Genomic DNA, 54,346 nt, shown 5'->3' on the forward strand with positions numbered 1-54,346 from the left:
GGTAATCGCCGCCCGGTCGCGCCCAAGCTGCCCGAGGCGGCCTGGATCAACCAGCCATCACCGGAGGCCCTCATACAGACCGCGTAACGAGACGTGTCTCAGACTGCTTGACATCTTCCGGATCGGCACGGATCTCCTCGAACATCCGCACCGCCCGAGCCTTCAGCTCAGGCGGGTACCTCGTGGACGTGTTTCCCGACATGACTCCAACCTTCCCAAGATCTGGAGTCTCCCGACATCCCGGGGCGGTTCAAGCTTCGCCCGCGGCTCCGCCGCCCGAGACATGTCCTGTCGCCACACGTACCCGCACCCCGTGCACCGGTAGCGGCGGACCATGACCAGCAGCGTCGTCGGCCGCCAACCCAGCGGCTCGTGCGCCAACTCCCGGGTGACGCTGTCACGCAGTGCGCCCTCGCAGCCGCATCGACGACACCAAGGGTCAGGATCGAGGACTCGACAGCCCAGCACCGCACGGTCAGGCTCGAGGCGTTGACCAGTGACCTCGAGGCCGAGCTCGTCGGGCCGGCAGAACGTGGTGAGGTCGGGGAAGGCGAAGGTAGCGTCAGACATGTCGAAGTCTTGTGGGTGGGCAGCGTAGGAACTCCCATCATCAGGGGACCTCGACGCCTACCTAGACCCGGCCACCAGCCGTCACACCCTCATCTGTGATGAGCCACGAATCGTCAGCTTCGGCACGACATCGAGCCTGAACCCGACGTCGAGTGGCGGCGGCCTGCGCCGCTGTGGACCGCACGTCTGGTCCGCGCACGGTGGCGCGGCCCGACACTCGAAAGGGCGCGAGGGCCGGCGGCGGCGACCGCCCTCACACGAGCTCGCCGCGCCGGCGGCTCAGGTAGGCGCGCTCGGCGCGGTTGTCGGTGGAGGCGATCGCGGCGTCGTACGCGGCCCGCGCCTCGGCGCTGCGGCCGAGCCGGCGCAGCAGGTCGGCGCGGGTGGCGTGCCACGCGTGGTACTCCGGCAGGGGGAGCCGATCCACGATCGCGAGGGCGACCTCCGGGCCGTCGAGTTCGGCGACCGCGACCGCTCGGTTGATGCGACGATCGGGGACGGGTCGAGGCGCGTCAGCCGGTCGTACAGCGCGACGATCTGGCCCCAGTCGGTGTCCTCCGCGGCCGGGGCATCCGTGTGCACGGCGTTGATCGCCGCGAGGATCTGGAAGCGGCCGGGCCGATCGATGGCGAGGCACTCGCGGACGAGGCCGTGCCCCTCGCGGATCAGGGCGCGATCCCAGCCGGCGCGGTCCTGCTGGTCCAGCGGCACGAGTTGCTCGTGCCGCACCCGCGCCTCGCGCCGCGCCTCGATGAGGAGCAGGAGTCCGAGCAGGCCGGTCACCTCCGGCTCGTCGGGGAGCAGGTGGTGCAGGATCCGGGTCAGCCGGATCGCCTCGCCGGTGAGCTCGGCGCGCACCGGGTGGCCCTCCCCGGTGGCGAGATACCCCTCGTTGAAGACGAGAATGAGCACGGTGAGCACCCCCCCGAGGCGCTCGGGCAGGTCGGCCGTCTCGGGCACGCGGTAGGGCACCCGCGCCGCCGCGATCTTCGTCTTCGCGCGCGTGATCCGGCGCGCCATCGTCGTCTCGGACACGAGGAACGCGTGCGCGATCTCGGCCACCGTCAGCCCGCCGAGCAACTTGAGGGTCAGGGCGATTCGCGCATCCGGCGCCAACGCCGGGTGGCAGCACGTGAAGAGCAGGCGCAGCCGGTCGTCCTCGACCGCGCCCGTGGGCTCGTGGGGTGAGTCGTCGAAGGTCACGAGGGCCGCCTGATGCTTGCTGTCGCGTCGCTGCTCGCGGCGGATCCGGTCGATCGCGCGACGCGCGGCCGTCGTGGTGAGCCAGGCGCCGGGGTTGGGCGGCACGCCGTCCCTCGGCCACCGCTCCACCGCGACGACCAGCGCCTCGCTCGCTGCCTCCTCGGCGAGGTCGATGTCGCCGAAGCGGCGGACGAGGGAGGCGACGAGGCGGCCGTACTCCTCGCGGAAGACCCGCTCGACGGCCGTGCTCTCACCCCGCGTCATCGGCATCTCCGGCGGCACAACTCAGGCCGCGCCCTCGAAGGGGCGGACCTCGACCTTGCCGCCGCACGCCGTGGATCCCCGCGCGGCGAGGTCGAGCGCCACGTCGAGATCGGGGGCGTCGACGATCCAGAAGCCGCCGATGACCTCCTTCGTCTCCAGGTAGGGGCCGTCGGTGAGCACCGGGGACTCGCCCTGGCCGTCGACGACCGTGGCGGTCGAGGCCTCTTTCAGCCCACCCGCGAAGACCCAGTACCCGTCGGTCTTGAGCGTCTCGTTGAAGGCGTCGGTGGCCGCGAACGCCTTCTCCATCTCCTCGGTGGAGGCGTAACCGCCGAGTTCGCCGCGCTTGGCGGGGCCGTGGACGGACAGCAGATAGAGCGCCATGTCGGTTCTCCTTCGTCGGGGTGGTCCTCGTGACCACCTTCCACCCTCACCACGAACGGGGGCGGCCCGATACGACAGTCCGGCGCAGGCCGATCCCGCGTCGTGTCGCGATCCGGTGTCCCGACGATCGCCACGGAGGCCGGCCGTCCGCCGAGGTGGTCTGCCGAAGGTCCGGTGTCCCTGCCGTCGGCGGACGGGTCAGATCGACGGCGGCTCGGCCGCATCGGGGCGGCGAAGGACGGCCCCCGCGACACTCTCGACGTACCAGCGTCGGTAGGCCTGCGCGCTCCAGCCGCGCCGGCGCACGAGCCAGTCGTAGCCGGCGACGTCCATGGCGAGGAACAGCACGTCGACGAGCTCGTCGTGGGAGATGTCGGGGCGCACGTCGCCGCCGGCGCGCAGAGCGGCGGCGAACATCCCCATGCCGGCGCGGCGCTCGGCGTCGTTCTTGGCCCGGATGGCGGCGGCGTCGGCGTCGGCGGTCGCCGCGGCGCGCAGGGCGAGCTCGATGTCGGCGAGCCGCTCGTGCACGCCCACGAGGTGCTCCGCGTACCGCGCCAGCATGTCCCGCGCGTCGGTCATCGCCGAGATGTCGGCCGCGAAGTCCCGCTCGGCCAGGGGGACGGGCTCGTCGTCACCGGCGACGGTCACGTCGAGGAGCGCGGCGAGCACCCCCTTCTTCGACCCGAAGTGGGCGTGGATCGTCGGCACCGCGACGCCGGCCCGCTGCGCGAGGTCGGGCAGGCGCGTCGCGGCGTAGCCGGGCGAGACGAACAGGGAGGCGGCCGACTCGAGGATCGCCCCACGGGTGCGGCGGGCGGCGCGCCGCCGCGATTCGCCGTCGTATCGCCTCTTGACCACCCGGGCACGCTAGCGTATTTTCGATATACAAACTACATATTGAAATCTGGTGTCGCCATGAGGCAGTTCTTCGAAGAGGCCTACCGCGGGGGATTCACGCCCTGGGAGGACGCCGGGCGGCTCGGCCACGCGCAGCTCGACCGGCTGCTCGTACGCGAACTCGACGAACGGCCGACGCCCCCGGGTCGCGCCCTCGACGTCGGGTGCGGCCGAGGTGAACACGCCCTCGCCCTCGCCGCCGTGGGGTGGCGGGTGTGCGGCGTCGACTACGTCGCGTCGGCGATCGAGCAGGCCCGGGCGCGTGAAGGGTCCGAGGCCGTCGAGTTCGTGCTCGGCGACGCGACCGATCTGCCCGCGCTGGTCGAGGGGCCGTTCGACCTCGTCCTCGACGTCGGCGCGATGCACGGGTTCACGCCGCAGGAGCGCGTCGCCTACGGGCGCGGGATCACGGCCGTGGCGGCGGCCGACGCCACGATGCTCATGCTCGTCTTCGCCCCGGGCGCCCCCGCCCCGCTCCCGGCGGGCATGACCCGCACCGACATCGAGGATGCCCTGCCGGCGTGGCGGGTGCTCGACGTCGAGGCGGTGGACACGACCGGCATGCCGTTCCCCGCCGTCCCCGTGCACTGGTACCGCCTGCGCCGGTCCTGATGCGTGGACCACCGGCGCACAGTGCAGGTCGAGCCGGGTCGGCACCGCGCTAGGTCTGCGCTTCGGACAACCCACGAGCGATCGCCGCGACGTAGGAGCGGTAGTCACGCAGGGCGAGGGGCACGGCCGCGGCGACCAGATCGAGGTCGGCGGACACATAGTCATGGACGAGCACGTTGCGTAGGCCGATGGAGGGTGTGAGCGCTCGGGCCAGGTCGGGCGAGACGTAGCCGGCGCGCACCGCCAGCTCGAAGGATTCGCGTTGCGTCTGAGGCGCCCGCCCGACGACGCGGGCCGCGAGGTGCGCGTTGATGTCGACGGCCTGGTCGACCAATTGACAGAGGGCACGCTCGACGGCCAAGCGGAGCGCGATGACCTCGCGCAGCGCGTCGCCGCCCACCGGGCCCAGTCCGTCGAGGAACACCAAGAGGTCGTGCATCACGGCGAGCCGGGTCGACAGGACGCCGGCGTCGGGCGGCCTCATCGAGCGAGATCTCGCAGCAGGGCGGTGCGCAGGTAGGCCGTGTCGAGGTATTCACCCAGCGCACTCATCTCGCGCTCGGTGAACGCGCCGGCCCTGCCCTCGTAGAGGATGCGGCACCCGACGAGGGCCTCGACCCGAGCCACCGGGCCGGCGCGATCCAGGTCCATGACGTCGAGGTGGTCACCCGGCACGAGGTCGGCGAGCGCATCGATGGTGCCGAGCAGATCGCGCGCCGTCCCGTGGCCGAAGCCGACCGCGACGTCGACGTCGCGCGGATCGGGGCTGTGCAGGGCGCTGCCGAAGAGCACGAGGAGCTCGACGGCATGGGCCCGGCAGACCTGCTCGATCCGCCCGTCGTCGACCGCTGCATCCAACGCGGTCAACGCGTCGGCGACGGTCATGGGCATGAATCGAGCGTACGCGGAGCCGGGGTGGCGCCACGACCGAAGCAGCGCCGCCTCGCCGAATGACGCGCGGGGTAGGCCTCGCGGAGGGAACGCAGGTCGGCGACCGGGTCGGGCGTCGTCGTGGGCGAAGGCTGCGAGACGGGTCGCAATGCGCATCGGCTTGCGTCAGAAGGATCGGCACGACCGTCGAGACCCTGCGGCCCCGGAGGAGTGGACGGGGCGTCAGGATCCCGTTCGAGCTGCCGACGCGCAGACCGCGATGAAGTCCATGTCGTCGGCCCCGGCGCGCATGAGTCGGCGCGAGGGTTGCGACACCGCGAGAAACTGCCCGGGCCGGACCGGGACCTCCTGCCCGTCGACGACGAGCCACCCGCCGCGGAGCACGGCGTACATGTCCTCCGTGTCGTCGTCGAGGTGGTCGTGCTCGACGGTCTCGGCGTGTGCCGGCAGCTCCACCTGGTATGCCTCGAACGCCGTCAGCCCCAGGTACTCGCCGAGGCGCTTGTCGTAGGGGCCGGCCGCCGGGTGCGGTCCGTGCCCGGCGGGGACGACGGCGGCGTCGACGATCGAACAGCTCACCGGTTCAGGCCGGTTCGCACGTCGGAGCCGACGGCTCGGCCGAGCGCGGCGACGAGGGCGGAGCGGAAGTCGCGCATGCTCGGCACCCATCCGAAGACGTCCGCGGCGTGGGGCATGCCCTCGACGACGAGGAGCTCGACGTCGACGCCCGCGTCCTGCAGGCGCCGGGCATACTCGACGTCCTCGGCGTGGAAGAGGTCGATCGAACCCACCCCGATCCAGGCGGGCGGCAGGCCGCGCAGGTCCTGGCGCCGCGCGGCGCTCGCGTAGGCGAGCCCCTCCTCGAGCGTGGCGTCCCGGCCGTGGAACCAGCGCCACGCGTCCCGGTTCTTCTCCGGCGTCCACACGAGTCGCCCCACGTCCTCGCCGCGGTCGGTGAGCACGGTGCGGTCGTCGAGCATCGGGTAGACGAGGGCCTGGAAGGCCACCGGCAGGCCGCGGTCGTGCGCCATCTGCGCGACGATCGCGGCCAGGCCGCCGCCCGCGGAGGCGCCCCCGACGGCGATCCGGTCGCGGTCGAGGCCGAGGTCGTCCGCTCGGTCGTGCAGCCAGGCCAGGGCGGTGTAGCAGTCCTCCGGACCGGCCGGGAACGGGTGCTCGGGCGCGAGGCGGTAGTCGACGGAGAGGACGAGCACCCCGAGTTCGCGGGCGATGCGCGTGCACAGACCGTGATCCATCCAGGGGGCGCCGCCAATCATGCCGCCCCCGTGGATCCACAGGAGCGCACCACTGCGCCGGGTGCGCCCGGGCGGGTCGTAGACGTAGGCGGGCACGTCGGGGTCGCCGTCCCGCCCGGGCAGCGTCTCCCGGCGACCCAGGCCGACGGGGATCGCGGCGCTGAGCACCCGCTCCGCCCGGGTGTCGCGGCGCGGCGGCGCCGGGTCGTAGCCCGTGAGGAAGGACGGCGGCAGTGCCGCGACCCAGGGCCGCAGCTCCGGGGCGACGTTGTCGACGATCGCCGCGTTGCGCCGCGTATTGCGCCGGATCGCCGACGCCGCTGCGCCGGCGGCGAGGACGAGCGCGCCGACACCGGCCGCGCCGGCCGTCGAGCGGGGACGGTGAGACGTCGCGGATGAGCCGCTCGGAGCCATCGGGGGTGTCCTCTCGTGGTCGGTAGGACGAGTGTGGCAAACGGGCGCGCCGGTCACCGTCCGGGTGTCGGCCCGCCCGCGCCGGGAGGCACGGCCCCCCAGGTCCGGGCCCACGCGGCCGCGAACATGACGATGCGTGAGAAGTAGGAGATCCAGACGAGCAGGATGAGCGCGATACCGAACGCCTGGAAGGCGGGCAGACGGGTCGTCGAGGCGAGCAGCCACGCCGAGGCCTGCTTGAGCAGCTCGAACCCCGCGCCACCGAGCAGCGCTCCGGACCACACCGCCGCCGCTCCGACCCGAGGCTCGGCGAGCAGGCGGAACATCGCGACGAAGAGCAGCGCGTTCGCCACCAGCCCCAGGGCCACCGACAGTCCCGTGAGCATCCACGCGAGCCCCGCCCCGAGGCCGATCAGCCCGGCGATCCGTTCCGAGAAGCCGGTGACGAGGCCCGTGACGACGACGCTGAGCACGAGCACCACGCCGATGACGAGGAGCGCGGCGAGGTCGCGGGCGTACCCGGCGACGAGGCCCGGACGGTCGGCGGTCGGCGTGTCGAACATCGACTGCAGCGCCGAGCGCATGCTGGAGATCCAACTCAGACCGGAGTAGAGGACCCCGAGGCCACCGAGTCCGGCGACCGGGCCGGCCGCGGCGGCCAGCGTCGACAGGGAGAGCTCGCCGGGCCCCTCGCCGACCATCCCCGGCAGCACGTCCTGCAGGCCCTGTTCGAGGGCGCGCTGCGCCTCCGGGGCGTAGGCGCTGATCGCCCGACGGCCGCGAAGCCCAGCGCGAGGACGGGGAAGAACGACAGGAACGCGTAGTAGGTGACGGCAGCGTCGAGCCCTGCCGGGCCTCGTAGTGCAGCCCGGCGCGCACGACGTGGTCGAACAGCGGCGAGTGGGCCCGGGCGGAGTCCACGCGCCGCAGCGCGCGGGCCCGCAGCACCGATACCCCCCTCGAGTCCCGGCGGCGATCGTGCACGGGCGCAGTGTAGGCCGGGGCCGCGCGGTCGCCGCCCGGCCCGAGGCGCCGGCGCCTCGGCACGGGCTCGGCGCGCTAGGCTCCGGGCCTCTGCGTCCCACGGGAGGTGCGATGGGTCCCTTCGTCGCCTGGCAGCGGGAGCCGGTCGGCGCCGTGCTCTCCGGTCTGCTGTTCGTCGTCCACCTGCTCGTCGTGTGCCGCGCGATCACGCGGCCCGACCGATCCCCCGCCTCCCGGGCGGCCTGGGTCGCGGTCGTCATGTCGGTGCCGCTGCTCGGCGTCATCGCCTACGCCCTCTTCGGGGAGACGAGCATCGGCCGGAACCGTGTGCGCAGCCTGCGCGCGGTCGTGCAGCGGATGCGCACGCCCGTGGCCGCCGGGCCGTCGCCGGAGGTGAGCGCGCCGGCCGTCGAGCTCTTCGACCTCGGCAGGACGATCAACGGCTTCGACCCCGTCGGGGCAACCGCATCCGGCTGCTCGGCGACCCGGACGCCCCCGCCACGGACCCGATGCGGGACTCGGACCTGTCGATCGACGCCCTCGCGGCCGACATCGAGCGGGCGCGCGAGAGCGTGCACATCAGCTTCTACATCTGGCTCGACGACGACAACGGCGGCAAGGTCGCCGACGCGGTCTGCGCGGCAGCGCGGCGGGGCGTGACCTGCCGGGTCATGGTGGACGCGCTCGGGTCCCGCGGCTTCACGCGCTCGCCGCGGTGGCGACAGCTGCAGGAGGCCGGCGCGCACACCCTCGCCACCCTCGACGACATCCCTCGCCTCGGCCACTTCGCCGTCGGCCGCCTCGACCTGCGCAATCATCGCAAGATCGTCGTCATCGACAACCGCGTCTCCTACTGCGGCAGCCAGAACTGCGCCGATCCGCAGTTCCGGATCGCGGCGAAGTTCGCGCCGTGGGTGGACATCTGGCTGCGGTGCGAGGGCCCCGTGGTCCGCCAGGAGCAGTACGTCTTCCTCACCGCCTGGATCGCCGAGACCGGGGAGTCCGTCGAGGGCCTCCCGACCGCGCAGCCCGAGCCCGAGGCCTTCCCCGACGGTGTCGTGGCCCAGATGTTCGGCACCGGACCCACGACGCAGGGCAACTCGATGTCGGACATGTTCGTCGCGACGATCTTCGCCGCGCAGCGCGAACTCGTCATCACGACCCCGTACTCCGTGCCCGACGAGGCCCTGCTGCGGGCGCTGTGCGCGGCCCCGCGACGCGGCGTCCGCACGACGATCGTCTTCCCCGAGCGCAACAACTCTCCCCTCGTGGGGGCGTCCTGCAGCAGCACGTACCCGGCCCTGCTCGGGGCGGGTGTCGAGGTCTACGAGTACCCCCTCGGGCTGTTGCACACGAAGTCGATGACGCTCGACGGCCGGATCGCCCTGGTCGGCTCGGCGAACATGGACCGCCGCAGCCTCCAGTTGAACTTCGAGAACAATCTGCTCGTCGACGACCCCGACCTCACCGCGTCGATCCGCCGACGCCAGGACTCCTACCTCTCGGTGTCGCGGCGCGTGGCCCCCGACGCGGTGCGGCGGTGGTCGTTCCCGAAGCGCCTGGTCCAGGACACCGTCGCCGTCCTCGCTCCGCTGCTGTAGGGGTCGGGCCGGCCGGTGGGGTCGCCTTCTCGGCGGCGAGGGCTCGGCGCCATCGGGGGTTCTCGCCCCGGTGTACGGTGACCGCTCCAGACGACCGCACGGGAGGGCGGCATGGCGATTTCTCCCGGCGGGACTCCGTCGGAACCCTCCGAGCTCTCGGCCCGCCACGCCCTCCTCGCGCTGCTGCGGGACCTGACCGACGGTCTCGCCGACGGGATGGACAGCCTCGACATCGCCCACACTCTGTTCGACGGCTGCCTGGAGCACACGCCCACCCACGCCGCCGGGATCCTGCTCGTCGACGCAGGCGGCTCGCTGCGGGTCCTCGCCGCGTCGAACGAGGAGGCGCGCAGCCTCGAACTCCTCGAGCTCCAGTCGCACGAGGGACCGTCCCTCGACGCCTTCCGCGCCGGCCGGATCGTGTCCGCGCGGGACCTCCCGGCGGAGACCGTGCGGTGGCCGCGCCTCGCCCGCGCGGCGGCGGCGTTGGGCATCCGGGAGGTCCACTCCCTCCCCCTCCGGCTGCGCGACCGGACGATCGGTGCCCTCAACCTGTTCCTCGAGGACGGCGGCCGCCTCGACGACGAGGACCTCCTCCTCGCCGAGATCCTCGCGAGCGCGGCCGCCCTCGGCATCCTCACCCGCCGACGCATCCGTGAGGGCGCGGAACTCGCGGAGCAGCTCCAGAGTGCCCTGGACTCGCGGGTCGTCATCGAGCAGGCCAAGGGCATCCTCGCGGTCCGCGCGGACGTCGACCTGTCGCGTTCCTTCGACCTCCTCCGCCGGCAGGCCCGGCACGAGCGGCGGCCTCTGCGCGACGTCGCCCTCGACGTGGTCGCCCGCTACACCTGACGCGCGTTCCGCGTCCTGCGTCCGGCTTCGGACCGATCGGACATATTGCGGGGGAACGAGGTCCGTGTGAGGATCTGCAGACGTGCCCAGGACCCCGGCACATCATGACGATGGTCGTGAGGAGTCCGCAGCGTGAACACTTTTCACCCTGGCGGGCGCGGAATGCGAGCGCTCGTGACCGGCTGGCCCGGCGTCGATGTGCGCACCGCCACCGCGGCCGACGCCCTGGCCATGAGCAGCGTCCGAGGCCGTCTGCTCGACGAGGGTCTTCCCTGCGACATCGGATGGGATCGGGCCGCGCGATCGCCGTCGGGCCCGGCCCTCGACGACGTCGATCCCGACCGCTACAGCCACCTCGTCTGGGTGCGTGGACCGTTGCGGGGGCGCCCGATCGAGCGGGTCCATCAGCGCTTCGCCGCCGCCCGCCGGATCGCCGTCGACGTCAGCGTCGTCGACGCGGCCGATCCGGCCGTCACGGGCTTCGACGCCGTCATCGCCCGCGATGCACCCGGCCAGGCGACCCACCGGGACATCTCCGCGATCGCCGACGTCGAGGCCACCTGGGTCGTCGGGGTCGTCCTCCCCGCGCGGGAGGGCGACGGCGGGCATGCCCGCCACCCCGACGTGGCGGCCGACGTCGAGCGATGGCTCACGGGCCTCGACGTCGCCCGCCTACCTCTCGACCCGCGCCTCGATCCGGGCGACTGGCGCCGTGCGGCCACGCCGGCCCAGCTCCACGCCGTACTCGGCCGACTCGACGCGGTCGTGACGATGGGCGTCCAGGGGCTCGTGCTCGCGCTGCAGGCCGGGGTTCCGGCCGTCGCCGTCGACCCCGTCGCCGGTGGGGCCGACGTCGCGGCGCAGGCCGCGGCGTGGGACTGGCCGGCCGTCGTGGCCGCCGACGACCTGACCTTCCAGCGCCTGGACGAGCGCCTCGCGTGGTGCTGTTCCTCGGCCGGGCGCGCCGCGGCCCGGAGCCGATCTCAGTGGCCGGCCGATGACGGCCGGCAGCTCGACCGCCTCGTCGAGGCCCTCCACGCCCCGTCCCCGGCCGCGGCCGGCGGGACGGGGGTCTGAACGTCGCGGGCCGGCGTGTCTGTTTCGGGGGGCACGCCGACCCGCGGCTCGTGTGGCCCGTGCCGAAGAACCGTACCGACGACATGGACGGACGTGACGGGACCGACGACGTCGCGGGTCGATCTTCACCTCGCGAGACCGGCGGGGGCGTGACGCGGATCGGGCAGAGTGGGGCCCATGCGCGCGGCCTGGTACGAGCGGACCGGCGACGCCGAGAGCGTCCTGACCGTCGGTGAGATGCCGACCCCGGAGCCCGGCGACGGCGAGGTGCGCGTCCGGGTCCACCTGCCCGGGGTCAACCCGGGGGACACGAAGAAGCGCCTCGGTTGGCAGGACGGCGCGATGCCGTATCCGCGGGTCGTCCCGCACAGTGACGCGGCCGGGGTGATCGACGCGGTGGGGCCGGACGTCGATGCGGACCGGGTGGGCCGGCGCGTGTGGGTCCACGGCGCCCAGTCCTATCGGGCGTTCGGGACCGCGGCGGAGTACGTCGTCGTGCCGGACGACCTCGCGGTGGCGTTGCCCGACGAGGTCCCGGACGAGCTGGGGGCGTGCCTGGGCATCCCGGGGATCACGGCCCACCGGGCGGTCTTCGCCGACGGGCCGCTCGCCGATTCCGTCGTCCTCGTGCACGGCGTGCTCGGTGGGGTGGGCCGCCTGGCCGCCCAGCTCGCCCGCCGGGCCGGGGCGCTCGTCGTGGGGACCGTCCGCAGCAGCGGTGACGTCCCGGCGGCAGCGGAGATCGTCGATCACGTGGTCGCCCTCGACACCGACGATCCCGCGGGCGCCATCCGCCGCATCGCCCCCGAGGGCGTCGACCGGGTCGTCGAGGTCTCGCTGTCGGACAACGTCCGCCTCGACGCCGCCGTGACGGCCTTGGGCGGGGTCGTCGTCGCCTACGCGTCCCGCGACGGCGAGCCGTCGATCCCGTTCTGGCCGATGCTGTTCGCCAACCTGACGCTCCGACTCGTCGGCAGCGACGACGTCCCCGTCGAGGCGAAACGGGCCGCCGCCGCCGAGCTCACCCAGGCCGCGCGGGAGGGCGCGCTGCACGTTCCGGCCGTCGATCCCCTCCCGCTCGCCGACATCGCCCGCGCCCACGAACTCGTCGACGCGGGCTCGCGCCGTCGGGTACTGCTCGACCCGCGTCGGTGAGGCGACCGGCGGCACCCTGACCCAGGACCGGATTCGACGGGGCCGGCACGGTGATCGCGGGCGCGTCCCGCTCCGGGCGTCGGACCGCCTCACATCTCGATGCGCACCACGGCCCGACGCGTCGAGGGCCGCGCGACCTCGGTGAACCCGGCGGCGAGGTAGATCGCGAGGGGGCCGGGATGCTCCTCGCCCCACGTCGCGGACGCCACGGTGATCGGGTACGCCTCCAACGCCCGGGCCCCGCGCTCGCGGGCGTGGTCGACGGTGGACGCGACGAGCGCGGTCGCGATGCCAAGGCCCCGCCACCCCGCCCGGGTGAGCACGCACGTGACGGCCCAGATCCCGGGGTCGCCGCGGTCCTCCGTCCGCCCGCGCCACGCGGTCTGGTTCGCGTTGCGCACGAGGCCCGCGTAGTCGGCGCGGGGAGCCACCGCGCACCAGCCGACCGGGTCGTCACCGAGGTAGGCGACCAGGCCGCTCGTCGCCGCCGCCCCCGCGTCACCGCATCCGGTCTGCTCCCGCAGCCGCTCTGCGCGTTCCTCGACCGGGGTGTTCGCGAACGACTCACCCCGGGCGAGGCGGTGACGCTGACACCGGCACTCGGCGGCGCCTCCCCGGTCGCCGAAGACGGCCTCGAGATCGAAGCAGGCGGCCAGGTCGGCCGTGACGACGCGCACGCTCATGACGAGATCTTCCCGCGCGCACCCGGCCGGAGGCCACACCGTCGGGATCGCGGGGCGGCGCCTCCGGCGGCGCAGGTGGTCTCGTCCGGGCGGGCAAGGGGGCACCGACAGGGCCTCCTCGATCGCCGGAACCGCTCGTAATGTGAGGGCCATGACGATCCCCACTCTGACCCTGAACAACGGTGTGACGATGCCGGCGCTCGGCTTCGGCGTCTTCCAGGCCGCGCCCGACGAGACGACCGCGGCCGTGGCGGAGGCGTTGAAGGTGGGCTACCGGCACATCGACACGGCGGCGGCCTACGGCAACGAGCGCGAGGTCGGCCAGGCGGTGCGCGAGTCCGGTCTCGACCGCGACGACGTCTTCCTCGAGACCAAGGTCTGGATCAGCGACTACGGGTACGACGAGACGCTGCACGCCTTCGACAAGTCCGCCGGCAAGCTCGGCGTCGACCGGATCGACCTGTTCATCCTCCACCAGGCGCTGCCCGGCGAGTTCGAGCGCACGCTCGGCGCCTACCGGGCCCTGGAGAAGCTCCTCGCCGACGGCAAGGTGCGCGCGATCGGCGTCTCGAACTTCATGCCGGCCCACCTCGAGAAGCTCCTCGCCGAGACCGACGTCGTCCCGGCGGTCAACCAGATCGAGGTGCACCCCTACTTCCGCCAGTCCGAGCTGCTCGCCTACGACGACGCCCACGACATCGTCAGCCAGGCCTGGTCACCGATCGGCGGCATCACCTTCTACCGGGACGGGTCGCAGGGCAGCACCCTGGAGGAGCCGGTCATCGCCGAGATCGCGCAGGCCCACGGGCGCACCCCGGCCCAGGTCATGCTGCGCTGGCACCTCCAGGGGGGCCGCCAGGTCATCCCCAAGTCGGTCACGCCGTCTCGCATCGCCGAGAACTTCGACGTCACCGGCTTCGAGCTGAGCGACGACGAGCTCGCCGCCATCGACGCCCTCGACACCGGAGTCCGCGGCGGGCCGGAGCCGGAGGAGGTCACGATGGAGGCCTTCGGCCGCGACATCCCGGAGGCCTGAGACCAGGAGGGTCCCGCCCCCGACGCCCCCGACCGTCCCGGGGGCCGGGGTGCAGTGGAGTGGTCGAGCTCGAGCCGATCGCGTCGCATCAAGATGCGTCTGTCGGTGATGCTATGATGCGTCATGCGCACGACCGTGACCCTGGACGATGACGTCGCCCGCCTCATCCGCGAGATCGAGCACCGGGAGAACAAGCCGTTCAAGCAGGTACTCAACGAGACGCTGCGTCGGGGTTTGAGCGAGGTCAGGCCCGACCTGCCGCCCTACCGCATCCGCGCCCACCGGTCGGCCGTCCGGCCCGGGGTCGACGTCACCGCGCTGAACCGCCTGGCCGACGAGATGGACGACGACGGACTTCTCTCCAGCGGCACCTCGTGATCATTCCCGACGTCAACCTGCTCGTGTACGCCGTCTTCGACGGCTACGCGCAGCACGAGCGGGCCAGGTCGTGGCTCGAGGACGCGCTCAGCGGGTCGGAGCAGTTCGGACTGACAGCCCCGGCCGTCTTCGGGTTCGTCCGGCTCGGCACGAGTGCGCGCGTGCACGCCAACCCCTTGTCGGTGGCGCACGCAAGCGAATACGTGCACGAATGGCTCGACCGGCCCCAGACCCGATTCCTGGCCCCAGGCAGCGAACATGTCCGCATCGCCCTCGGGCTCCTGGCCGGCCTGGGCACCGGGGCGAACCTCACGACGGACGCTCAACTCGCTGCCCTCGCTATGGAGTTCGGCGGAACCATCCATTCCAACGACAGCGACTTCGGGCGGTTCCCCGGCATCCGATGGGCCGATCCCTTGGCCTGACGGCTACCCGGCGACGAGCGCGAACGCCCGGCGCGGGCGGACCTCGGTCCACCCGCGCCGGGCGCTGCTCACCCGTGGATCAGCGGTGCAGGTCGAAGCGGTCGGCCTCCATCACCTTGTGCCAGGCGGCGACGAAGTCGTCGGCGAACTTCTGCGTCGCGTCGTCGGCGGCGTACACCTCGGCCACGGCGCGCAGCTCGGAGTTGGCGCCGAAGACGAGGTCGGCGCGCGTGCCCGTCCACGTCCGCCCGTCCGGGGTGGTCGCGGTGAACGTGTCCGACCCGTCGTCGACCGGCTTCCACACCGTGTCGATGTCGAGGAGGTTGACGAAGAAGTCGTTCGTCAGCGTCTCCGTCCGGTCGGTCAGGACGCCGACGTCGGACCCGCCCGCGTTCGCGCCGAGCACGCGCAGCCCCCCGACGAGCACCGTCATCTCCGGCGCGGTGAGGCCGAGCAGGTTGGCCCGGTCGACGAGCTGGTACTCCGCCGGGAGCGGGTTGTCGGTCCGGTCGTAGTTGCGGAACCCGTCGGCGCGCGGCTCGAGGTGCGCGGCCGACAGCTCGTCGGTCTGCTCCTGCGAGGCGTCGGTCCGGCCGGGCGTGAACGGCACGGTGACGGACAGCCCGGCCCGCTTCGCCGCCTCCTCCACGCCGACCCCGCCCGCGAGGACGATGAGGTCGGCCAGCGAGATCCTCGCCCCGTCGTGCTCGGCGTCGAAGGCGTCCTTGATTCCCTCGAGCGTGGACAGCACCTGCGCGAGCTGCTGCGGGTCGTTGACCTCCCAGTTCTTCTGCGGCTCGAGGCGGATGCGGGCGCCGTTCGCGCCGCCCCGCTTGTCGCTGCCGCGGAACGTCGAGGCCGAGGCCCATGCCGTCGACACGAGCCGGCTCACCGACAGGCCGGAGTCGAGGATCCGCGCCTTGAGGTCGGCCACCTCGGCGTCGCCGACGAGCTCGTGGTCCACGGCCGGGAGCGGGTCCTGCCACAGCAGCACCTCGGCCGGTGCCTCCGGGCCGAGGTAGAGCTCGCGGGGGCCCATGTCGCGGTGCGTGAGCTTGAACCAGGCGCGGGCGAACGCGTCGGAGAACGCCTGCTGGTCCTGGGCGAAGCGCCGCGACACCTCCTCGTACTGCGGGTCGACCCGGAGCGCGAGGTCCGTCGTGAGCATGCGCGGCTCGCGGCGCTGCGACGCGTCGTGCGCGAGCGGCACCATGTCGGAGCCGGCCCCGTTCTTCGGGCGCCACTGCTTGGCCCCGGCGGGGGACTCCATGAGCTCCCACTCGTACGCGAAGAGGATGTGGAAGAACTCGTTGTCCCAGCGGGTCGGGTGGTACGTCCACGTCACCTCGAGACCGCTGGTGATCGTGTCGTCGCCGAAGCCGCTGGCGTGGGAGCTCTTCCAGCCCAGGCCCATCTGCTCCATCGGGGCGGCCTCGGGCTCGGGGCCGACGTGCGAATCGGGCCCGGCGCCGTGCGTCTTGCCGAACGTGTGGCCGCCGGCGATGAGCGCCACCGTCTCCTCGTCGTTCATCGCCATCCGGCCGAAGGTTTCGCGGATGTCGATCGCCGCCCGCATCGGGTCGGGGTCGCCGTTCGGGCCCTCGGGGTTGACGTAGATGAGACCCATCTGCACGGCGGCGAGGGGGGCCTCGAGGTCGCGGTCGCCGGAGTAGCGCTCGTCGCCGAGCCACGTCGTCTCCGGGCCCCAGTAGACGTCGTCGTCGGCCTCCCAGGCGTCCTCGCGGCCGCCCGCGAACCCGAAGGTCTTCAGCCCCATCGTCTCGAGCGCGACGTTGCCGGTCAGGACCATGAGGTCGGCCCACGAGAGGCTCTGGCCGTACTTCTTCTTCACCGGCCACAACAGGCGCCGCGCCTTGTCGAGGCTGACGTTGTCGGGCCAGCTGTCGAGGGGGGCGAACCGCTGCTGGCCGGTGCCGGCACCGCCGCGCCCGTCGGTGACGCGGTACGTGCCCGCCGCGTGCCACGCCATCCGGACCATGAGCGGGGCGTAGCTGCCGAAGTCGGCGGGCCACCAGTCCTTCGACGTGGTGAGCACCTCGGCGATGTCGGCCTTCACCGCGGCGAGGTCCAGCGCCTCGAAGGCCGTGGCGTAGTCGAACTCCTCCCCGAGCGGGTTCCGGGCCGGCGGGTTCTTCGCGAGGATCTTGATGTTGAGGCGGTGGGGCCACCACTCCTGGTTCGGGTCGCCCTGGGTCGGGTGCTTCAACCCGTGCAGGACCGGGCAGCCACCGGTCTCGCCGTCGGCGGCGGGGGTGTCCTCGGCGGTGATGCGGCTCTCGTCGATGGCGTCGTCGGCGGACTGGTTGAGGGACTCGTTGACGGACATGCCGTGCCTTTCTGGTCGGATGCTCTGCGTCGGGTCGGTTCGGCGGTCGGGACGGGTGGACATCAGGGGGTCGAGCAGGCGGGGCAGGTGCCCCAGTAGACGACCTCGGCCTCGTCGATCGTGAAGCCGTGCTGGTCGGCCGGGGTAGGGCGCGGGAGGCGGTGCAGCACGCCGGGGACGTCCACCAGCGCGCCGCACGAGCGGCAGGCGAGGTGGTCGTGGTCGTCGGTGCGCAGCTCGAACCGGGTGGCGGCCCCGGTGGCCCGGAAGCGGCGGACGAGACCCGCCGCCGTCAGGGCGTCGAGGCAGTCGTAGACGGCCTGCCGGGAGACGTGCCCGACGCGGTCCCGGACCCCGCTCAGCACGGCCGCGGCGTCGGCGTGCGGGGACGCGCTCAGCGCCTCGAGCACCGCCAGGCGCGGCTTGGTGGCACGCAGCCCTGCGTGGTGGAGTCGATCCCGGAACGGGTCCGCCGTCATGTCGGGAGCCTAGGAGGCAAACTGGACGGGATCAAGAGTGTCGGCCCGCCCCGGTGGGCACCACAGGCCCTCGACAGGCCCCTGACCTGCTCTACCGTAGATGAATGTTGATCTGCGAGGAACTCTTCCTGCTGCTGACCCGCGACGACGGCAAGCCCGAGAGCGCCTTCACGTCCCCCGGTTACGGGTACGCGGCGGCCGCGATCACCGATCTCGTGCTCGCCGGTCGGGTCGATCTCAGCGACGACGACGACCCGCGCGTGACCGTCGTCGACCCGTCCCCGACCGACAACCGGCTGCTCGACGAGGCGCTCGCCCGTGTCCGCGAGAAGGACGGCAAGAAGCTGTCCTCTCTCGTGACCGACGGCAAGGTCGCGCCCGAGAAGCGGATCGCCGAGTCCCTCGAGCGCGCGGGCGTCGTCCGCGTCGAGGAGGGCCGCATGCTCGGCCTCGTGCCCGACCGCCGCCCGGCGGTCGACCCGGCCCCGGAGCGTCACCTGCGCGAGCGCCTGCGTGTCGCCCTGCAGGGTCGCGAGGTCACCCCGCACGAGGCGACCCTGCTGTCGATCCTCTCCGCGCTCGATGTCGCGCCCAAGGTGTTGGAGGAGGAGACCGCGGGCATGAGCAAGAAGGAGGTCAAGGCCCGGATCAAGGAGGTCACCGCCGAGGTCGAGGCCGGCGACGCGGTGCGCAAGGCCGTGGCCACGATGAACACCGTCATCCTGACGGCCGTCATCCTCCCGGCGGCGATGGGCGGCTCCAACTGAGCCCCGGCCCCGGCGGACGACAGCACCGGAAATACTTGAAGCTTCATATATGTTGACCCGCCCATGAAGGCCTTCGGATTCCTCAGCTTCGGGCACTACGGCACGGGCCGCGGACCGGGTGACCCCGACGCGGGCGCCATGCTGCGCGACGCCGTCGAGATCGCCCAGGGCGCCGACGAGCTCGGCGTCAACGGGGCGTACGTCCGCGTGCACCACTTCGCGCGGCAGGCCGCCTCGCCCATGCCGTTGCTGTCGGCGATGGCGGCCCGCACGTCCCGGATCGAGGTCGGCACCGGCGTCATCGACATGCGCTACGAAAACCCGCTGTACCTCGCGGAGGAGGCGGGCGCGCTCGACCTCCTCTCGGGCGGCCGGGTCGCGCTCGGCGTGAGCCGCGGCTCACCCGAGCCCGCCCTGCGGGGATGGGAGGCGTTCGGCTACACCGGCTCGACCGACCCGCGCGGCGCCGACCTCGCTCGCGACAAGTTCGACACGTTCCTGCGCGCCGTCGCCGGCGAGCGGCTGGTCGACGCGGACCCGGCGCAGTTCGGGCCGGGCACGCGCCTGCGGGTCGAGCCGCACTCACCGGGTCTGACCGACCGGATCTGGTGGGGTGCGGGCACCCGCGACACCGCCGCGTGGGCCGGCCAGGTCGGCGTCAACCTCATGAGCTCGACGCTCATCACCGAGGCCACGGGTGAGGCGTTCGGTGACCTGCAGCGTGAGCAGATCGATCGCTACCGCGAGGCCTTCGCCGCCGCCGGGCACGCCCGCGTCCCGCGGGTCTCGGTGAGCCGCAGCGTGTTCCCCGTCGTCGACGGACGCGACGCGATGTGGCTGCAGATGGGCCGGGAGGGTCGCGACCAGATCGGCGTCATCGACGGGTTCACGTCGACCTTCGGCCGCACGTACGTGGGCGAACCCGACGCGCTCATCGCCGAACTCCGCGCCGACGCGGCGGTGCAGGCCGCCGACACCCTCATGCTGACGATCCCCTCCCAGCTCGGCGTCGAGCCCAACCTGCGCATCCTCGAGAACGTCGCGCGCCACGTCGCCCCGGCTCTCGGCTGGGTGCCCAACACGGAAGGGCCGGTGACCGGGTACCCCACGGTGTGAGCGTGCGGCCCGCCGTCGGCCCGTCCCGCTCGCCGAGGTCACGCCGGCGCCGGCCCTCGCCGCCCGCGCGGTTCACAGTTCCCTCACGGATCGGCCGGGTCGGTGTGCGTGCCCCCCTTTCCTGCCGATCATGAGGACACGGCCGTCGGTCCTCGCGTCAGGGCGAACCGGGCCGTGACGTCAGGGGGACAGGGACATGGGTGGGTTGGGGCGCCGCGTCGCGGCCGGAGTGGTTCTCGTCGTGTCGACGGTCGCCGGGGCGGCCACGGCGGCGCCGGTCGCGGGCGACGGTCCGCATTCGCCGCTCGGTCGGAGGGCGAGGCCCACGGTGGGGCGCCTACCGGGGGTGCAGGTCGTCGAGGCCGACTTCGGCGACGTCGACCTCGCCCGCCGAGGGCGGTTCCGGGCGCCGATGAGGGGGGTTGCTCGTCGTCCCCGACCGCGCGCGCAAGGCGCCGCTCGTCGTCGTCAGTCACCTACGGATGCCCGGGTGCACCGGCGACGTGCTCGCCTACCCCTGCCCGAGGGGGACCAGGGAGCTCCGCCTCGACCGCGGCATGACCTACCTCGGTGTGGACCTCGCCCGCCAGGGATACGCCGTGCTGAACCCCGACCTCTCGCCGCTGTGGATCGCCCCGGAAACCGCGACGCCGTACGACCAGATCGCCGGATGGCAGAAGATCGTCGGCGGACTGCGGGACCGGGTCGCCGCCGCCGGTCGCGGTCGCGGCGGCTTCGGGGTGAACCTCACGGGGCGCGTCGACGCGAGCCGCAGCGCGCTCGTCGTGCACTCGCGCTCCTCCTACGTCGTCGGGCCCGCCGTGCGGGCGTGGCGGCGGACCAGTCCGGTGGTGAGCGTGTTCGCCTACGGGCCCGCGTCGACGGCGGAGGACCCGGCCCCGCCCGACGTGCCGTACCTCGTCGCCCTCGGCGGCGCCGACGGTGACGTGAACTCGACGCCGTCCCAGTGGGTCTCGAAGCATCTCGGCGCGGCCCGCCGGTCGATGCTGGCCGTCGCGACGGTCCCCGGCCTGGGCCACTCCTACGTCAACCGCACGCTGCCCGCGCCGGACTCGACGACCGCAAGGGGTGCGACGTCCGCTGCCCCGACGCCCGCGCGCACCAGGTGTTCCTCCAGAACGCGGCGAGCGCATGGCTGCGGACGACCTACCGCGGTCCGGCCACCCCGGCCGCACCCGTCGGCGCCGTACCCGTGCGGGCCGACTCCCCGCTCCCGGCGGCCCTGGGTGGCCGCCGCGCGCGTTGGCTCGCCGCGACGAGCTCCGCGCGCGCGGCGACGGTGTACGACAGCGCGGCCGGAGGTCGCGGCGTCCGGGCCGTCGGCGGCGGCACGGTGAAGTCCTGCCGCTTCTACGAGGCCATGGACCCGAGCGCGCGCGCCGACCCTGCCCCGACCCCGCTGCGGGGGTCGTCGAGGCGATCGGTCCGGTCCTGCGGGTGGGCCTCACGCCCACGGGCGGCGCCCGCCTGGCGACCCCCGCGGTCCGCGGGGTGCGGCAGGCGCCACCGACGAGGGGATGTACACGCCGACCACGCTCCGGGTGCCGGTCACCGACCCCGCGGTCCGCCTCGCGGACGTCGTCGGCGTCGAGCTGACCGGCCGCGACGGCCGCGGGAGCGTGGACGTCCGCCGCGTCGACCTCCTCACCGGCTGAGTCCGCGGGTGCTCCTCGGGCGGCGGCGCCGGACACCCGCGGGGAGAGCGCCGAAGGGGGGTCTGGCCGGGCCTGCCTGGGGCGCGCGGGGGCGGCTAACGTCGGCATCGACCCGATCGATCGACGTGAGGAGCACGCCAATGAAGACACGCACCTTGGGCCAGGGCCTGGAGGTCTCCGCCATCGGACTCGGCTGCATGGGCATGAGCCAGAGCTTCGGGGAGCTCCCGGACCGCGACGAGATGGTGACGTTCCTGCGTGAGGCGGTCGACCGCGGCGTCACCTTCTTCGACACCGCCGAGGTCTACGGCCCCTACGACAACGAGGAACTGGTGGGCAAGGGTCTCGCGCCCGTGCGCGACCGGGTCGTCATCGCGACGAAGTTCGGCTTCGACATCGACCCCGAGAACACGGGTGTCATGCACGGACCCGACAGCAGCCCCGAGCAGATCCGCCGGGCCGTCGACGGATCGCTGCAGCGCCTCGGTGTCGACCACATCGACCTGCTCTACCAGCACCGCGTCGACCCCGACGTCCCGATCGAGGACGTCGCCGGCACCGTCAAGGAGCTCATCGAGGCGGGCAAGGTCGGCCACTTCGGCCTGTCGGAGGCGGGGGTGGACACGATCCGCCGCGCCCACGCCGTGCAGCCCGTCACCGCCCTGCAGAGCGAGTACTCCCTGTTCTGGCGCCGCCCCGAGCAGGGGGCCCTCGCCGTATGCGCCGAGCTGGGGATCGGGTTCGTGCCCTTCAGCCCCCTCGGGCGCGGCTTCCTCACGGGCACCGTCGACACGTCGACGACCTTCGGAGAGGGCGACATCCGCGCCAACCTGCCGCGCTTCGAGAAGGAGGCGCTCGCGGCGAACATGGCCGTCGTCGAGATGGTCCGCGACTTCGCGGAGCGCAAGGGTGCGACCCCCGGCCAGATCGCCCTGGCGTGGTTGCTCGCGCAGCAGCCCTGGATCGTGCCCATCCCCGGCACGCGCAAGCTGCACCGCCTCGAGGAGAACATCGCCGCCGCCGACGTCGAGCTGTCCGAGAGCGAGCTGGCAGAGCTGACGAAGGCCGCCGACGAGATCACCGTCGTCGGCGACCGCTACCCCGAGGCCATGGAGAAGATGACGAACCGCTGACCCGGACGCCACGCCTGACCGGAAGGTCAGGCGTGGCGGGAGGGTTCGCCGGCGGAGCAAAGAAAAAGCCCCGGGCGCGTGCAGAGCAGAGGCGACACCGGGGCGTTCGTCCATCAGGATAGCATCGGGTCATGGTACCCGGCTATACGGCCTCGATCATCGGACAAGCACTTTCGCCGCCGAGGTTCGCGACGTACCTGCACGCAGCGAAGGGTGATGCCGACGCTGCCTTGCGTCTCTACGAGTGGAGCGCACGCATGTCCTCCGCAGCATTCGAGTTGATAGCGCATGTCGAAGTCATCATGCGTAACGCCATCGACCGGGAACTCTCGGCCCACTATCGCGACCACGATAGGGGGATTCCGTGGTTTCTCAGTGAGCCTCCTCTCGACCCGGAGTCCTCCCGACGGATCGCGGAGGTTCGCAACCGCCTGCGGCCCCAGGGGCGTGACTCACGACCTCAGTTGATCGCCGGACTCTCGTTCGGATTCTGGGTCGGGATGCTCGGGACGAAGTACGAAGAGCTGTGGCGATCCGCCCTTCGGCACGCCTTTCCTGCCGGTGACGGCACCCGAAAGCAGGTCGCTGTTCTGGCCGAGGGGGTGCGCAAGTTTCGTAATCGGCTCGCCCACCACGATTCGGTGCTCGGGTTGGACATCCCGTTCGAGGTCGCCCGCGTTCATTCATTGGCCGCACTCTTCGGCCCGGAGGTCGCGTCCTGGCTTCGATCCCTGGATCGGACCGACGACATCTACCGTCAACGTCCGGTTGCGGCCATGGACACCGTGGTGATCGCGGCTCGGTACGCGTGGCCTCTGTACGAGAGGCAGTTCGCCTACGTCTGCCAGTCCGGTCGATGGTTCCGACCGATCGAGCGCATCGCGTTCTACGCGGACCGGGAGGTGAAGGGCGAAGTACCGCGGGTGGTCCACCGCCGGGACAACGTGCCGTGGACCGAACAGCATGCGGCCCTGCTGGCGGCGTCCGCAGACCGAAATGACCGCAAGGTCTCGGCGGTCATCCGAGCGTCACGGGGATCCAGATGGAACGAGGGCAGTTATCAGGTCTTCTTGCTCACCCAACCGCGGTCCCCGGATCATCGTTCGCTGCGTGGCCCTATTCCGCATCGGCTCAGCGGACGAGGTTCGGCCTTCACGCAGCGGCAGCGTTACGTGTCTCTGCACTCCCTGGAGACGGCGACGACAACCGACGACCTTTGAGTTCGGGCCGGCTCAGGTAGGTCCGGTCGTGAGCCCTCAAAGCACGCCCCGCGATCTATTGGTTTCCGACGTCAGGAAGGCGACCCTATGGCGGCGGGACCGGCCCGGGCGACGACGGCGAGGTGCGGGCGGCGCTCGCCCTCGGCGGGGCGGGCCCACCGGTGGGTCGGGGTGAAGTCGGCGGCGCGCAACCGGGCCTCGAACTGGTGGACCGGCCAGCGGTAGGCGGGGTGGACGCGGTGGGCGAACTCCTCCACCCGGTCCCCGTCGAAGAGGCCCACGACGAGCACCCCACCCGGGCGCAGGGCCCGCCTCAGGACGGCGAGGGCGGCGGGGATCGCACCCGGCGTCACGTGGATGAGCGAGTACCAGGCGAGAACGCCCGCCAGTGATCCGTCGGGGACGTCGAGGTCGTCGATCGCGCCGACCCGGAACGGGACGCCCGCGTGCGCGGCGACGGCGTGCGCGACGAACTCCGGGACGGGGTCGACGCCGGTCACGTCGACGCCGAGGGCGGCCAGGTGGGCCGTGAGATGGCCCGGCCCGCACCCGACGTCGAGCACGGGGCCGTCCAGTCCGCCGAGGTGTCGCGCGATGAGGCGACGGTCCTGCGCGGCGACGGTGTCGATGGTGCCGAGCACCTCGATGTACGTCGGGGCGATCGCCGCGTAGGCGCGAGCGGTGGCGTCGGCGGGCATCGCGCCACGCTACCCGCGCTCGCCGACGACATCCGGCAGCTCGAGGTTCTGCCCGCGCGGTGAGGCGCTGCGCGGCGGCCGCGTCGCCGTCGTCGGAAGACACCGATCGTCGGTCTCCTCGGACATGACCCGGACATGACCTCGGACATCCCGGCGCCCGGCGGACAGCGACGGATCAGGCCACGTCGCCGAGCAGGTCCCAGAGATTCCCCCACGGGTCATCGAAGACGGCGACTCTGCCGTACGGCTCGACGCGGGGCGGTCGGACGAGCTCGCATCCGGCCCGTTCGAGCCGACGCAGGACGTCGTCGACGTCCCGGACGCGGAGGAACAGGCCGACCCGGCCGGCGAACTGTCGACCCACGGCCGAGGCCTGCTGCGGACCGTCCGCGCGAGCGAGGAGCAGACAGGGGCCCCCGTCCGGGGGCCGGACGACGACCCAGCGCTTCGAGCGGCCGTCGGTCGTGGTGGAGGGGCGATCCTCCACCAGATCGAAGCCCAGCGTGTCGGTGAAGAATCCGACGGCCGCGTCGTAGTCGTCGACGATGAGGGAGAACAACTCCAGAGTCGCACCGCACACCCTAGGACGCCCGAGAGTCTTGCCGACCCTCCGCGCCACCGGGGCCACCCCGCGACATCTCCCGGTTCCGGTCGGAGGCACAGTGTCTCGATGGACGAGGCTCTCCCTGCCGGCGCCGTTCTCGTCGGCGGACCCGCGAGCGGGACGGTGCACTGGCTCCTGCCGGTCGACCCGGCGGCCCATCCCGAGCACCTGCCGCACGACTGGCGCACCCGTCGCGACGCCGGCGCGGTGTGGGCCGCGATCGGGCGTTCCCAGCCCCTCCGGCGGTGGTGTCTCCGCACGGGCTACCGGACGATGCAGGCCGGGGACACGATCTGGGCCTACCTGTCCCGGCGGCAGGAGCTGTGCGCGGTCGGGACGGTCGACGCCGTGGTCGAGACGGGTGGGTCGTGGTTCGTCGACGTCGACTGGGACGCCGACCGAACCGCGGACCTGGGCCGCGATCCGCTGCCGCGCAGCGCGTTCGGTCAGGTGCCGATGTCGACGTGCCGCGCCGGCGCCGCGGCGGCGCAGGTGCTCGACGCGCGCCTCGTTCGAGGGGCCGCGAAGCCGAGGTGACGACGACCGCCTCGGACCGATCTCGCCTCGACCGGCGGGCCCGGTGCATCGCCCCGCCGGCGAGCGCATGCGCAACGTCGACGCGCTCCGAGGGAATCCCGGCGCAGGTCAGACGGTTGTCGACGGACGTATCCCTCGTCGTCGACCTCCGTCTGGAGTTCCCATGCACGTGCTCGTCTTCGTCGGCAGCCTGCGCGCCGACTCGGCCAACCGTCGCCTCGCGCGGGCCGCGGCCGCCCACCTCCCCGCCGACGCCACCGCCGAGTTCTACGACGGCCTCGAGGCCCTGCCGTTCTACTCCGAGGAGCTCGACGTCCCCGGCGCGCTGCCCGACGCCGTCGAGGCGCTGCGCGCAGCCGTGGCCCGCGCGGACGCGCTGATCGTCGTCACGCCCGAGTACAACGGGTCGATGGCACCGGTCGTGCACAACGCCATCGACTGGGCGTCCCGCCCCCGGGGTTCCGCCGCCCTCGCCGGGCTGCCGACGGCCGTCCTCGCGGCGTCCGGGTCGCCCCGCGGCGCGCAGTGGGCCCGCGAGAGCGCGGTGCGGGTCCTCGGCGTCGCCGGCGCGGACGTCCTGCCGGACCACGTGGGCATCCCCTCGGCGCACGCGGCCTTCGAGGACGACCGCATCGTCGACGCGGACCTCGACGCGGCCGTGGCCGGCCTCGTCGCCGCGCTCAGGTCGCGCCGAGCGGCGGCCTGACCGATCGGTCCGTCGCGTCACTCTCGCCCGCGCCGGCGGACCGACGGGCGCGTCGCGGCGCCCGCCCCGTCCCCTCCCTGGCCGATTGGTCAGGGAGGGTGACGTGCGTCAGGCCACGTACTCGTCGTCGGTGACGTGCTCGAGCCACGTGACGACCTCGCCGTCGGCGTCGGCCTCCTGGATGGCGACGTGCGACATGAACCGCTCCGCGGTGGCGCCGTGCCAGTGCTCCTCGCCCGGCTCGATGTACACGACGTCGCCGGGGCGGATCTCCTGCACCTGCCCGCCGCGGAGGCACACGTACCCGATGCCGTCGGTGACGTACAGCGTCTGGCCCTTGGGGTGGGTGTGCCAGGCCGTGCGCGCCCCGGGCGTGAAGCGCACGTGGGCGGCGCCGACGGCCGACTGCTCGTCGGGACCGCGGATCGCGTCGACGAACACGGCGCCGGTGAATGATTCCGCGGGTCCGGGGCCGCTGCCGCCCCCGCTGCGGGTGAACTTCATGGTGTCTCCCATCCGTGGCCTCCTCACGCCGGAGCGGGCACCCCGGCCGCGAGCGGCCACCACGTCGTGGTGTGGCCTCCTCCGTCCTACACCCGCGAGCCGGGGCGCGGCGCGGGGACGACCCCCGTCGTCGCGCCGACGCCTACCGTGAGGGGATGTCGCCGCGCCCGCTGCTCGTCCTGCTCCACGGCACCCGGTTCGACGCGAGCGAGTGGGACGGGTACGCCGAGCTGATCCCCGAGGCCGACGTCGTCTGCGTCGACCTGCCCGGCCACGGCACCCGCGCCGGCCATGAGTGGACGGCCGACGGCGTCGCCGAGGCGACCGACGAGGCGATTCGCGAGATCGCCGACGGGCGACCCGTGATCCTCGCCGGGCACAGCCTCGGCGGGTACGTGGCGGCGAGGGTGGCGGCCGCCGACCCGCACCGGTTCGCGGCCCTCGTCCTCATCGGCGCGTCGGCGGATCCGGCCGCCCACCCCCTCCTCGTCCGCACCTACACCGGGTTCGCGCGGCTGCTGCCGGTCGTCGGGCCGGCCCGGATGGCGCGCCTCGCCAACGGCGTCATCGCCCGGCTGGGCGCCGATCCGCACAGCCTCCCCGGCGACACGGGGTACGCCGTCCTGCCCGCGGCCTGGGCCGACGTCGTCGCGCAGGCCGGGGTCCACGACGTGGCCGGGTTGCCCTGTCCGGTGTGGGTGGTCGCCGGGCAGTTCGATCAGCTCGGCATCGACGCGCGCGCCTACGCGGCCGCGGCCCCCGACGGTCGGCGCCGGATCATCCCCCGCGCGAGCCACCTCGCCCCGCTCACGCATCGCCCGCAGGTGGCGGCCGTCCTGCGCGAGGCCGTCCTCCACGCGTCCTGAGCGCCCGAGCTGCACGCCGGCGCCGCCGCCGGGCAGAGTGAGGCCATGACGTCGCCCGATCCCCGGCCCCTGACCCCCGCCACCCGCTGCGTCGCCCTGGGGCGGCCGCCGCACGAGCCGGGGGCGCCGGTCAACCCTCCGATCGTCCTGTCCTCGACCTTCGTCCACGGCGGCGACCACGTGTACGGGCGCGACAGCACCCCGACGTGGGAGCCGTTCGAGGCGGCCGTGGGCGACCTCGAGGGCGGGCGGGCGCTCACCTTCGCGTCGGGGATGGCGGCGGCGGCGGCGGTGTTGTCGCTGGTGCCGCACGGCGGGGTCGTCGTCGCGCCGCCGAGCGTGTACATGGGGGTGCTCACCCTGCTCCGCGAGGCGGCCGAGGCGGGCGGCATCGTCCTGCGCGAGGTGGACCTCACCGACGCCGCCGCCGTCGAGGGCGCGCTGCCCGGGGCCGACCTCGCGTGGTTCGAGTCGCCGAGCAACCCCCTCATGACGGTCTGCGACCTGCCGCGGCTGCTCGCCGCGGCCCGGGCGGCCGGGGTGACCAGCGTGGTCGACAGCACGTTCGCGACCCCGATCCTCGCCCGCCCCCTGGCCGACGGCGCCGACATCGTCCTGCACTCGGCGACGAAGTACCTGTCCGGCCACAGCGACCTGCTCCTCGGGGTCCTCGTCACCCCGGACGACCCGCGGGGCGCCGACCTGCACGAGCGACTCCACCACCACCGACACCTGCACGGCGCGGTGGCCGGACCGTTCGAGACGTGGCTCGCGCTGCGAGGGCTGCGCACCCTGGCGCTGCGCGTCGAGCGGGCGGGCGCGTCGGCCGCCACCCTCGCCGCACGGCTCGAGGCCCATCCCGCCATCGAGCGCGTGCGCTACCCGGGCCGGGGCGCGATGCTCGCCGTCGAGGTGGCCGGCGGGGCCGAGGCGGCGGAACGGGTCTGCGAGTCGACCCGGCTGTGGACCCACTCCACGAGCCTGGGCGGCGTCGAGTCCCAGCTCGAGCGTCGCCGCCGCTACGACAGCGAACCCGACGTCGTCCCCGACGCGCTCGTCCGCCTCTCCGTCGGCATCGAGGACGTCGACGACCTGTGGGTCGACCTCGAGCAGGCGCTCGGCGCGGCCTGAGTCACCGCTCGCGCGCTCCGAGGCGGTCAGGCGATCGAGGCGACGACGATCGCGCTCACGGCCAGTTGGGCGGCGGCGGCCACGATCGCGGCGGGGTGCAGCCCGTGCGACACGGCGATCTCGCGCAGGCTGCCCGGGGTCACGGCGTCGAGGATGACGAAGCTCACCGCCTGCAGGGCGATGCCGAGGAGGCCGAACGCGGCCGTCCACCCGAGCGCCGGGCCGAACCCGGCGTCCGCGTTCGTCCAGATGGTCGTGAAGACGATGGCCCCGACCCCGAGGAACTCCGCGGCGACGACGAGGCCGGCGTTGATCGAGCCGGTCTCGGTCAGGTGGGAACCGAGCCGCCCCGGCGTGAGCGCGTCGATGACGTAGAACCCGACGACGAGCAGGGCGATGCCGAGCAGGCTGTAGGCGGCGCCGAACAGCAGGGCGGTGGTCACGGGGTGTCCTTTCGGGGGCGGTCCTGCAGCGGCGGCACGTCCTGGACGTCACCGGTTCCGGCGCTGCCGGGGATGAGCGGTAGCGATTCGGGACGCCGCCCGCTGCGGGGGGCCGACGTGGGCACGGCGCCGTGCACCGTGTCCTGGATGTCGGCGCGGCGGGCGTCGTCGAGCCACTCCGCGCGCTCGGCGTCGTCGGGGGCCGCTGCGGCGATGAGGTGCGGCACGAAGCGGGAGTGATAGTCCGTCACCCAGCCGTCGGACTCCCGGATGCCGAGACCGGCGGCGTTCCCGTCGACGACCCACGCGCCGAGGACCGCCTTGTTGCCGTCGAACTCCGGCAGAGGGCACCACTGCTGATAGACGTGGCCCTCGGCGCCGTAGTCGCCGCCCTGCTCGAGCTCGATGCCGTCGGCGGGGGCGTGGATGCGGATGTTGTCGCCCTCGCGGCCGTGCAGCGGCTTGGCGACCCACGCGTCGAGGTCGTGCGGCCAGTCGAGGTAGGCGGGCAGCAGGTTGGGGTGGCCCGGATGCAGCGCCCACAGGGCCGCGAGCAGGGCCTTGTTGCTCAGCACGACCTTCCACGGCGGCTCGATCCACGTGGTCGACAGGACCCCGCGGGGCACGGACTCGACGTGCGCCCCGAAGTCCTCGGCGAACATCGCCTCCCACGGGTAGAGCTTGAGGCACGTCCGCATCGGCTCCTCCCCGGCGGCGACGAAGCAGCGCCGGCGCGGGTCGTACCCGATCCCCCCCATGGTGATCGAGCCCGTCGGCAGGCCCGCCTGCTCGCAGGTGTCACGCAGGTACGTGCACGTCATCAGCTCCTCGCCCGTCTGCTCGCCCTCGTGGTGGGCGAACCAGACCGGCGCGTCGGGCAGCCGCGTGCGCAGCCCCTGCCACGCGAGGACGAGGCGTTCGTGCAGCGAGTTCCACTGGTCGAGGTCGGGGTGGGTGTCGGCCAGCCAGTACCACTGGGCGATGGACGCCTCGAGGAGACCCGTGGGGGTGTCGGCGTTGTACTCGAGCAGCTTGGCCGGGCCGCTCCCGTCCCAGCGCAGGTCGAAGCGGCCGAGGAGGCTGGGTGGGTCGATCTCGAGGCTCCAACGGGCGACCTCCAGCGCGCCGGGCGGCAGGCCGAGGTCGCCGAACTCGCCGGCGCACAGGTGGTGCGCCGCCTCGACGCACATCGCGTGCAGCGTCTCCGTGGTCTCTTCGAGTTCCTCCACTTCGGCGAGGGTGAGCTCGTAGTAGGCGCCCTCGTACCAGTAGGGGATCTCGCGCCCCGAGGGCAGTCGGGTGGTCGGGAAGACGAGCCCCTGGGACTCCACCCGCGCCCGCCAGTCGGGGCGTGGGTCCGCGGTGACTCGCCGCATCAGCTCCCGCCCCCGCCGGCCTTGCTCCCGAAGCCGCCGCGGACCGTCGTGGACTTGCTCGTGTCGATGCTCGAGGGGTTGATGGCCCCGCCGGCGCGGGGGACGCCCCCGGTGACGTAGGTCGTGCCGCCCGGGGCGTTGAACGACCCGCCGCGGACGGGCGCGCCGATCCGGGGGGCGATGATGCCGAACGGGATGAAGTACCAGCCGTGGTTGTAGGAACGCGACTCGTCCTGGCACTGCTCGTCATCGACCCGGGCGTTCGTCGTGCGGTCGACGCAGACCCCGGCCTGCGTGGGCTCGTCGTCGTCCCCGTCGACGACGGCGATCCCGACCAGTCCGATCGCGGCGACCCCGGCGGTGAGGCCCAGTGTCACCTTCGAGGACTTCTTCATCGACGGACCCCCTCGGTGTCGTCGGTCGTCGCCGGCCGGTGGGCCGATTCCGGCGTATCCCCCGAGTGTACGGGCGGGCCGCGGACCCGACCCGTCCAGGTGGTGGACCGGCCGAGGGTCACCGTCCAGGCGGCTGACCTGCGACGACGTGGCGCGACCGGCCCGGACCGGGCCGTCGTGGGGGACTGTGCCGGCCCCGGACTGGGCGGCGAGCCGCTCGTGTCGTAGAGTGGTCAGCGTTGTTGAGGTTGTTGGAAAGCATGGGTTGTGCCGTCCGAACCCGGGCGGCCTGCTTTTTGAGCCGACGTGTGACAAGCATCATCAGCATCCCCGAGCATCCGAACGTCGGGTGTTCTTCGCTCAGAAGGCAGGGTTTTCATGGCTACCGGTACCGTCAAGTGGTTCAACGCCGACAAGGGCTTCGGCTTCATCGCCCCCGACGACGGCTCGGCCGACGTCTTCGCGCACTTCAGCGCGATCAACTCGAGCGGCTTCCGTTCGCTCGACGAGGGCGCCAAGGTCGAGTTCGACACGACGCAGGGCCAGAAGGGCCTCCAGGCGTCCAACATCACGGTCCTCAACTGACCTGATCTTCGCGTCACCCACGGGTGAACGCCTCGCTGCGGCCCCGACGGTTCTCCGTCGGGGCCGCAGTCGCGTCCGGACGACGTCGCCGTGGTGGCACCGGCCGGACGACGCCGAAGGCCGGACCACGTGCTGGAATGGCGGGATGACCGGTGACCGACCCGTGTTCGTGCTGCACGACCACGAGGTGCCCCGACGCCACCTCGATCTTCGGCTCGAGGAGGGCGGCGTGCTGCGCTCGTGGGCGGTGCCCAAGGGCATGCCCACGCGGCCAGGCCAGCATCGGCTGGCGGTGCCCGTCCCCGACCACGGCCTGGACCACGCGACCTACACCGACGAGCACAAGTCCATCGCCGACACCGGCTGGTGGGAGCTCGAGGACCGCGACGCGCGCCGGTCCGTCTTCGTCCTCCACGGCCGGGAGGGCGCCCACCGCTACGCGCTCATCGACACCGGCGACAACGCGCTGCTGCACCTGACGAAGGACCAGCCGGACGAGTCGCGATGACGGGTCTCTGGGCACACGACACACCGCCGACCCCGGGCGGACCCGGAGCCGGCGGCGTGCGGAGGTGCGTCTGCCCTCAGCGCGAGGCGACCTTGGTCAGCAGGGCCTCGTTGAAGGCGGGCAGGTCGCCGGGGTTGCGGCTGGTGATGAGGTTGCCGTCGACGACGACCTCCTCGTCCTTCCACGTCGCCCCGGCGTTCTTGAGGTCGATGGCCACGGACGTGTACGACGTCATCGTCCGGCCCGAGGCGACGCCGGCGTCGATGAGGATCCACGGGGCGTGGCAGATCGCGGCGACCGGCTTGTCGGCGGTGAAGAACGCCGTGACGAACGCCTGGACGTCCTTCTCCCCGCGCATGGTGTCGGCGTTGAGGGTGCCGCCGGGCAGCACGAGGGCGGCGTAGTCGTCGGGCTTCGCATCGGCGACGGTGGCGTCCACGTCGAAGCTGTCGGCGTGGTCCCAGTCGCCCTTCATGGCGGTGATCTTCCCGCTCTCGAGCGAGATGAGCACGGGCTCGCCGCCCGCGTCCTTCACGGCCTGCCACGGCTGGGTGAGCTCGGGCTGCTCGACGCCGTTCGTGAGCAGGAAGGCGACCTTGGCTCCGGAGATGTCGGTGGGCATGTCATTCCCCTTCAGGTCTTGTCGAGACGCGCCCCCGGTGGTCTCGTGGGAGCAGACGAGGGCGGTGTCGACGGGCGAAATGGTCATTTCACCGCTACCCGTGAACCGCCGCCATGACACGTGGCCCGAGGGGGCCGGAGACTTCGGCGAAGCAGGCCGGGGCGGCGATGCCGGGGCCGGCGTCGATCGCGCAGGTGGCGACCCGACGTCGGTCGGCCACCTCGGCCGCCCTGAGCAGACGTGCCGAGTGCCCTCTGAGCGAGTCTCGCGGCTTCGGCGCGTCGAGGTGGGGATGCTCACGGTAGGCGCGACCGTCGGCTCATCAGGTAGGTCCGTTCCGCCGGGTCGTGGGTGAGGTCGATGGCCCGGTCCAGAGCAAGGGCTGCCTCGGCCCAGCGTGCCTATCGGGCGAGGAGGTGCGCCCGCGTCGCCCACGCGGGTTGGAACCGGGCGGCCGCCGCTTCGAAGACATCGCCGAGCTCGTCGAGGAGAAGAAGGCCTGCTTCCGGGCCCTCGACCTGACCGACCACGGCGGCCAGCGCCACCGAGTTGCCCAGACTCGGCGCGATCCGATGCATGGTCAGGTGCAGTCGCGCCAGGGCCGCTAGATCACTCGGCCGGTCGGTGGCGCGGGCGCAGTGCACCGCCTGGATGGCCGCTTCGAGCTGAAAGCGCCCCAGGGTGTGCTGCGCGTGTGCTGCCCGAAGGTGCATATGGGCCCGCTCGACGAGACGGGCGTCCCACCGGGCCGGGTCCTGCTCGTCGAGTGGCACGAACCGGCCGGCGTCGTCGGTCCGGGCGTGGCGCCGGGCCGCGGACAGCTCGACGAGCGCCGCCAGGCCGCGGGCCTCCGCGTCGTCGGGCACGAGGCCGGCGAGGATCTCGGCCAGTTCGATCGCCTGTGGCGGGAGGTCGCGCTCCTGCCGGCCCGTCGTCGACCAGTCGATGACGTAGGCGGCGTAGACGGCTTCGAGGACCGCGTGAAGTCGGGCCGGGAGCACGGATCGATCCGGGATCTCGAACGGGATTCGACCGACCTTGATCCGCCGCTTGACCCGGGTCAGGCGGGTGCCCATCGTCGTCGCGGGGATCGCGAAGCTATGCCCGATCTGGGCGGCGGTGAACCCCAGCACCGTGTTGAGCATGAGCGGCGCCCGCATCGCGGGATCGATTGCCGGATGCCCGCAGACGAGCATCAGTTCGAGGCGCCGGTCGGGGAGGGCATCCAGGTCCGTCTCGTGCAGGACGGCGGGGGCGTGCCGCAGCGGCTCCAAGGACACGGTGCGGCTCACCTCCCCGGACCGCCAGTGGTCCCGGAGCCGATGTCGTGCGACCGTGAGCAGCCAGGCGTCGGGGTTGGCCGGGATGCCGCGCTCCGGCCACGTCCGCAGCGCTCTCTCGAAGGCGTCTGCGATCGCATCCTCGGCTGCCGTGATGTCGCAGGTGCGCGCCGCGAGCAGAGCGAGGAGACGCCCGTAGCTCGTGCGGGCGATGACGTCCGCCCGCGCGGCGACGACGCCGGGGCGGGCGCCGCGATTGCACGCGCCACCCGCCCCCGAGGCCGAGGAATCGCTCACCGCGTCCAGGCTCCGTCGACGAACGACGTCGCGGCCGCCCGCACCTCCACCGACCCGTACTGCGCGCCGGGACACTTCTCCGCCCAGCCGATGGCGGCATCCCGATCGGGAACGTCGACGACGAAGATCCCTGCGAGGGCCTCCTTCGTCGACGCGAACGGTCCGTCCTGCACCTGGGCACTCCCCATCCGCAGCGTGACCGTCGTCGTCTCCGGGCTCTGGGCGAGCACCTCCGCCGCGACGAGCACGCCCGCCGACTCCAGTGCCCTGCCGTAGGCGCCGAACGCCTCCTGCATCTCCTGGATCAGGTCCGGCGAGATCTCGCCCTCGCTCGGCTCGTCGCTGTGCAGCAGCAGTGCGAAGCGCATGTCGTTCTCCTTCGTTCCGGGCCGCCTCGTGCGACCGCTGCTTCGATGACGATCCAGTCGTCCCCATTTCGTCACGTCGGTCCGGTGGGTGCCCCGTAGACGTGCCCCCACTTCCGCGCTCCCGCCGGCAGGGAACACCGTCGATCGCGCCGACACCCGCTGCCGTCTGCGGCCGTCGATCGTCGGCATGTACCGGAGCACGTGTCCGGCCGGGCCGCCGACGGAACCGGGCAGAGGCCTGAACTCACACGGCGCGATTCGCCACCGGCGTTCGTCACGCCGCCCCCGGAAGTGCTCGCGTTCCGGCCCGCTCAGCCGCGCGAGCGGAGGACCTGGGCGGCGTCGCGGACGCGGGTGCGCACCGCGTACAGCGAGTCCGAGGCAAGGACGAACAGGGTGGTGCCGTCGTCGCCGCCGAAGCACAGGTTGCCGACCTTGCGCGGGGTGGGCACGACGCCGATCTCGCGGCCGTCCGGGGTGAACACGTGGACGCCGTCGCCGGCGGAGGACCACAGGTGACCGTGCTCGTCGACGCGGAAGCCGTCGGGGACGCCGTCCTGGATCGTCACGACCGTGCGACCGTGCATGCACCTGCGCCCGTCGCGCACGTCGTAGGCGCGGATGTGGTGGCCGCCCGAGGGGTTCGGCTCCCCGCTCGGGAGGTCGGTCGAGGTGTCGGAGACGTAGAGGATCGACTCGTCGGGGGAGAAGGCGAGGCCGTTCGGCTGCTCGAGGTCGGTGACGACCGGGGTGGCCTCGCCCGTGGCCGGGTCGAACCGGAACACCCAGCGCCCGCCGTACTCGAGCTCGCCCGGGTGCCCCTCGCCCTCCTTCTCGATGCCGTACGAGGGGTCGGTGAACCACACCGCGCCGTCCGAGGCGACGACCACGTCGTTGGGTGAGTTGAACCGCGCCCCCCGGTAGGTCGAGACCAGCTCCGTGACGTCCCCTCCCCGGTCGACCTCGACGCGTCGCCGCCCGTGAGAGCACTGGACGACCTCCCCCCGCAGGCCCAGGGTGCGGCCGTTCGTGAACTCCACACCCTCCGCGTAGACCGTGAGCCCTTCCTGCTCGCACCAGCTCAGGATGCGGTCGCCCGGAATGTCACTGAAGCGCAGCGTCCGGGACTCGGGGATCCACACCGGCCCCTCCGCCCACGTGGCGCCGCTCGCGAGGAGCTCGGCGGTGGGCTCGGACTCGAACAGGTCGGGGTGCACGGCGCCTCCAGGGACGGTCGGGATCATCTGGTCGGACCACCCTAGGGACCCAAGCCGGCAGCGCCGGGTCGGAGCGTGTCGGACACTGGACCCACCGCCCGATCCGAGGAGACCCGAGCATGGCCCAGCCCAGCGCCGCGCACACCGCCGACCGCCACGACCTCATCCACGTGCAGGGTGCGCGGGAGAACAACCTCAAGGACGTCAGCGTCGACCTGCCCAAGCGCCGGCTCACGGTCTTCACGGGGGTGTCCGGCTCGGGGAAGAGCTCACTCGTCTTCGCGACGATCGCCGCCGAGTCGCAGCGGATGATCAACGAGACGTACAGCGCGTTCGTGCAGGGCTTCATGCCGTCCCTGGCGCGTCCCGACGTCGACCACCTCGACGGGTTGACGACCGCGATCATCGTCGACCAGGAGCGGATGGGCGCGAACGCGCGCTCGACCGTCGGCACCGCGACCGACGCGAACGCGATGCTCCGCATCCTCTTCTCCCGCATCGGGCAGCCGCACATCGGTTCGCCGCAGGCGTTCGCGTTCAACGTGCCGTCGGTGAGCGGGGCCGGCGCCATCCGCGTCGACAAGGGGCCGAACAAGGGGGCGATGCAGAAGAAGACGTACACGGTCACCGGGGGCATGTGCCCCCGCTGCGAGGGGATGGGTCGGGTCTCCGACTTCGACCTCACCGCCCTCTTCGACGGGGAGAAGTCGCTGGCCGACGGCGCGCTCATGGCGCCCGGCTATTCGATGGACGGCTGGTACGGCCGCATCTTCGCCGGCTTCGGCTTCGACATGGACAAGCCGCTCGAGAAGTACACGAAGAAGGAGATGGCGGACCTTCTGTACAAGGAGCCGACGAAGATCAAGGTCGAGGGCATCAACCTCACCTACGAGGGCGTCATCCCGCGCATCCAGAAGTCGATGCTCAGCAAGGACCGCGAGGCGATGCAGCCGCACGTCCGCGCGTTCGTCGACCGCGTCGTCGTGTTCGGCACGTGCCCCGAGTGCGACGGCACCCGCCTCGCCGAGGGCGCGCGCAGCAGCAAGATCGCGGGCGTGAGCATCGCCGACTGCTGCGCGATGCAGATCACCGACCTCGCCCGGTGGGTGCGCGGCCTCGACGAACCGTCGGTCGGTCCCCTGCTCGCGGGCCTGTCGCACCTGCTCGACAGCTTCGTCGAGATCGGCCTCGGCTACCTCTCCCTCGACCGCCCCGCCGGGACGCTCTCGGGCGGGGAGGCCCAGCGCACGAAGATGATCCGGCACCTCGGTTCGTCGCTCACGGACGTGACGTACGTCTTCGACGAGCCGACGGTCGGGCTGCACCCGCACGACATCGAGCGGATGAACGACCTCTTGCGCCGACTGCGCGACAAGGGGAACACGGTGCTCGTCGTCGAACACAAGCCGGAGACGATCGCCATCGCCGACCACGTCGTCGACCTCGGACCCGGCGCGGGCCGCGAGGGCGGCACGATCTGCTTCGAGGGGAGCGTCGAGGACCTGCGCGCCAGCGGCACCCTGACCGGCCGACACCTCGACGACCGGGCCCGGCTCAAGGAGACGGTGCGAGAGCCCGCGGGGCGCTGGGAGATCCGCGGGGCGGACACGCACAACCTGCGCGACGTCGACGTCGACGTCCCCCTCGGGGTGCTGTGCGTCGTCACGGGGGTGGCGGGCTCGGGCAAGAGCAGCCTCGTCCATGGCGCGGCCGCATGCCGGGACGACGTCGTCGAGGTGGACCAGGCCGCGATCCGCGGCACGCGGCGCTCGAGCCCGGCGACGTACACCGGGCTGCTCGACCCGATCCGCAAGGCCTTCGCGAAGGCGAACGGCGTGAAGCCGGCCCTGTTCAGCGCCAACTCGGAGGGGGCGTGCCCGACGTGCAAGGGCGCCGGCGTCATCGTCACCGACCTCGGGATGATGGCGACCGTCCAGTCCCCGTGCGAGGTGTGCGACTCCAAGGGCTTCCTCGCGGAGGTCCTCGAGTTCACCCTCGGGGGGAGGGACATCAGCGAGGTGCTCGCCATGTCGGTCGCGCAGGCGGAGGAGTTCTTCGGTGCGGGCGAGGCCCGGACCCCGGCGGCGCACGCGATCCTCGCGCGGCTCGTCGACGTCGGGCTCGGGTACCTGACGATCGGCCAGCCCCTGACCACCCTGTCCGGCGGCGAGCGGCAACGGCTCAAGCTCGCGACCCACATGGGCGAGAAGGGCGGGGTCTACGTCCTCGACGAGCCGACGAGCGGCCTGCATCTCGCGGACGTCGACAACCTCCTCGCGCTGCTCGACCGCCTCGTCGATGCAGGCAAGTCCGTCGTCGTCATCGAGCACCATCAGGCCGTCATGGCCCACGCCGACTGGATCATCGACCTCGGCCCGGGTGCGGGCCACGACGGCGGGACCGTCGTCTTCGAGGGGACCCCCGCCGACCTCGTGGCCGACGCGTCCACCCTGACCGGCCGCCACCTCGCGCAGTACGTGGGCGCCTGACGTCGGACGTCGAGGCGGCCGGTCGGGCGAGGGCGCAGCACCGGCCGGGCAGCCGCACGACTCGGGACGCCGACCGACGGAAACGGGTGTCGCCGCCGGGGTCGGGCGTGGTCTGCTGGGACGATGAGCAGCGCTGACGCCGTGACGTTCCCCCAGTGCGTGCCCGTGCTCACCGACGGCGTGGTCCGGTTGCGCGCCCACCGGTCGGAGGACTCCGACGCGATCGTCGAACAGTGCGGCGACCCCGAGAGCGTGCGCTGGACGACGGCGCCGCGCCCGTACACGCACGAAAATGCACGCGAGCTCCTCGGGCTGATCGCCGACGGGTGGGGCCGCTGGGACGCCGGTGTCGCTCGCTGCGGCCCGCAGGATCCCTGTCCTGCGCAGGTCGCGGACGGCCACTGCTCCTGGGCCGTCGAGTGGCTCGCCGACCCCGCAGGCCCCCGGTTCGCCGGAACGGTCGACCTCCGGCCGCGCGGCCAGGGCAGTGCCGAGATCGGGTACGCCCTCCACCCGCGCGCCCGCGGGCACGGCCTGATGACGGCGGCGGTGCGGCTGGTGTGCGAATGGTGGTTCGACGGCGGCGGGCGGCGGGTCACGTGGTTCGCGAACGCCGGGAACGAGGCGTCGTGGCGCGTCGCCCGCGCGTGCGGGTTCACCCGCCACGGTGACCTGCCCGAGTACCTGCCCCACCCTGACGGGCTCGCCGACGCGTGGACGGCGTCGCTCGGAGCCGGCGACGACCTGAGGCGCTCGGTCACGTCGGAGCCGGTCGTCGCCGAGCGTGAGGACACCCGCACCGACGGACCCATGACCGGCGCCGAGCGCGAGCTGCTCGAGCACTGGCTCGACCTCTATCGCGAGACCGTGCTGCTCAAGATCGCGGGTCTCGACGCGGAGCAGCTCGCGCGACGGTCGGTGCCGCCGTCGACGCTGAGCCTGCTCGGGCTGGTCCGCCACCTCACCGAGGTCGAGGCGTACTGGCTGCGGCAGGTCCTTCTCGGCCAGGAGGTGTCCGACCCCTACTGCACCCCCGAGAGCCCTGACGGCGACATCGAGGACGCGCGTCCCGGCGGCGCCGCGGCCGACGTCGCGGCCTACGAGGCGGAGGTCGCGCGCACCCGCGAGTTCGTGGCGGCCTGGACCGACCTGGACGGCCCCGTGCGTGGCCTGCGCCGGGGTCGGCCGGTCAACCTGCGCTGGATCCTCACGCACCTCATCGAGGAGTACGCCCGCCACCTCGGGCACATGGACCTGCTGCGCGAAACCGTCGACGGCCGCACCGGCTATTGACCGGACGACGTCGGACCTCGTCGGCCGGCACGTCCGACGCCGTCCTCGAAGAACCATTCGGGCCGGGTCGATCCCGCCTCCCCAGGTGGGGCAACTCTCTGACCTGCACCTTCGCGTCGACGCCCGTTCCGGGAGAGCGGTCGACCCGGCCGAAATGGTTCGTCGATCAGGGAGCCCGCCGAACACGGGCACGGTCGGTGCGGCGCCGATGGAAGGGTCGGGAGGCGCGCGGCGTTGACGTGGTGGGCCTGCCGCGGCGCGGTCGCGGCGTCCCGGCGCCATCCCGGACGACCCCGTCCCCGATCACGACCCCGACGAGAGCGACGACACGAGTGACCCTGCTGCGGCCCCGCCCCACCCGCACCCGCGACGACGACGCGGCGCGCGGCGCCCGCGCGCCCCAGGTTCCCGCGGAGACGGCGCCGTCGGCGCTGCGGCCGCTGCGCCGCATGGCCCACTTCACGCGCCATCTGTGGCCGTACTACCTCGGGATCGTCGCCTGCGGGCTCGTCACCTCGGCGGCGACGATCGCGGTGCCGTTCGTCATCGGGCGCGCGACCGACGTCGTCGTCGGCGTCGCGCGCGGCGGGCCCGCCGACGACCTCACCCGCACGGGGTTCGCGCTGGGCGCCGCGCTGCTCCTCGCGACCGTCGCGACGACGGTCGTCGGCAACGTGGGCGGGTATCTCGGCGACGTCATGAGTTCGCGCATGCGCAGCAGCCTGTCCCAGCGCTACTACGAGCGCCTTCTCGCGCTGCCGCAGCGGTACTTCGACGACGAGCTGACCGGCACGATCATCAACCGGCTGTCCCGGTCGATCACGTCGGTCACCGACTTCGTCAAGTCCTTCTCCAACTCGTTCTTCCCCATGCTCGTGACGACGGTGGCGGTCCTCGCCATCAGCGCCTGGTACTTCTGGCCGCTCACGGTGCTGCTCGCCGTGATGTTCCCGCTGTACTTCTGGCTGACGACCCTGACGAGCGCCCGCTGGCAGGTCCTCGAGCACCGCAAGAACGCCGACCTCGACGAGGCGAGCGGCCGGTTCGCGGAGGTCGTCGGGCAGGTGCGGGTCGTCCGCTCCTTCGTCCGCGAGGTCGCCGAGCTGCGCCGGTTCTCGACGCGATTCGACGCGACGATCGACACGACCCGCGCCCAGTCGCGGCACTGGCACCGCATGGACGTCCTGCGCGGCGCCATCCTCGACGTGATCTTCGTCGCCGGTCTGGCGATGGTGTTCGTGCTCACGGCGCGCGGGGAGTTCTCCGTCGGGGACATGGTCATCCTCGTGCAGCTCATGACGATGGCGCGGCAGCCGGTGAGCATGCTCAGCTACATCGTCGACTCGGGCCAGCGCGCCCTCACGGGCAGCGTCGACTACGTGCGCGTCATGGACGAGCCGCTCGACCGGACCGGACCGGTCACCGACGTCGTCCCGGCGCGCCGCGAGCGTCGGCCGGGCGCGCCGATGATCCGCTTCGACCACGTCCGGTTCGGCTACACCGACACCGACGTCCTCCACGACGTGAGCTTCGACGTCGCCCCCGGCGAGCGTGTGGCGCTCGTGTCGGAGAGCGGCGGCGGCAAGACGACGCTGGTCAACCTCCTGCTCGGCCTGTACACGCCGCGCGGCGGGCGGATCGACGTCGCCGGCCACGACATCGCGGGCCTGGGCGCGGTGCAGCTGCGCTCCGACATCGGCGTCGTTTTCCAGGATGCGTCGCTGTTCTCGGGCACGGTGCGCGAGAACATCGCCTACGGCCGGCCCGACGCCACCGACGCCGACATCGCGCAGGCGGCGCGGCGCGCCAACGCGGCCGACTTCATCGCGCGGCTGCCCGGCGGCTACGACGCCGTCATCGGCGAGCGTGGCCTCAAGCTCTCGGGCGGTCAGAAGCAGCGCATCGCGGTCGCGAGGGCCCTGCTCAAGGACGCGCCGATCCTCGTGCTCGACGAGGCGACGAGCGCTCTAGACACGAAGTCGGAACGGCTCGTCCAGGCGGGCCTCGACGAGCTCATGGCGGGCCGCACGAGCCTCGTCATCGCCCACCGGCTGTCGACCATCGCCGCCGTCGACCGGATCGTCACCCTGCGCGACGGCCGCGTCGACGAGATCGGCACGCCCGCGGAGCTCGCCGTCTCCGGCGGCATCTACGCCGAGCTGCTCGCGCTGCAGAACTCGACCGACGCCGCGGCGCGCAAGCACCTGCGCGACCGGTTCGCCCTGCGGACCGACTGATCCCCGCTCAGGCCTGCACGAGCAGGAGGACCGCGGTGAGGCTGACTACGGAGCACAGGGTGCACAGGAAGGCGGCCGCGCTCATCGTGTCGGCCTCGCCGTGGCGGGCGGCGAGGATCGGGAAGATCGAGATCGTCGGCGCGGCGGCCGAGACGATCGCGGCCGCGCGCAGGGTCGGGTCCAGAGGCGGCAGGCCGACGTGGGGCGCAACCGCCGTGACGCCGTACGCGAGGGCGGCGACCAGTGCCGGGTGGACGAGGAGTTTGCCGACGACGAGCGGGCTCAGCGCCGCCAGCCGCCCCCGGGCCTGCTGGCCGACGAGCGTCCCGCCGATGGTGAACAGGGCCAACGCGGTCGTCGCGTTCGCGAACATCGTCACGGTGCGCTCGGCCACGGCCGGCACCCCGAGGCCGAGCAGTGAGGTGGCGACGCCCGCGGCGATGGCGAGGATCATCGGCGTCTTGACCAGGCGCCACGCCGTGCCGCGGACGAGCGCGCCGACGGAGGCGTGGCCGCCGGCCGCCCGCTCGGCGAGGGCCATGCCGAGCGGGATCGTCAGGAGGTTCTCGACGAGGACGTTCATCCCGAACACCGTGGGCGCGACCTGCGGCATCGCGCCCTGCAGGACCGGGAAACCCACGTAGCCGCTGTTGGAGGTGCCGGCCCCCATCGCGGTGTACGCCGAGCGCAGGCGCACGACCCGGGAGGGCAGGCCGGCCCGCCGCGACACGGCTCGGGAGGCGTAGAACCCGACGGCCATGGCCGCCACTGACCCGATCGCGTACGTGAGCAGGTAGGTGGGCGCGAGGACGTCGGCGATGTGCCGCGTCGCGAGCGCTCCGAACAGCAGGGCCGGCAGCGCGATCTTGACGACGAACTCCCCAAGGACCGGGAGCGCCGCCCTGCCGAGGAAGCCGGTGCGCACCGCCACGTAGCCCACCGCGACGGCCACGTAGATGGGCGCGATGACGCCGAGCACCCCCGTCATGTGCGCCCCTCCTCGTTCGCCGTCGTCCGCCCCGATTCTCCCCGCGACACGCGCAGACTCGGCGGCAGGGGTACCAGGGCGCGATCCCGGCCCGGACGGGCCGGATTCGAGTCGCTGCGGCGCAACGGATTCCGAGCTGTTGTCGACAACAGGCCCCTCGGATCAGGTCACTCGTCTTGAACACCGACTTGGACGGTCGATACAGTGGGTGTCAGGCCGATGGGGATCGGCCGAAACGGGCAGGCTTGATAGGGATCGGGTCGGCCCACCGCCGGTGGGGGCCGGCATCAGGGGAACGAAAGAACGCGGCCGGGGGGCTGCGCAGGGGAATGCACGACGGGGGACGCACGAGGCAGGACATGGCTTGACGCGAGTGTGACCGGTGGGGGCCGGGCGCAGCGCGGGATGCGGTGGTGGCCGGGCACGCCGAGGGCGACGAGGATGACGGGGACGACGGGGGAGGTCCTGCGGATCCGAGCAAGGACACCGCCGGTGGTCGATGGGGAGGCGCCGGCACGGGAGGGACGCACCGCCGGCCCGCCCGGTCTCCCGCGCGCACCCCGCGCCGGGGAGATCGGGCCGGCCGGCCGTGCGCGTTTCGCCGCGACGTCCGCGGGTCCACTCGCCGGTCCCGGGCGCGGCGGATCGAGCGTCGGCACCGGCCGTAGGCTCGCCGGGTGGAGCGGATCAGGGTGGGGACGTCGGGCTGGACCTACTCGTACTGGCGCGGTGACTTCTACCCGAAGGGGCTCCCGCAGCGCGCCGAGCTCACCTACAACCTCGAGCACTTCGACACCGTCGAGCTCAACGGGTCGTTCTACTCGCTGCAGCGGCCGAGCTCGTACCGGGCGTGGGCGGAGCAGGCCGCCGCGGCGCGCGACGATGCGGTCTTCGCCGTCAAGGGGAGCCGGTACGTCACGCACATGAAGCGGCTGCGCGACGTCCGGGGCGCGCTCGCGAACTTCTTCGCCTCCGGGGTGCTCGCCCTGGGTGCGCACACCGGGCCGTTCCTGTGGCAGCTCCCCGAGCGGCACGTCTTCGACGCCGACGTGCTCGCCGCGTTCTTCGACCTGCTGCCCCGCACAACGGGGCAGGCCGCGGCGCTCGCCGCCGAGCACGACGACAAGATCTCCGGCGACCGGGTGCTCCTCGAGCCGGCCGCCGACCTGCCGCTGCGGCACGCCCTGGAGCCGCGGCACGCCTCGTTCGAGACCGCCGCCGCCGCCGACCTCCTGCGCCGCCACGACATCGCGGCCGTCATCGCCGACACCGGGGGCAGGTTCGTCCGCCTCGACGCGGTGACCAGCGACTTCGTCTACGCGCGGCTCCACGGGCCCGAGGGGCTGTACGACAGCGGCTACTCGCCCGAGCAGCTCGACGACTGGGCCCGGCGGTTCCGGGCGCACCGCGACGCCGGCCTCGACGTCTACGCCTACTTCGACAACGACGGTCACTGCCACGCGCCCTACGACGCGCAGGCCCTGCTCGAGCGGGTATGAGCCTCGGTCGGCGAGCGAGGCGGCCGCCGGCCCGGAAGACTCGGGGGAGAACGCGGACACGGGCATCGAGAGCCGGTGCGTCGGGCGTCGGCTCGGCGCGGTCGACGCGCATCCCCCGGTCCGACGGCGGCGCCGCCGGTCCACGCCGTGGTGAGGAGGACGCGATGGGCGCGGTCGACGATCGGGTGGCGGACGCGATGCGTCGGGCGGCCCGGAAGAACTTCCTGCCGCCGGACCAGCGCCCGTCGGCCGGTGCGGACCGGCCGCTCCCCTTGTCGCACGGTCAGACGAACAGCCAGCCGTCGACGGTGGCCGAGATGCTGCGCCTGCTCGACGTGCCGGAGGGCGCGAGCGCGCTCGATGTCGGCGCCGGCTCCGGGTGGACGACGGTCCTCCTCGCGCACCTCGTGGGCCCGTCGGGGAGCGTGCTCGGTCTGGAGCTCGTGCCGGAGCTCGTCGACTTCGGGGGCGCCAACGTCGCCGCCGCCGGGGTGCCCTGGGCCCGCGTCGAGGCGGCGGAGGCCGGCGCCCTCGGCCGACCCGCGCAGGCCCCCTTCGACCGGATCCTTGTGTCCGCGATGGCCCGCGAGCTGCCCGACGAGCTCGTCGCCCAGCTCGCCGACCCGGGAGTGCTCGTCATCCCCGTCGCCGGCCGGATGCTCCGCGTCACCCGCGGCGGCGGCGTCGAGGTCCGACGCCTCGGCTACTACCGCTTCGTGCCGTTGCGCTGAGGCAGCGTCCGCCGGGTCACCGCAACCCGGTCGTGGCGATGCCGCGCACGAGGAAGCGCTGCCCGACGAGGAACACCACGAACATCGGCAGGAGCGAGAGGACGGACATGGCGAACATGGGCCCCCATTCCGAGGATCCCTCGGCGTCGAGGAACGCCCGCAGGGCCAGGGGGACCGTGAAGGTCTCTGGACTCGTCAGATAGATCAGCGATGCGAAGAAGTCGTTCCACATCCAGATGGTCGTGAAGACCACCGTCGTGGCGAGGGCCGGTGTCATGAGGGGCAGCAGGATACGGACGAAGATCCCGACGTGCCCGCAGCCGTCGATGCGGGCCGCCTCGTCCAACTCCCGCGGGATTCCGCGGATGAACTGCACCATGAGAAAGACGAAGAAGGCGTCGGTCGCGAGGAACTTCGGCAGGACGAGCGGCACCATCGTGTTCACCCACCCGGTCTGCGAGAACAGGATGTACTGCGGCACGATCACGACGTGGACGGGCAGCATGATCGTTCCCAGCATGATCGCGAAGCAGACCTGCCGGCCCCAGAACCGCATCCGCGCGAACGCGTAGGCCGTGAGAGAGCAGGACACGAGGTTGCCGACGACGCAGCCGACGACCAGCAACGTCGAGTTGAGCAGGTACGTCGAGAACGGCCGGCTCAGCGCCGTCCACCCCTGTACGTAGTTGCCGATCTCCCGGCCCGGGGGCAGCAATTCGGGAAGGTCGAAGATGTCGTCGGACGGGCGTAGCGACGACGCGATCATCCACAGCAGCGGATAGATCATGACGATCGCGACGGCGATGAGTACCAGGTGACGCGCAACGCGGGCGGCGCCACGGAGAGGGCGGGAGATGTCAGTCATCGTAGAAGACCCACCGTCGGGACAGCGCGAAATTCAGGGAGGTGAACGCCGCGACGATGAGCAGCAGCACCCATCCCATGGCGGAGGCGTAACCCATGTCGAAATCGCCGAAACCGCGTTGGTAGAGGTAGAGGGTGAAGAAGAGGGTGGAATCCGAGGGCCCACCCGTCCCGCCCGAGACCACGAAGGCCTGCGTGAAGGACTGGAACGCGTTGATGGTCTGTAGTACGAGGTTGAAGAAGATGATCGGGGTGAGCAGCGGCAGCGTGATGTGGACGAAGCGGGCCCGGCGGGAGGCCCCGTCGACGGCCGCGGCCTCGTAGTACTGGGTCGGGATCTGTCGCAGACCGGCGAGGAAGATCACCATGGGCGCCCCGAAGGTCCACACGTGCAGCAGCACGATGGTCCACAGGGCCGAACGAGGATCCGACACCCAGCCGGGCAGGTCGGTGAACCCGATCCGGCCGAGGATCTCGTTGACGAGTCCCCGCGCACCGAACATCTGCCGCCACAGGATGGCGATGGCCACGGAGGCCCCGATGAGCGACGGCAGGTAGAAGATCGACCGGTAGAGGGCGAGCCCGCGCATCCCGGTGTTGAGCACGAGCGCGACGGCCAACGCCAGCGCGAGCTGCAGGGGCGTGGAGACGGCCACGTAGGCGAGGGTGACGAGCAGCGAGTGGTGCAGTCGCGCGTCCTCCATGATCCGCCGGGCGTTGTCGAGTCCGCTCCATCGGGGCGCTGCGATGAGGCTGTAGTCCGTGAACGACAAGGCCAACGACGCGAGCATCGGGACCGTTGTGATGAGGACGAGCCCGAGGACCCACGGCGTGAGGAACACCGCGGCCATGCGGTTGTCCGGGTGACGACGGCGGACCGGCCTGCTCATCCGATGGCGGCGGTCATGTCGGCCACGAAAGCGGCGCCCGCGGCCTCGGGGGTGGCGCGTCCGAACAAGACGTCCTGGCCGTGGCGGATGAGGACGTCCTCGAACGAGGACGCGCCCTTGGGGGTCAGCGGGGGCGTCGGGGCGACGTGCGGCTCGATCGCGTCGAGGTAGGCGATCGCCTTCTTGTCCGACGCGGACAGGCTGCCTTGGATCGCGGCGAGCACCGTGGTGTCGGCGGGTACCCCCCGCTCGGTGAGCAGGAGCTTGCTGGCGCGCTGGTCGGTGACGAGGAAATCGACGAGTCGGCGGGCGGCCGCTGCCGCCTTCGACTCCGCCGTGATGACCCAGTACATCGACGCCTGGTAGGCGACCTTGGCGCCGGCCGGGGTGCCGTCGACGCTCGGCAGCCGAAGCAACCTGAGGTCCTTCTTCGTGGCGGCGTCGAAAGCGGTGATCTGGTTGGAGGAGTAGATCGCCATCGCGGTCCGGCCCGTGGAGAACAGGCGCTCGGCGACCGCGGCCGAGACGTCCTCGGCGGACTGGCTGGCCGGCGGTGTCGCCTCGGCCGTCTGCAGCTTCTTGGCTAGGGCGAAAAAGCTGCTCGCGATGCCCGCGTCGAAGCCGAGCTTCCCGTTCGTGAACGTGTCGGCGCCCTGCTGCCGGATCCAGACGCGGAAAGCGGCGTCGCGGCCGCTGAAGTCGGTGAGTCCGTAGGTGCCGTCGGGGAGCTTCTTGGTGAGCTCGGTGGCGAGCTCGGCCATCTCGTCCCAGGTCCAGGTCGTGTCGTCGGGGAGGGCGAGCTTCGCCCGGGCGAACAGCCCCGGGTCGACCATGACGACCGGGGCGATAGTGCCGGCGTTGACGGCGTACAGCGTGCCGTCCACCTCGCCCAGCTCCGCCGTGCCCGGGGCGAACGAGGCTGTGTCGACGGCGCCCTCGAGGGAGGCGAGGGCGCCGCGCTGGACGTACTCGAGGAGGTACTTTTCGTCCATCTGCACGAGGTCGGGGGCATCGTGCGCAGCGAGTTGGGTGGCGAGTTTGTCCCAGTAGCCGCCCCACTCGGTCGGCTCCGACGCGACGGTCGTCCCGGGGTTCGCGGCCGCGAACGCGGCGAGGGCCTGCTGGGTGGACGTCGTGCGCTGGGCGTTGCCCCACCACACCGCCCGCAGCGCGGTGCCACCCTCGGAGGTACCGCCGGGGCGGTTGGGCCCGCACCCGGCGATCGCAGCGAGCGCGGGCACGGCGGCGGAGGCGAACAGAAGACTGCGCCGCGACACGGGCGCGGAGAACGTGGGCATGAGGGGGCCTGACTGGCTCGCGCGGCGCGCGGGGCCGCGTCCGGGGTGTCCTTCGATGATGGAAGGAAGCTAGCAGGTCCCACACAGTGCCGGGCGACCGCGACGTCGTCGAACCGCTGGACGGGTCGCGTCGATCCCCGTTCAGTCCCGAAGCAGGCGCCGTAGGGCGAGGGCGGCGAGGGGTGGGTAGGCCAGCGCAACCGGAGCGGGGCCGTCGACGGTCAGCCCCGCGACGGTGCCGTCGGCACCGGCGGTGAGGTCGTGGCGCATCCGGACGTTCACGCCGAGGGCGGTCACCGTCCACGCCCACGTGTGGATCGCGGGGTCGACGGCGTCGACCCGGAAGCGGACGGCGACACCGGGCGGGCCGTGGACCACGCCGGTCAGGCCGGGCCGGAGGCGCTCCTGCTCGACGTCGACCGACCGGATCTGCGGCGCCCAGTCCGGCCAGCGGTGGGGGAACAGGTATCGCTCCCAGGCGGTCTCGACGTCGACCGGTCCGGTGACGCTCAGGGCTCGGCGCATGTCGGCTCCTCGTCGGGGGTGGATGTCGTCGAACCGGTGTGATCGTTCGCGTCGCGGGAGGGGCGAGGCAACCCCGGGTGCTCGGGGCCGTGCCCCGCGAGCATCCGCGCGGCCCCCGCGTCGGGGTCCCAGCGGCGCAACCCGGTGGCGACGACGGACCGGGCGACGGCCGGACCCGTGGCGACGGCGGCGAGCGCGCTCCCGACCTGCGCCGTCGGCAGCCGCCGGGCGAGGGTGAGGTGGGCCGTCCACCCCGCCGAGTGCGGGTCCCCGACGCGGCGCCGCACGGCCCGCCCCGCGTCCTGCAGATCCGGTGCGGGGGCCAGGAGCCGCGCGAACGCGTAGGGCCCTCGTCCCAGGAGAACCACCCCGGCGAGGTCGATCCGCGCGGGCAGCAGACGCCCGATCGTCGCAGTCGCATGCGCCTCGGCGCCGGCGTCGATGACAGCCGCCGAGGCGAGCGTCACGTGCGGCGCGTTCGTCGCCCCTCGATGACGAGCCTGGGACGGCAGTCCCGCCTCGGCCAGGGCCCGCCAGTCCGCGCGGACGAGCGCGTCGGAGGCGGCGTCGAGGACCAGCTCGAGCGCGTGCAACGCCATCAGGTGGGCCACCGTTGCGCACCGGGCATGGGGGCAGCGTAGGCGCGGGAGGCGCCGCCCCGCCGCCGGGCTCGTCGTGGCACGGTGTCCTCGATGTCCGAACACTCCGTTCTTCCCCGCTGGGGCGCGTGGGTCGACCGCCACCCGACGCTCGTCACCGACGCCGCCCAGATCTCCAAGACCGTGGTGGCCACCGTCCTCGCCTGGTGGGTCGCCGAGAGCGTCCTCGGGTCCGCCCAGCCGTTCCTCGCGCCGTGGACGGCGCTCATGACGGTGCACGCGACGGTCCGCGAGTCGGCCCTGCGTGCCGGCGAGACGACCCTCGCCACCCTGGGGGGCGTCGTCCTCGCGTTCGCCCTCGGCGTGACGCTCGGGGTCGACGTCGTCTCGCTGGGGCTCGCGATGGCCATCGGCCTCGTGGTGGCCCGGGCCAAGCCGTTGCGGCGGGAGGGGGTGGCGGTGGCGACGACCGCGCTGTTCGTCCTGGCGGGGCACGACCAGTACGACACCCAGCTGCTCGTCGCGCGGGTCGTCGACGTCGTCGTCGGCGCCGGCATCGGTCTCGCCGTCAACGTCCTCCTCCTGCCGCCGCTGCGGGATCGCCAGGCGCAGCACGGCGTCGACCAGGTGCGCCTCGCCCTCGGGCACCTGCTCGTGGGCATGGCCGGCGAACTGGGCGGACGGTGGGACACCCACCGGGCGCAGGTCTGGGTGCGCCGCACGGTGGAGATGGACGGCCTGCTCGACCGGGCGCGCGGCCAGGTCCGGCTCGCCGGCGACAGCGCCAGCTGGAACCCCCGCGCCCGGCGCCGCGCCGCGGGCGGGGCCGCCCGACATTCCCTCGACCGCCTGCGCGAGGCGGTGTCCCACCTGAGACACCTCGTCCGGGTCCTCGACGACGCCACCTACGCCGAGAGTCGTTGGGACGAGGAGTTCCGCCGACGCTGGGTCGCTCTCGTCGACGAGTGCGGCCGCCGCCTGCTCGACCCGGCCGGCGATCACCACGGGATCCCCATGTCCCTCGACGAGCTCGCCGTGAGCCTCTCGCGCTCCGACCTGCCGACGATGCACTGGCCCGTGTACGGCTCGCTCATCACGAGTCTGCGCCAGATCGCCGTCGTCGCCGACGACGTCGCCCACGATCTGGCGGAGCGGGAACCGCCGTCGGGGCGCGACGTCATCGGCCGCTGAGCCCCGGTCGATCAGCCCAGCCACCCCGCGGCCCGCTCGAGATGGCCGCGCCGCTTCGCGTCGTCGAACCCGTCCCACAGGGCGGGGATGCGGCGGGATCGGTGGTTGGCCTCGAAGACGTCGCGGTGGTCGTGCACGAACGCCCAGTAGAGGGCGTCCCAGTCGGCGCGCCACTCTCCCGGCGGCAGGTCGGACATCGTGCGCAGGTAGTTGCTGCCGGAGACGTACGGCTTCGTCGTCATCGCCTCGCCCACGGCGAACTGGCTCATCGCGTAGACGTTCGGCACCATCACCCAGTCGTAGGCGTCGACGAACATCTCCATGAACCACTCGTACGCGGCGCTCGGGTGGGTGCGCAGCAGGCACATTGCGTTGCCGAGGACCATGAGTCGCTCGATGTGGTGGGCGTAGCCGGTGTCGAGCACGCGGCGGATCACGAGGTCGACGGGGTCGAGGCCGGTGCTCGCGTCCCACCAGCCGTCGGCGAGCGGCCGGGCGTGGTGCAGCGCGTTCGACGTGCGCATCTCCCGCCCGTGCAGGTGGTACGTGGCGCGCATGTACTCGCGCCATCCGATGACCTGGCGCACGAACCCCTCGAGGGACGGCAGCGGCACGTTCCCGTCGTCCGCCGCGTCCAGCGCGGCGTCGAGGACCTCGCGCGGGGTGAGCAGGCCCGTGTTGAGCAGCGGTGACAGCAGGCCGTGGTGGACGAACGGCGACGTCGTGCTGATCGCGTCCTCGTACGGCCCGAACAGCTCGAACCGGTCGGTCAGGAAGGCGGTGAGGTGGGCGCGTGCCTCGGCCGAGGTCGTCGGCCACGCGAACGCCGCCGGGTCGCCCGGTGCGTCGGGGAACTCCGCGGCCACCCACGCGATCGCCGCCGAGACGTCGGCGCCGTGCTCGCGGGGGAGGTCGACCGGTGGCGGCACGTGCCCCTTCGGCAGCTTCTTGCGGTTCTCGGTGTCGAAGGACCACCGGCCGCCCACGGGTGCATCGCCGTCCAGCAGGACGTCGAGACGCCGGCGCTGCCACGTGTAGAAGTGCTGCATCCGCGCCGGGTGCGCCTCGAACCAGTCGGTGAACTCGGCGCGGGACGTGAGGAACCCCGGCGACTCGAGGACGTCCTCACGTCGCAGCCGGTACCCGCCGTCGGACAGCGCGCGGGTGATGTCGCGCGAGAGCCAGTCGTCGACGACGTCGTAGACCTCGACGCGGTCGGGGCGGGCGTCGCGGACGAACGCGGCGAGTCGGGCGGCGGTGGGCTCGGCCGCGCGCGACTCGATCGTCTCCACGGCGAAGCCGGCGCCGCGCAGGCGCTTCGCGAACCGCAGCGCCGACGCCCGGTGCAGGACGAGTTTGTGGGCGTGGCAGGCGAACCTGCGCATGAGCAGGTCGTCCTCGACGAGGACGAACCGGGTGCCCGGCTCCGCGCGCAGGTGGGCGTCGAAGAGCTGGTGCGGGTAGACGAGTCGCAGGACACCGGGCATCCGCCCACGCTAGGGGGCGGGATCGTCGCCGCGCCCGGCGGCCGCTCCACGATCCGACCTGTGGCAGCCCGACCTGTGGCAGCCCGCCCCCGGCCGGGCTACGTTCGGCGCATCACCGAACGCAGGAGGATCCGATGCAGACCACCGCGGCCATCGCCACCGGACCGGGACGACCCTTCGAGATCACGGAGGTCGACGTCGACGACCCACGCCCCGGCGAGGTGCAGGTGCGGATGGTCGCGTGCGGCGTCTGCCACACCGACGCCATCGTGCGCGACCAGTGGTATCCGACGCCGCTGCCGGCGGTGCTCGGCCACGAGGGCGCGGGGGTCGTCGAAGCCGTCGGCCCGGGGGTCGACGACGTCGCCGTCGGCGACCACGTGCTGCTCAGCTTCGCGAGCTGCGGCTCGTGCCGGAACTGCCAGGCGGGGCGCCCGGCGTACTGCCTCGACTTCTTCGCCCGGAACTTCGGCGGGCGACGCGCGGACGGGTCGACGGCGTTCACGCGCGGCGCGGAGCCGATCTCCTCGCACTTCTTCGGGCAGTCGTCGTTCGCGGCGGTGACGAACGTCGCGCGCCGCAGCGTCGTCGTCGTGCCGCCGGAGGCTCCGCTCGAGCTGCTGGCCCCCCTCGGCTGCGGCCTGCAGACCGGCGCCGGCGCCGTCCTCAACCGGCTCCAGGTGCGGGAGGGCTCGAGCTTCGTGGTCTTCGGCGCCGGCGCCGTCGGGATGGCCGCGCTGCTCGCCGCCGTGGTGGCCAACGCGGGCACGATCGTCGCCGTCGACCTCGTGGCCGACCGCCTCACGCGGGCCACGGAGCTCGGCGCCACGCATACGGTCGACGGGAGCGCCCTCGGCGCCCCCGGGGTCGTCGCCGCGGTCCGTGAGGCCACCGGTGGGGGCGCGGACTACGCGCTCGACACCACCGGCAGCACGGCGGCCTTCCGGCAGATGACCGACTGCCTGGGCAGCCTCGGGCACGGCGCGCTCGTCGGCGCCTCGGCGATCGGGACGGAGGCGAGCATCGACATCGGCACGATCATGCTGTCGGGCGCGACGATCAGCATGTGCATCGAGGGGGACTCGGTCCCGTCGTTGTTCATCCCCCGACTCATCGACCTGCACGCCCGTGGACTCTTCCCCATCGAGAAGCTCGTGCGGACGTACCCGTTCGGGCAGCTCGACCAGGCCTTCGAGGACAGTCACACCGGCGCGACCCTCAAGCCGGTCGTCGTCTTCTGACCGACCCTCCGACCGGGGCCGTCCCGGACACGGCCGAGGCCGGCCCCACGTGCGAGGCCGGCCTCGGCGGTCGGTGCCTACGCGTGCTGACAGCGGCCGCAGGTGCAGTCCGCGCACGTGCAGCTCGCGCACTCGCACGAGGCGCCGCACTTGTCGCAGTCGCAGCTCTGGGTCGGCTGGGGGACCGGATCGGCCATGTCGGACTCCTTCGTCTCGATCGCTGGTGTCGGACTCCCGCGGTCCGGCCGCTCGCCCGCGGGGGCGCGCCGACGGGCCGCGTGCGTTCCATGATCCCGCGCGGCCGGGCTCAGCGCCCCGCGACACGTGCGCATAAGAGTGCGCACTGATGTGATGTATGGTGCTCATCATGACCCAGCAGACGCTTCCCCCCTTCCACCTCGCCATCCCGGTCCACGACATCGAGGCGGCCCGCCACTTCTACGGCGACGTCCTCGGCTTCGGCCGCGGCCGCTCCGACGTGCGCTGGACCGACTGGAACATGGAAGGCCACCAGGTGGTCACCCACCAGGTCGACGACCACCACAACGCTGTCGCCGGCACCAACCCCGTCGACGGCCACCAGGTCCCCGTCCCGCACTTCGGGCTCGTCCTGCCCGTCGAGCGGTTCCAGGAACTCGCGGCCCGCCTGACCGACGCCGGCACCGACTTTGTCATCGAGCCCTACGTGCGGTTCGAGGGCGAGACGGGCGAGCAGTGGACGATGTTCTTCCTCGACCCCTCCGGCAACGCCCTCGAGTTCAAGGCGTTCAAGGACCTCGGGCAGCTCTTCGCGGTCTGATGGCCGGCGACGAACGGCCCGACGAGCTCACCGACGAGGGCGCGCTCACGGCGCGCTTCCTCGCGCGGATCGGGGAGCGGGTGCGCGAGCTGCGCACCGAGAAGGCCCTGACCGTCCAGCAGCTCGCCGACCGCGCGGGCGTGAGTCGGCGGCTGCTCACGCAGATCGAGCACGGGCAGGCCAACCCCAGCCTCGTCACCGTCACGCGCCTCGCCCGGGCGCTCGGCACCGAGTTCACCGCACTCCTCGACGACGCGGCGCCGGCGGCTCCGATCACCGTCCGCGGCCCCGACGAGCACGTGCTCGTGTGGAGCAGCGACGCCGGGAGCACCGCGCACCTGCTCGCGTCGACGTCGCGGGACCGCTCCGCCGACCTGTGGCGCTGGCGCCTCGCCCCCGGGGACCGGTATCAGGGTCACGCCGACCCGGCCCGGTCGCAGGAGCTCTTCCACGTCCTGTCGGGGACGCTCACCCTGAACGCCGACGAGCAGTGGGCGGAGGTCGGCGCGGGCGAGTCGGCCCGCCTCGACAGCGACCGGCGGTACTCCTACGCCAACGAGGGCGACGAGGAGTGCGTCTTCGTCCGGGTGGTCTCGCTCACGTCTTGACCGATCGGTCCGGTCGCCGGCGGGCGGGGTGGACCGATCGGTCGAGT

The 54,346-nt window shown here is 72.7% G+C and carries 57 protein-coding genes and 2 pseudogenes; 30 read left to right on the top strand and 29 right to left on the bottom strand.

What is annotated here, in order from left to right:
• Nucleotides 1–252: 252 nt before the first annotated feature.
• The 4 genes and pseudogenes from ICW24_RS16990 to ICW24_RS17005 all read right to left on the bottom strand — a co-directional run.
• A pseudogene (locus ICW24_RS16990) lies at nt 253–570 on the bottom strand (ISL3 family transposase); the annotation flags it as partial.
• Nucleotides 571–849: 279 nt separating this feature from the next.
• Nucleotides 850–2,037 carry an RNA polymerase sigma factor gene (locus ICW24_RS16995; protein WP_307781368.1) on the bottom strand — a complete coding sequence of 396 codons (1,188 nt, stop codon included), beginning with the start codon at nt 2,035–2,037 and terminating at the stop codon, nt 850–852.
• Between the two features lie 21 nt (nt 2,038–2,058).
• A complete protein-coding gene (locus ICW24_RS17000) occupies nt 2,059–2,421 on the bottom strand; it encodes a YciI family protein (protein WP_226346920.1) in 363 nt (120 codons plus the stop codon).
• 198 nt (nt 2,422–2,619) lie between these two features.
• On the bottom strand, nt 2,620–3,282 hold the full coding sequence (locus ICW24_RS17005) for a TetR/AcrR family transcriptional regulator (RefSeq protein WP_226346921.1): 663 nt from the start codon (nt 3,280–3,282) through the stop codon (nt 2,620–2,622).
• 57 nt (nt 3,283–3,339) lie between these two features.
• On the opposite strand from ICW24_RS17005, the gene ICW24_RS17010 reads away from it, so the two are divergent.
• Nucleotides 3,340–3,933 (top strand): class I SAM-dependent methyltransferase, encoded by a 594-nt coding sequence (locus ICW24_RS17010; RefSeq protein ID WP_226346922.1) that lies wholly within the window; start codon nt 3,340–3,342, stop codon nt 3,931–3,933.
• A 49-nt stretch (nt 3,934–3,982) separates the two neighbouring features.
• Here ICW24_RS17010 and hepT read toward each other — a convergent pair whose 3' ends face one another.
• The 5 genes from hepT to ICW24_RS17035 form a co-directional block, all read right to left on the bottom strand.
• A complete protein-coding gene (hepT, locus tag ICW24_RS17015; protein ID WP_226346988.1) occupies nt 3,983–4,372 on the bottom strand; it encodes a type VII toxin-antitoxin system HepT family RNase toxin in 390 nt (129 codons plus the stop codon).
• 41 nt (nt 4,373–4,413) lie between these two features.
• Entirely contained in the window at nt 4,414–4,824 is a 411-nt protein-coding gene (locus ICW24_RS17020) for a hypothetical protein (RefSeq protein ID WP_226346923.1), read from the bottom strand.
• 222 nt (nt 4,825–5,046) lie between these two features.
• Nucleotides 5,047–5,403: a cupin domain-containing protein gene (locus ICW24_RS17025; RefSeq protein WP_226346924.1), complete on the bottom strand. Its 357-nt coding sequence runs from the start codon at nt 5,401–5,403 to the stop codon at nt 5,047–5,049.
• On the bottom strand, nt 5,400–6,494 hold the full coding sequence (locus ICW24_RS17030; RefSeq protein WP_226346925.1) for an alpha/beta hydrolase: 1,095 nt from the start codon (nt 6,492–6,494) through the stop codon (nt 5,400–5,402). Before ICW24_RS17030 ends, ICW24_RS17025 begins: the two co-directional genes overlap by 4 nt.
• A 53-nt stretch (nt 6,495–6,547) precedes the next feature.
• Nucleotides 6,548–7,579 carry a YihY/virulence factor BrkB family protein gene (locus tag ICW24_RS17035; RefSeq protein WP_226346926.1) on the bottom strand — a complete coding sequence of 344 codons (1,032 nt, stop codon included), beginning with the start codon at nt 7,577–7,579 and terminating at the stop codon, nt 6,548–6,550.
• 10 nt (nt 7,580–7,589) lie between these two features.
• Between ICW24_RS17035 and ICW24_RS19975 the strand changes: the two are divergent.
• The 5 genes and pseudogenes from ICW24_RS19975 to ICW24_RS17060 form a co-directional block, all read left to right on the top strand.
• Nucleotides 7,590–7,730, top strand: a pseudogene (locus ICW24_RS19975) (hypothetical protein); the annotation flags it as partial.
• Between the two features lie 257 nt (nt 7,731–7,987).
• Nucleotides 7,988–9,079 carry a phospholipase D-like domain-containing protein gene (locus ICW24_RS17045; protein WP_226346927.1) on the top strand — a complete coding sequence of 364 codons (1,092 nt, stop codon included), beginning with the start codon at nt 7,988–7,990 and terminating at the stop codon, nt 9,077–9,079.
• 111 nt (nt 9,080–9,190) lie between these two features.
• Nucleotides 9,191–9,931 (top strand): GAF and ANTAR domain-containing protein, encoded by a 741-nt coding sequence (locus ICW24_RS17050; RefSeq protein WP_226346928.1) that lies wholly within the window; start codon nt 9,191–9,193, stop codon nt 9,929–9,931.
• A 174-nt stretch (nt 9,932–10,105) separates the two neighbouring features.
• Nucleotides 10,106–11,008 carry a hypothetical protein gene (locus ICW24_RS17055; protein ID WP_226346929.1) on the top strand — a complete coding sequence of 301 codons (903 nt, stop codon included), beginning with the start codon at nt 10,106–10,108 and terminating at the stop codon, nt 11,006–11,008.
• A 177-nt stretch (nt 11,009–11,185) separates the two neighbouring features.
• Nucleotides 11,186–12,163: an NADPH:quinone reductase gene (locus tag ICW24_RS17060; protein WP_226346930.1), complete on the top strand. Its 978-nt coding sequence runs from the start codon at nt 11,186–11,188 to the stop codon at nt 12,161–12,163.
• Nucleotides 12,164–12,252: 89 nt separating this feature from the next.
• On the opposite strand, the gene ICW24_RS17065 is transcribed toward ICW24_RS17060, so the two are convergent.
• Nucleotides 12,253–12,846 carry a GNAT family N-acetyltransferase gene (locus ICW24_RS17065; RefSeq protein WP_226346931.1) on the bottom strand — a complete coding sequence of 198 codons (594 nt, stop codon included), beginning with the start codon at nt 12,844–12,846 and terminating at the stop codon, nt 12,253–12,255.
• Between the two features lie 151 nt (nt 12,847–12,997).
• Here ICW24_RS17065 and ICW24_RS17070 point away from each other — a divergent pair, with 151 nt between their 5' ends.
• The 3 genes from ICW24_RS17070 (at nt 12,998) to ICW24_RS17080 (ending at nt 14,685) form a co-directional block, all read left to right on the top strand.
• The gene (locus ICW24_RS17070) at nt 12,998–13,882 is read left to right on the top strand and encodes an aldo/keto reductase (RefSeq protein WP_226346932.1); all 885 of its coding nucleotides are present in this window, start codon (nt 12,998–13,000) and stop codon (nt 13,880–13,882) included.
• Between the two features lie 123 nt (nt 13,883–14,005).
• Nucleotides 14,006–14,260, top strand: a complete 255-nt coding sequence (locus ICW24_RS17075) for a hypothetical protein (RefSeq protein WP_226346933.1) — start codon at nt 14,006–14,008, stop codon at nt 14,258–14,260.
• Nucleotides 14,257–14,685 (top strand): TA system VapC family ribonuclease toxin, encoded by a 429-nt coding sequence (locus ICW24_RS17080; RefSeq protein WP_226346934.1) that lies wholly within the window; start codon nt 14,257–14,259, stop codon nt 14,683–14,685. Before ICW24_RS17075 ends, ICW24_RS17080 begins: the two co-directional genes overlap by 4 nt.
• Before the next feature lie 79 nt (nt 14,686–14,764).
• On the opposite strand, the gene katG is transcribed toward ICW24_RS17080, so the two are convergent.
• Nucleotides 14,765–17,032 carry a catalase/peroxidase HPI gene (katG, locus tag ICW24_RS17085; protein WP_226346935.1) on the bottom strand — a complete coding sequence of 756 codons (2,268 nt, stop codon included), beginning with the start codon at nt 17,030–17,032 and terminating at the stop codon, nt 14,765–14,767.
• Between the two features lie 62 nt (nt 17,033–17,094).
• On the bottom strand, nt 17,095–17,511 hold the full coding sequence (locus ICW24_RS17090; protein WP_226346936.1) for a Fur family transcriptional regulator: 417 nt from the start codon (nt 17,509–17,511) through the stop codon (nt 17,095–17,097).
• A gap of 104 nt (nt 17,512–17,615) precedes the next feature.
• On the opposite strand from ICW24_RS17090, the gene ICW24_RS17095 reads away from it, so the two are divergent.
• The 6 genes from ICW24_RS17095 to ICW24_RS17120 all read left to right on the top strand — a co-directional run bounded on the left by ICW24_RS17095 (nt 17,616) and on the right by ICW24_RS17120 (nt 23,423).
• Entirely contained in the window at nt 17,616–18,278 is a 663-nt protein-coding gene (locus ICW24_RS17095; protein ID WP_226346937.1) for a GOLPH3/VPS74 family protein, read from the top strand.
• A gap of 63 nt (nt 18,279–18,341) precedes the next feature.
• Entirely contained in the window at nt 18,342–19,394 is a 1,053-nt protein-coding gene (locus ICW24_RS17100) for an LLM class flavin-dependent oxidoreductase (protein WP_226346938.1), read from the top strand.
• A gap of 422 nt (nt 19,395–19,816) precedes the next feature.
• Complete coding sequence (locus tag ICW24_RS17105) at nt 19,817–20,752, top strand: hypothetical protein (protein WP_226346939.1); 936 nt, start codon at nt 19,817–19,819, stop codon at nt 20,750–20,752.
• A gap of 180 nt (nt 20,753–20,932) precedes the next feature.
• Complete coding sequence (locus ICW24_RS17110) at nt 20,933–21,070, top strand: hypothetical protein (RefSeq protein ID WP_226346940.1); 138 nt, start codon at nt 20,933–20,935, stop codon at nt 21,068–21,070.
• Nucleotides 21,071–21,210: 140 nt separating this feature from the next.
• Nucleotides 21,211–22,203, top strand: coding sequence for an aldo/keto reductase (locus ICW24_RS17115; RefSeq protein ID WP_226346941.1), 993 nt, complete (start codon nt 21,211–21,213; stop codon nt 22,201–22,203).
• Between the two features lie 131 nt (nt 22,204–22,334).
• On the top strand, nt 22,335–23,423 hold the full coding sequence (locus ICW24_RS17120; RefSeq protein ID WP_226346942.1) for a hypothetical protein: 1,089 nt from the start codon (nt 22,335–22,337) through the stop codon (nt 23,421–23,423).
• A gap of 71 nt (nt 23,424–23,494) precedes the next feature.
• On the opposite strand, the gene ICW24_RS17125 is transcribed toward ICW24_RS17120, so the two are convergent.
• On the bottom strand, nt 23,495–24,121 hold the full coding sequence (locus ICW24_RS17125) for a class I SAM-dependent DNA methyltransferase (protein WP_226346943.1): 627 nt from the start codon (nt 24,119–24,121) through the stop codon (nt 23,495–23,497).
• Nucleotides 24,122–24,296: 175 nt separating this feature from the next.
• Nucleotides 24,297–24,680, bottom strand: coding sequence for a VOC family protein (locus tag ICW24_RS17130; protein WP_226346944.1), 384 nt, complete (start codon nt 24,678–24,680; stop codon nt 24,297–24,299).
• A gap of 111 nt (nt 24,681–24,791) precedes the next feature.
• Here ICW24_RS17130 and ICW24_RS17135 point away from each other — a divergent pair, with 111 nt between their 5' ends.
• Together ICW24_RS17135 and ICW24_RS17140 are read left to right on the top strand one after the other, a co-directional pair.
• Nucleotides 24,792–25,262 (top strand): hypothetical protein, encoded by a 471-nt coding sequence (locus tag ICW24_RS17135; protein ID WP_226346945.1) that lies wholly within the window; start codon nt 24,792–24,794, stop codon nt 25,260–25,262.
• Nucleotides 25,263–25,425: 163 nt separating this feature from the next.
• The gene (locus tag ICW24_RS17140; RefSeq protein WP_226346946.1) at nt 25,426–25,968 is read left to right on the top strand and encodes an NADPH-dependent FMN reductase; all 543 of its coding nucleotides are present in this window, start codon (nt 25,426–25,428) and stop codon (nt 25,966–25,968) included.
• Nucleotides 25,969–26,076: 108 nt separating this feature from the next.
• Here ICW24_RS17140 and ICW24_RS17145 read toward each other — a convergent pair whose 3' ends face one another.
• Nucleotides 26,077–26,472 (bottom strand): (R)-mandelonitrile lyase, encoded by a 396-nt coding sequence (locus ICW24_RS17145; RefSeq protein WP_226346989.1) that lies wholly within the window; start codon nt 26,470–26,472, stop codon nt 26,077–26,079.
• 155 nt (nt 26,473–26,627) lie between these two features.
• Between ICW24_RS17145 and ICW24_RS17150 the strand changes: the two genes are divergently transcribed.
• Both ICW24_RS17150 and ICW24_RS17155 read left to right on the top strand, forming a co-directional pair.
• Nucleotides 26,628–27,338, top strand: coding sequence for an alpha/beta fold hydrolase (locus ICW24_RS17150; protein ID WP_226346947.1), 711 nt, complete (start codon nt 26,628–26,630; stop codon nt 27,336–27,338).
• 45 nt (nt 27,339–27,383) lie between these two features.
• On the top strand, nt 27,384–28,469 hold the full coding sequence (locus ICW24_RS17155) for a trans-sulfuration enzyme family protein (protein WP_226346948.1): 1,086 nt from the start codon (nt 27,384–27,386) through the stop codon (nt 28,467–28,469).
• 26 nt (nt 28,470–28,495) lie between these two features.
• Here the strand turns inward: ICW24_RS17155 and ICW24_RS17160 are convergent, their stop codons facing one another.
• Genes ICW24_RS17160 through ICW24_RS17170 form a run of 3 tightly spaced genes read right to left on the bottom strand, consistent with a single transcriptional unit; the run spans nt 28,496 to nt 30,683 of the window.
• Nucleotides 28,496–28,912: a DUF350 domain-containing protein gene (locus ICW24_RS17160; protein ID WP_226346949.1), complete on the bottom strand. Its 417-nt coding sequence runs from the start codon at nt 28,910–28,912 to the stop codon at nt 28,496–28,498.
• On the bottom strand, nt 28,909–30,288 hold the full coding sequence (locus tag ICW24_RS17165; RefSeq protein WP_226346950.1) for a glutathionylspermidine synthase family protein: 1,380 nt from the start codon (nt 30,286–30,288) through the stop codon (nt 28,909–28,911). The genes ICW24_RS17160 and ICW24_RS17165 overlap by 4 nt, the downstream gene beginning before the upstream one ends.
• Nucleotides 30,288–30,683, bottom strand: a complete 396-nt coding sequence (locus tag ICW24_RS17170; RefSeq protein ID WP_226346951.1) for a hypothetical protein — start codon at nt 30,681–30,683, stop codon at nt 30,288–30,290. Before ICW24_RS17170 ends, ICW24_RS17165 begins: the two co-directional genes overlap by 1 nt.
• A 378-nt stretch (nt 30,684–31,061) precedes the next feature.
• Between ICW24_RS17170 and ICW24_RS17175 the strand changes: the two genes are divergently transcribed.
• Both ICW24_RS17175 and ICW24_RS17180 read left to right on the top strand, forming a co-directional pair.
• A complete protein-coding gene (locus ICW24_RS17175; protein ID WP_226346952.1) occupies nt 31,062–31,268 on the top strand; it encodes a cold-shock protein in 207 nt (68 codons plus the stop codon).
• A gap of 145 nt (nt 31,269–31,413) precedes the next feature.
• Complete coding sequence (locus tag ICW24_RS17180) at nt 31,414–31,776, top strand: DNA polymerase ligase N-terminal domain-containing protein (protein ID WP_226346953.1); 363 nt, start codon at nt 31,414–31,416, stop codon at nt 31,774–31,776.
• 76 nt (nt 31,777–31,852) lie between these two features.
• On the opposite strand, the gene ICW24_RS17185 is transcribed toward ICW24_RS17180, so the two are convergent.
• The 4 genes from ICW24_RS17185 to ICW24_RS17200 form a co-directional block, all read right to left on the bottom strand.
• A complete protein-coding gene (locus ICW24_RS17185; protein ID WP_226346954.1) occupies nt 31,853–32,398 on the bottom strand; it encodes a type 1 glutamine amidotransferase domain-containing protein in 546 nt (181 codons plus the stop codon).
• A gap of 401 nt (nt 32,399–32,799) precedes the next feature.
• Nucleotides 32,800–33,975, bottom strand: a complete 1,176-nt coding sequence (locus ICW24_RS17190; RefSeq protein WP_226346955.1) for an RNA polymerase sigma factor — start codon at nt 33,973–33,975, stop codon at nt 32,800–32,802.
• A complete protein-coding gene (locus ICW24_RS17195) occupies nt 33,972–34,343 on the bottom strand; it encodes a YciI family protein (protein WP_226346956.1) in 372 nt (123 codons plus the stop codon). The genes ICW24_RS17190 and ICW24_RS17195 overlap by 4 nt, the downstream gene beginning before the upstream one ends.
• 311 nt (nt 34,344–34,654) lie before the next feature.
• Complete coding sequence (locus ICW24_RS17200) at nt 34,655–35,587, bottom strand: SMP-30/gluconolactonase/LRE family protein (protein ID WP_226346957.1); 933 nt, start codon at nt 35,585–35,587, stop codon at nt 34,655–34,657.
• A 92-nt stretch (nt 35,588–35,679) separates the two neighbouring features.
• On the opposite strand from ICW24_RS17200, the gene ICW24_RS17205 reads away from it, so the two are divergent.
• The 3 genes from ICW24_RS17205 (at nt 35,680) to ICW24_RS17215 (ending at nt 41,579) form a co-directional block, all read left to right on the top strand.
• Entirely contained in the window at nt 35,680–38,049 is a 2,370-nt protein-coding gene (locus ICW24_RS17205; protein WP_226346958.1) for an ATP-binding cassette domain-containing protein, read from the top strand.
• Nucleotides 38,050–38,172: 123 nt separating this feature from the next.
• On the top strand, nt 38,173–39,342 hold the full coding sequence (locus ICW24_RS17210) for a GNAT family N-acetyltransferase (RefSeq protein WP_226346959.1): 1,170 nt from the start codon (nt 38,173–38,175) through the stop codon (nt 39,340–39,342).
• A 431-nt stretch (nt 39,343–39,773) separates the two neighbouring features.
• Entirely contained in the window at nt 39,774–41,579 is a 1,806-nt protein-coding gene (locus tag ICW24_RS17215; protein WP_372360959.1) for an ABC transporter ATP-binding protein, read from the top strand.
• A 7-nt stretch (nt 41,580–41,586) separates the two neighbouring features.
• Here the strand turns inward: ICW24_RS17215 and ICW24_RS17220 are convergent, their stop codons facing one another.
• A complete protein-coding gene (locus ICW24_RS17220; protein WP_226346960.1) occupies nt 41,587–42,567 on the bottom strand; it encodes an AEC family transporter in 981 nt (326 codons plus the stop codon).
• 677 nt (nt 42,568–43,244) lie between these two features.
• On the opposite strand from ICW24_RS17220, the gene ICW24_RS17225 reads away from it, so the two are divergent.
• Nucleotides 43,245–44,066, top strand: coding sequence for a DUF72 domain-containing protein (locus ICW24_RS17225; RefSeq protein ID WP_226346961.1), 822 nt, complete (start codon nt 43,245–43,247; stop codon nt 44,064–44,066).
• A gap of 164 nt (nt 44,067–44,230) precedes the next feature.
• Nucleotides 44,231–44,797 (top strand): protein-L-isoaspartate O-methyltransferase family protein, encoded by a 567-nt coding sequence (locus tag ICW24_RS17230; RefSeq protein WP_226346962.1) that lies wholly within the window; start codon nt 44,231–44,233, stop codon nt 44,795–44,797.
• A gap of 16 nt (nt 44,798–44,813) precedes the next feature.
• Here the strand turns inward: ICW24_RS17230 and ICW24_RS17235 are convergent, their stop codons facing one another.
• The 5 genes from ICW24_RS17235 to ICW24_RS17255 form a co-directional block, all read right to left on the bottom strand.
• Nucleotides 44,814–45,662, bottom strand: a complete 849-nt coding sequence (locus ICW24_RS17235) for a carbohydrate ABC transporter permease (RefSeq protein ID WP_226346963.1) — start codon at nt 45,660–45,662, stop codon at nt 44,814–44,816.
• Nucleotides 45,655–46,551, bottom strand: a complete 897-nt coding sequence (locus tag ICW24_RS17240) for a carbohydrate ABC transporter permease (RefSeq protein ID WP_226346964.1) — start codon at nt 46,549–46,551, stop codon at nt 45,655–45,657. Before ICW24_RS17240 ends, ICW24_RS17235 begins: the two co-directional genes overlap by 8 nt.
• Complete coding sequence (locus ICW24_RS17245; RefSeq protein ID WP_226346965.1) at nt 46,548–47,849, bottom strand: ABC transporter substrate-binding protein; 1,302 nt, start codon at nt 47,847–47,849, stop codon at nt 46,548–46,550. Before ICW24_RS17245 ends, ICW24_RS17240 begins: the two co-directional genes overlap by 4 nt.
• 141 nt (nt 47,850–47,990) lie before the next feature.
• Nucleotides 47,991–48,374 carry an SRPBCC family protein gene (locus tag ICW24_RS17250; protein ID WP_226346966.1) on the bottom strand — a complete coding sequence of 128 codons (384 nt, stop codon included), beginning with the start codon at nt 48,372–48,374 and terminating at the stop codon, nt 47,991–47,993.
• The gene (locus tag ICW24_RS17255; protein WP_226346967.1) at nt 48,359–48,973 is read right to left on the bottom strand and encodes a 2'-5' RNA ligase family protein; all 615 of its coding nucleotides are present in this window, start codon (nt 48,971–48,973) and stop codon (nt 48,359–48,361) included. Before ICW24_RS17255 ends, ICW24_RS17250 begins: the two co-directional genes overlap by 16 nt.
• 93 nt (nt 48,974–49,066) lie before the next feature.
• Here ICW24_RS17255 and ICW24_RS17260 point away from each other — a divergent pair, with 93 nt between their 5' ends.
• Nucleotides 49,067–50,164 carry an FUSC family protein gene (locus ICW24_RS17260; RefSeq protein ID WP_226346968.1) on the top strand — a complete coding sequence of 366 codons (1,098 nt, stop codon included), beginning with the start codon at nt 49,067–49,069 and terminating at the stop codon, nt 50,162–50,164.
• An 11-nt stretch (nt 50,165–50,175) separates the two neighbouring features.
• Here ICW24_RS17260 and ICW24_RS17265 read toward each other — a convergent pair whose 3' ends face one another.
• The gene (locus ICW24_RS17265) at nt 50,176–51,651 is read right to left on the bottom strand and encodes a cryptochrome/photolyase family protein (RefSeq protein WP_226346969.1); all 1,476 of its coding nucleotides are present in this window, start codon (nt 51,649–51,651) and stop codon (nt 50,176–50,178) included.
• Between the two features lie 134 nt (nt 51,652–51,785).
• Here ICW24_RS17265 and ICW24_RS17270 point away from each other — a divergent pair, with 134 nt between their 5' ends.
• The 3 genes from ICW24_RS17270 (at nt 51,786) to ICW24_RS17280 (ending at nt 54,299) form a co-directional block, all read left to right on the top strand.
• A complete protein-coding gene (locus tag ICW24_RS17270; protein ID WP_226346970.1) occupies nt 51,786–52,892 on the top strand; it encodes an NAD(P)-dependent alcohol dehydrogenase in 1,107 nt (368 codons plus the stop codon).
• Between the two features lie 367 nt (nt 52,893–53,259).
• Entirely contained in the window at nt 53,260–53,691 is a 432-nt protein-coding gene (locus tag ICW24_RS17275) for a VOC family protein (RefSeq protein ID WP_226346971.1), read from the top strand.
• On the top strand, nt 53,691–54,299 hold the full coding sequence (locus tag ICW24_RS17280; RefSeq protein ID WP_226346972.1) for a helix-turn-helix domain-containing protein: 609 nt from the start codon (nt 53,691–53,693) through the stop codon (nt 54,297–54,299). The genes ICW24_RS17275 and ICW24_RS17280 overlap by 1 nt, the downstream gene beginning before the upstream one ends.
• Nucleotides 54,300–54,346: the final 47 nt, after the last annotated feature.

It is taken from the genome of Agilicoccus flavus, from assembly GCF_014857905.1.
Taxonomy (GTDB): Bacteria; Actinomycetota; Actinomycetes; order Actinomycetales; family Dermatophilaceae; genus Agilicoccus; species Agilicoccus flavus.

What these genes read in the sequence shown, in the direction of transcription:
- ICW24_RS16995 (WP_307781368.1), bottom strand. Translation starts at nt 2,037, where the DNA reads ATGACGCGGGGTGAGAGCACGGCCGTCGAGCGGGTCTTCCGCGAGGAG.
- ICW24_RS17000 (WP_226346920.1), bottom strand. Translation starts at nt 2,421, where the DNA reads ATGGCGCTCTATCTGCTGTCCGTCCACGGCCCCGCCAAGCGCGGCGAA.
- ICW24_RS17010 (WP_226346922.1), top strand. Translation starts at nt 3,340, where the DNA reads ATGAGGCAGTTCTTCGAAGAGGCCTACCGCGGGGGATTCACGCCCTGG.
- hepT (WP_226346988.1), bottom strand. Translation starts at nt 4,372, where the DNA reads ATGCACGACCTCTTGGTGTTCCTCGACGGACTGGGCCCGGTGGGCGGC.
- ICW24_RS17020 (WP_226346923.1), bottom strand. Translation starts at nt 4,824, where the DNA reads ATGCCCATGACCGTCGCCGACGCGTTGACCGCGTTGGATGCAGCGGTC.
- ICW24_RS17030 (WP_226346925.1), bottom strand. Translation starts at nt 6,494, where the DNA reads ATGGCTCCGAGCGGCTCATCCGCGACGTCTCACCGTCCCCGCTCGACG.
- ICW24_RS17045 (WP_226346927.1), top strand. Translation starts at nt 7,988, where the DNA reads ATGCGGGACTCGGACCTGTCGATCGACGCCCTCGCGGCCGACATCGAG.
- ICW24_RS17050 (WP_226346928.1), top strand. Translation starts at nt 9,191, where the DNA reads ATGGCGATTTCTCCCGGCGGGACTCCGTCGGAACCCTCCGAGCTCTCG.
- ICW24_RS17060 (WP_226346930.1), top strand. Translation starts at nt 11,186, where the DNA reads ATGCGCGCGGCCTGGTACGAGCGGACCGGCGACGCCGAGAGCGTCCTG.
- ICW24_RS17065 (WP_226346931.1), bottom strand. Translation starts at nt 12,846, where the DNA reads ATGAGCGTGCGCGTCGTCACGGCCGACCTGGCCGCCTGCTTCGATCTC.
- ICW24_RS17070 (WP_226346932.1), top strand. Translation starts at nt 12,998, where the DNA reads ATGACGATCCCCACTCTGACCCTGAACAACGGTGTGACGATGCCGGCG.
- ICW24_RS17075 (WP_226346933.1), top strand. Translation starts at nt 14,006, where the DNA reads ATGCGCACGACCGTGACCCTGGACGATGACGTCGCCCGCCTCATCCGC.
- katG (WP_226346935.1), bottom strand. Translation starts at nt 17,032, where the DNA reads ATGTCCGTCAACGAGTCCCTCAACCAGTCCGCCGACGACGCCATCGAC.
- ICW24_RS17090 (WP_226346936.1), bottom strand. Translation starts at nt 17,511, where the DNA reads ATGACGGCGGACCCGTTCCGGGATCGACTCCACCACGCAGGGCTGCGT.
- ICW24_RS17095 (WP_226346937.1), top strand. Translation starts at nt 17,616, where the DNA reads ATGTTGATCTGCGAGGAACTCTTCCTGCTGCTGACCCGCGACGACGGC.
- ICW24_RS17100 (WP_226346938.1), top strand. Translation starts at nt 18,342, where the DNA reads ATGAAGGCCTTCGGATTCCTCAGCTTCGGGCACTACGGCACGGGCCGC.
- ICW24_RS17110 (WP_226346940.1), top strand. Translation starts at nt 20,933, where the DNA reads ATGTACACGCCGACCACGCTCCGGGTGCCGGTCACCGACCCCGCGGTC.
- ICW24_RS17115 (WP_226346941.1), top strand. Translation starts at nt 21,211, where the DNA reads ATGAAGACACGCACCTTGGGCCAGGGCCTGGAGGTCTCCGCCATCGGA.
- ICW24_RS17120 (WP_226346942.1), top strand. Translation starts at nt 22,335, where the DNA reads ATGGTACCCGGCTATACGGCCTCGATCATCGGACAAGCACTTTCGCCG.
- ICW24_RS17125 (WP_226346943.1), bottom strand. Translation starts at nt 24,121, where the DNA reads ATGCCCGCCGACGCCACCGCTCGCGCCTACGCGGCGATCGCCCCGACG.
- ICW24_RS17135 (WP_226346945.1), top strand. Translation starts at nt 24,792, where the DNA reads ATGGACGAGGCTCTCCCTGCCGGCGCCGTTCTCGTCGGCGGACCCGCG.
- ICW24_RS17140 (WP_226346946.1), top strand. Translation starts at nt 25,426, where the DNA reads ATGCACGTGCTCGTCTTCGTCGGCAGCCTGCGCGCCGACTCGGCCAAC.
- ICW24_RS17145 (WP_226346989.1), bottom strand. Translation starts at nt 26,472, where the DNA reads ATGAAGTTCACCCGCAGCGGGGGCGGCAGCGGCCCCGGACCCGCGGAA.
- ICW24_RS17150 (WP_226346947.1), top strand. Translation starts at nt 26,628, where the DNA reads ATGTCGCCGCGCCCGCTGCTCGTCCTGCTCCACGGCACCCGGTTCGAC.
- ICW24_RS17155 (WP_226346948.1), top strand. Translation starts at nt 27,384, where the DNA reads ATGACGTCGCCCGATCCCCGGCCCCTGACCCCCGCCACCCGCTGCGTC.
- ICW24_RS17165 (WP_226346950.1), bottom strand. Translation starts at nt 30,288, where the DNA reads ATGCGGCGAGTCACCGCGGACCCACGCCCCGACTGGCGGGCGCGGGTG.
- ICW24_RS17170 (WP_226346951.1), bottom strand. Translation starts at nt 30,683, where the DNA reads ATGAAGAAGTCCTCGAAGGTGACACTGGGCCTCACCGCCGGGGTCGCC.
- ICW24_RS17175 (WP_226346952.1), top strand. Translation starts at nt 31,062, where the DNA reads ATGGCTACCGGTACCGTCAAGTGGTTCAACGCCGACAAGGGCTTCGGC.
- ICW24_RS17180 (WP_226346953.1), top strand. Translation starts at nt 31,414, where the DNA reads ATGACCGGTGACCGACCCGTGTTCGTGCTGCACGACCACGAGGTGCCC.
- ICW24_RS17185 (WP_226346954.1), bottom strand. Translation starts at nt 32,398, where the DNA reads ATGCCCACCGACATCTCCGGAGCCAAGGTCGCCTTCCTGCTCACGAAC.
- ICW24_RS17195 (WP_226346956.1), bottom strand. Translation starts at nt 34,343, where the DNA reads ATGCGCTTCGCACTGCTGCTGCACAGCGACGAGCCGAGCGAGGGCGAG.
- ICW24_RS17200 (WP_226346957.1), bottom strand. Translation starts at nt 35,587, where the DNA reads ATGATCCCGACCGTCCCTGGAGGCGCCGTGCACCCCGACCTGTTCGAG.
- ICW24_RS17205 (WP_226346958.1), top strand. Translation starts at nt 35,680, where the DNA reads ATGGCCCAGCCCAGCGCCGCGCACACCGCCGACCGCCACGACCTCATC.
- ICW24_RS17210 (WP_226346959.1), top strand. Translation starts at nt 38,173, where the DNA reads ATGAGCAGCGCTGACGCCGTGACGTTCCCCCAGTGCGTGCCCGTGCTC.
- ICW24_RS17220 (WP_226346960.1), bottom strand. Translation starts at nt 42,567, where the DNA reads ATGACGGGGGTGCTCGGCGTCATCGCGCCCATCTACGTGGCCGTCGCG.
- ICW24_RS17230 (WP_226346962.1), top strand. Translation starts at nt 44,231, where the DNA reads ATGGGCGCGGTCGACGATCGGGTGGCGGACGCGATGCGTCGGGCGGCC.
- ICW24_RS17235 (WP_226346963.1), bottom strand. Translation starts at nt 45,662, where the DNA reads ATGACTGACATCTCCCGCCCTCTCCGTGGCGCCGCCCGCGTTGCGCGT.
- ICW24_RS17240 (WP_226346964.1), bottom strand. Translation starts at nt 46,551, where the DNA reads ATGAGCAGGCCGGTCCGCCGTCGTCACCCGGACAACCGCATGGCCGCG.
- ICW24_RS17245 (WP_226346965.1), bottom strand. Translation starts at nt 47,849, where the DNA reads ATGCCCACGTTCTCCGCGCCCGTGTCGCGGCGCAGTCTTCTGTTCGCC.
- ICW24_RS17250 (WP_226346966.1), bottom strand. Translation starts at nt 48,374, where the DNA reads ATGCGCCGAGCCCTGAGCGTCACCGGACCGGTCGACGTCGAGACCGCC.
- ICW24_RS17255 (WP_226346967.1), bottom strand. Translation starts at nt 48,973, where the DNA reads ATGGCGTTGCACGCGCTCGAGCTGGTCCTCGACGCCGCCTCCGACGCG.
- ICW24_RS17260 (WP_226346968.1), top strand. Translation starts at nt 49,067, where the DNA reads ATGTCCGAACACTCCGTTCTTCCCCGCTGGGGCGCGTGGGTCGACCGC.
- ICW24_RS17265 (WP_226346969.1), bottom strand. Translation starts at nt 51,651, where the DNA reads ATGCCCGGTGTCCTGCGACTCGTCTACCCGCACCAGCTCTTCGACGCC.
- ICW24_RS17270 (WP_226346970.1), top strand. Translation starts at nt 51,786, where the DNA reads ATGCAGACCACCGCGGCCATCGCCACCGGACCGGGACGACCCTTCGAG.
- ICW24_RS17275 (WP_226346971.1), top strand. Translation starts at nt 53,260, where the DNA reads ATGACCCAGCAGACGCTTCCCCCCTTCCACCTCGCCATCCCGGTCCAC.
- ICW24_RS17280 (WP_226346972.1), top strand. Translation starts at nt 53,691, where the DNA reads ATGGCCGGCGACGAACGGCCCGACGAGCTCACCGACGAGGGCGCGCTC.